The organism is Mycobacterium sp. E183 (assembly GCF_001667735.1).
Classification (GTDB): domain Bacteria; phylum Actinomycetota; class Actinomycetes; order Mycobacteriales; family Mycobacteriaceae; genus Mycobacterium.
In genome coordinates, this window is record NZ_LZJN01000182.1 from 1 (window position 1) to 41,922 (window position 41,922).

Genomic DNA, 41,922 nt, shown 5'->3' on the forward strand with positions numbered 1-41,922 from the left:
TCGATCGGAACCGCCGAACAGATCGAGGCCTTCACGGCGTTCCTGCAGAAGCGATCTCCGGCTTGGGCGGTCAGCCGCGATCGAGACGCGTTTGTCCAGACCCGACGACCGGCGTGGCTGGCGCCGCACGAGGACGGCTGACCGCCCATGACCGAGTTACCGCAGGGCACGTCGGAACTGACCGGGTGCGACGAGATCCTCGTTGCCGCCGACGGTCCCGTCCGGATCGTGACGCTGAACAACCCCGACGACGCCAACGCGGTCAACAACAGAATGCACACGGCATTCTCGAGACTGTGGGCGACGCTGGCCGAAGATGCCGACGCGCGGGCTGTGCTGATCACCGGCACGGGCGACTACTTCTCCGCCGGCGGAAACCTGGTGGAGTGGCTGGAAACCCACGTCAACAACCCGGTGACACGCCGCGCCGGGATGCGCGACGCCCGCCGCATCGTGCGGGACATGATCGACTTTCCGCTGCCTGTGGTCGCGGCCGTCAACGGGCCCGCGGTCGGCTTCGGGTGCAGCATCGCGGTGTTGTGTGACATCGTCCTGATGTCCGACCGCGCGTTCTTCGCCGACACTCACGTCGCGAGCGGCCTGGTCGCCGGTGACGGTGGGTCGGTGCTGTGGCCACTGTTGATGAGCCTGCTGAAGGCCAAGGAATACCTGATGCTCGGCGAACGCATCAAGGCCGACAAGGCCGTCGAGTTGGGCCTGGCCAACCGCGTCGTGTCGCACGCGGAGATCAAGCAGGAGGGGCTGTCGATCGCCCACCGCCTGGCCGCGTTACCACCGAGGGCGGTGCAGGACACCAAACGAACGCTGAACCTGCACGCCCAGCGCGCGATCACCGGCATCCTCGAATACGGGATCTCCGCGGAGACCGAGTGTTTCACCACGCCCGAACACCGGGCCGCCATCGACAAGTTCCTCGGCCGACAGTGACGGACAGCGATCCGCTCATTCGCCGCGAGGACCATGGCGGCATCGCCGTCCTCTTCCTCAATCGGCCACGCCGGCGCAACGCCCTCTGTTACGAAACCTGGACCGAGCTGTCGATCGCGCTCGGCGGAGTGGTTGCGTACGGCGACCGCGCGTTGGTCTTAGCCGGCGCCGGAGACTTCTTCTGCGCCGGTGGGGATTTGAAGACGGGGCCGGCACGCGGCGACGGTCCATTGGGCCCTGCCGGCCGCGTCGAGCACGCCCAACGCGTAATGGAACAACTCAAAGCTGTGCCGATACCGACGATCGCAGCAGTCGAGGGTGCGGCCGTCGGCCTCGGCTGGAGCTTGGCGCTGGCGTGCGACCTCGTCGTGTGCGCTTCCGACGCATTTTTTGCCGCCCCGTTCGTCGCGCGTGCGGTGGTGCCCGACGGCGGATTGGCCTGGCGCTTAACGCAGCAGCTGGGCCGCAACCGCGCTGCGTCGTTGCTGCTGCGAGGAACACGATTGCCGGCCGGCGAGGCGGAGCAGCTCGGGCTGGTGACCGAGATCGTCGAACCCGGATCCGCCGTCAGCCGCGCCCTGTCCATCGCCGACGAAATCTCCCGAGCCGATGCGGGGGCGGTGGAGATGACGAAGCGGCTGATCAATTCCGCCGAGGCCGCCCAGCTCGCCGCCTTCCATCCGCTCGAGCTGGCGATGGCGACCGTGGCGCAACAACGTTCGGCGGCCGCCAAGGGCCGGGCCGGGTACGCCTGACGTCAGCGCGGCATCCCGAGGCCAACAGTCGAGATCAGATCGCGCTGGATCTCGCTGGTGCCGCCGCCGATCGTGTGGAGCAAGGACAGCAAGAGGCCTTCGGAGAAGTGCCCGTCGAGCACCGCGTCGGGATCGTCCGGCATGAGTTCGCCTGCCGGACCCAGGATCTGGGCCCCGAGTGCGCGCAGTTCGGCGGTCAGTTCGGAGTGATACAGCTTCGACAACGACGGAAGCGCGGGATCCAGGGCGCCGGCCGCCTGCAGGTGCGCTACGCGATACGACAGGGCGCGGCCCACCTCGACGCGTTCGACGGCGCGGGCCAACGCGATGCGGTTGGCCGGATCGGACAGGGGGTCGTGCGCCGAGCCCTTCTGCGCGTGGCACCAGTCGATGAGCTCATCGAGGTAGCGTTGCGCCTGGGCCGCCCTGGTGACGTTCGACCGTTCGGCGTCAAGCAGCGCCTTCCCGACCGTCCAGCCCTGCCCCTCGGCTCCGACGAGGTTGGCGGCGGGCACACGCACACCATCGAAGAACTCCTCGGCGAAGGTCGGATACCCGGTCATGGACCGGATCGGCCGGCGCGTGATTCCCGGACTTTCCAGGTCGACGAGGAAGAACGAGATTCCGGCCTGGCGCTTGTCCTCGATGGGCGAGGTGCGCGCCAGGACGAAGATCCAATCGGCGAGCACGCCGTTGCTGGTCCACGTCTTCTGTCCGTCGAGGACGTACTCGTCGCCGTCTCGCCGGGCCGTCATCCGCAGCGACGCCAGATCCGAGCCGGCCTCAGGTTCCGAATAGCCTTGTGCCCACATGCGTTCCGATCGGGCGATCGCCGGCAGGTGCTCGGCCTTCTGCTCGGGCGTGCCGTATTTGAACAGCACCGGTGCCAGCATGTTGACTCCGTTGGTGTTCACCAGCGGTGCGCCCGCATAAGCGAGTTCCTCGCGGATGACCACCTGTTCGACGATCCCGCGTCCGCCGCCCTCGTACTCGGCGGGCCAGTGCGGCACGAACCAGCCCTGCTCGTGCAACTTTCTGCAGAACGAGACCGCACGTTCGTGGGCGTCGCGCGGCAGGTAGTCGGGATTGGCCGCGGTGCGGCGGAACTCGTCGGCGAGGTTGTCCGCCAGCCACTCGCGGATCGAAGTCCGCAGTGCCTCGGTGTTCTCGTCACCGCCGAATTGGATGAGGGGCTTGCACGGCATGGCTAGATGCGCTCGGTCGGTTTGGAGCCCTTCTTCATCAGCTCCGCCATGAATTCCTGGAATTCCTTGCTGCCGGTCACCATCGCCTGCAGGTCGTTGGTGGCCTGCTGGTGGGTGCGGAACCCCATCGTCTCCCACGCGCGGATGACGCCGGATTTGACGGCCTGCAACGTGATGAGCGGCGCCTTGGCGATTTGGGTGGCCAGTTCCTCCACGGTGGCCTCAAGCTTGTCGGCCGGGACCACCCGGTTTACGAGACCGAACTCGAGCGCTTCCGCCGCGCTCAATCGCTGGGCGGTGTAGAGGTATTCGGCGGCCCGCTTGTAGTTCATGAAGACCCACGGCTCGAACATGGTCTCGGCGCCCGGCAGGCCGAACCCCGGCACCAGGGGCATCTGAAACCACGCGTCCTCGGAACACACCGTGATCTCGGGGATCAGCGCCCAGGTGGTACCTCCGCCGATCGCATACCCATGCACCTGGGCGATCACCGGCTTGGGGAATTCCCACAACTTCAGCACCGGCCATAAAAACAACTGCGCGGCCGAACGCCACACCTTGCCGGACGCTTGCAGTTCGGCCATGAATTCGGGGTACGCACCGGTGGGGATGTGACCGGAGCAGAACCCCTTGCCGTTGGCCTTGATGATGACGACCTTGATGTCATAGTCGTACTGCGCATCGTCAAGCGCCTCGTTGACGCTGTGGACCATTTCCGAGCTCTGGGCGTTGGCGGCGTCCGGGTTGTTGAGGATGATCCGCGCGATCGGGCCATCTTTCTGGTAGATCACGTGCTCGAGTTCTCGCGTTTCCATCGTTCGTCCTCCTCAACACCGGGCAGACGATCACCACGCCGTCAGCATGGTGCAACTATACAGATAATGTATTAGTGTTCTTTGGGAAGGGACGGTGCCGATGACGACGATCGAGTTACGTTGGGATCCGTTCGACCGCGCGTTGCACGAGAATCCGTATGGGGTCTGGAAACGGCTGCGCGACGAAGCGCCAACTTACTACAACGACCAGTACGGCTTCTACGCTTTGAGCCGGTTCGCCGACGTGATGGAAGCGTCGCTGGATACCGAGACGTTTTCCTCGTCGCACGGGATCACCCTCGACGCGATCACCGACGAGCCTTGGCCGCCGCCCCGGGCGATGATCATGATGGATCCACCCGACCACACCGCACTGCGAAAGATGGTCAATCGCACCTTCTTCCGCACTCAAGTCGCCCAGCTCGAGGACCGGGTCCGCTCGCTGTGCTGCGCCTACCTGGATGCGTTCGTCGGCACCGACGGCTTTGACTACGTGCGCGACTTCTCGATGAAGCTCCCGGTGATGGTGATCAGCTCGCTGCTGGGTTTCCCCGAGGAAGACCACGACAACCTGCGCGAGTGGTCGGATGCCCAGCTGCATCGCGACGAGGGCACGACCGAGCTGAATGAGGAGGGCCAGCAGGCCAACGTGAAACTGCTGGGCTACTACGCCGATCAGATTCAGCGACGGCGGGCCGCACCGACCGACGACATCGTCGGCAACCTGATGAGCTCCGACCTGGTCCAGGCGGGCCGCGAGACCCGCCGCCTGGACGATGGCGAAGTGTTGATGTTCATCGCGATGATCAACGTCGCCGGCAACGAGACAGTTGCCCGCTTGCTGGGGTGGGCCGCGCTGACACTGGCGAGATACCCCGACCAGCGGGCCAAGTTGGTCGACCGGCCCGACCTGATCGGCAACGCCGTCGAGGAACTGCTGCGCTACGACGCCCCCTCGCCGGTACAGGGCCGCTACACGAAACGCGACGTCACTTACAACGGCACGCTCATCCCGGCGGGCTCGCGCGTTGCCCTGCTGACCGGGTCGGCGGGCCGCGACGAACGCCAATACGAGAACCCCGACGTCCTCGACGTCGAGCGCACGGGAATCCGGCACATCAGCTTTGGCCATGGTTCACACTTCTGCCTGGGCGCGGCGCTGGCCCGCCTCGAGGCCCGGGTGGCGCTGGAAGAGACGTTGAAGCGTTTCCCGACCTGGGACGTCGACCGTGATGCCGTGACGTACGTGCACACCAATTCCGTGCGCGGCCCCGCCAGCGTGCCGATGCGGCTGTGACACCCGACCTCGCCGTCCGCACCGAAGGCGCGGTGCTCTGGTTGGTCTTGGACCGCCCCGAGGCCGGCAATTCGGTGACGCGGGCGGTGCAGCAGGCCCTCATCGAAAACCTCCGCTCCGCGTCCGACGACGCGGGCGTCAGGGCGGTGGTGCTCACCGGCCGCGGTGACAAGCATTTCTGCACGGGACCGAATCTTCGGGACCCGGGAATGCAGCCCAAGAAGGACCGCATTGCGGGCGACGCCGCCCGCATTCTGCGTACCGGGTCTCAGGCGGTGGTGACGGCGTTGCTGGACTGCGAAAAGCCGGTGTTGTGTGCGCTCAACGGGACCGCCGCAGGGGTGGGCGCCAGCATGGTGCTGGCGTGCGACCTCATCGTGGCCGCCGAAAGTGCTCGCATCATCGAGCTTTTCGCGCGGCGCGGGCTCGCACCGGACGGGGGTGCCGCCTATCTGCTGGCGCGCAAGGTTCCGTTCAACGTCGCAAAGCAGCTGCTGCTTTTCGGCGAGGAGCTCTCCGCCGCGGAAGCCGAGAGGATCGGCCTGGTCAATAAGGTCGTCGGTGCCGATGACCTGGAAGCCGAGACGGCCGCCTGGGCCCAACGGCTCGCCAGCGGGCCCACCCGTGCGCTGGCGGCGGCCAAGGCGATGCTGAATCAGGCATTCGACGTCGACCGCGATGCCGCGTTTCGCACCGAGGCGCTGTTGGTGGAGCAGGTCGCCGCGACCGACGACGTCGCCGAGGGCATGGCGGCTTTCACCGAGCGACGCGACCCGGACTTTCGTGGGCGCTGAGAGACGCTCATGACGCTGCACCGAAACGCCGCATCGCTGGACGGCCGGGTCGCCGTCGTCACGGGCGGGGGCGGTGGGATCGGAAGCGCCATCGCCGAGGCCCTCACCGAATTCGGCGCACGGGTGGCCATCTGGGAGAAGGACCATCCGAGTGCCACGGAGGTGGCCGCGCGGGTCGGCGGCCTCGCGTGCGTCACCGACGTGCGCGACGCCGAACAGGTCGACGCGGCGCTGGCCACGACCGTCGACGCGCTGGGGGTTCCGACCATCCTGGTGAACAATGCCGGCGGGGTCTTCTGGTCGGGCCTGCTGGACACCTCGCCCAACGGCTGGGATGCCCTGATCCGGATCAATCTGACGCAGGTGCTGCTCTGTACGCAACGCGTAGCGCGGGCCTTGGTCGAGGCGGGACAGGGCGGCAGCGTCATCAACATCAGCACCATCGAGGCGGTCCGCGCCGCGCCCGGGTTTGCCGCCTACGCCGCGGCCAAAGCGGGCGTGGTCAACTTCACCAAGACCGCCGCGCTTGAATTGGCACCGCACAACATCCGCGTCAACGGGCTCGCGCCCGACTTCACGCTCACCGAGAGCCTGCAGAAGATGGCGCCCAACGGCGTCGAAAACGCCAAACTCATGGTGCCGATGGGCCGCGCGGGCCACGTCGACGAAATGGCCGGCGCCGCAATCTTCCTCGCCAGTGACCTCAGCGCCTACGTGACCGGGCAGACGCTGCACGTCGACGGCGGGACATCGGCGGCCGGCGGCTGGTATCACCATCCGCAATCGGGGCGCTACGTACTCGGCCCCTCGACCCCGGTGCCCTAGCCCCGATGCACGACACCGAAATTCGGGACCTGTTGGCGAAGGAGGAAATTCGTCAACTGCCCTTCCGTTACGCCGCCGCGATCGAAACGCGGGACGTCGATGCGATGGCCGAATTGTTCGTCCCGCACGCCCGGTTCGGCGAGCACGGAGAGGGCCCCGAGGCGCTGCGCCGGCTGATGTCGGCCAGCGTCGACGGGAGCGTATTCGCGGTCATCCTCGTCGCTAACCACCTCGTCGAGCTGGACACAGCGGACCGCGCCCGCGGGCAGGTCTGGGCCCAGTGTTTCGCCCAGACCGACGCCGAGGGGTTTGTCGAACAGCTCATCAAGTACGAGGACCGCTACGAGCGGCACTGCGGGCGTTGGCTTTTCCTGCACCGAAGGCATCACCTGTGCTACGGCGTCAGCCGCCGGCCGTCGCCCCTGACACAAGGAGCCGCAGCCTGGCCACGAAACCAGACCGGCGTCGGCGACCTGCCGCTGAGCGACCCGGTCTTCACGGCTTGGTGGCAGAGCAAGGCCGACGGGGAAACGCGGCCGTGAGCTCCGGCCGTTGCCTAGCCGAGGGGCTCTCCTTCCCCGAAGGCCCGGTCGTCTACGACGACGGCTCCGTCGTGGTGTCGGAGATGGCGGCCGGCAGGATCACCCGCGTCCGCCCCGACGGTGTCACCGAGACGGTCGCCGAGACCGGCGGTGGCCCCAACGGGGTGGCCCGGCTTCCGGACGGTCGGCTGGTGGTCTGCCAGAACGGCGGCTCCACCTTCGGACTCGGGCCGTGGCCCTACGATTTCGTCGGCTGTGCAACACTTTTCCGGCCGGTGGGGGCGCCCGACCACCCAGTCACTCCCGCGCTGCAGCTGATCGAAGCCAGCGGTCGGGTCAGCACCCTGTGCACCGAATTCACCGCGCTTTCAGGCGGCACGCTGCCGCTGATGCGGCCCAGCGACATCTGCGTCGACGGCGATGGCGGCTTCTACGTCACCGACGGCGGAGTCACGCGAGGCCGCAACCGCGGCATGACCGGCCTGCTCTACGGCACCGTCGACGGTGGGCTTCGCGAGATCGTCTACCCACTCGAGATGCCCAACGGCGTGGCCCTGTCCCCGGACGGGGCGTTGCTCTACGTGGCCGAGACGCGAACGCGCCGGGTCTGGGAATTCGCGCTCGACGGCCCCGGAATGGTGACCCGGGCGCGCGGTCTGGCAACGGTGCCCAGCGGGGGCCCGCTGAATGTCGGAGGGGCGGACGGGCTTTGTGTCGACGCCGCCGGCAGAATCCTCGTCGCGACCCTCGGGACCGGCGGTGTCACCGTGATCTCCCCGACCGGCGAGCTGTTGGGCGCGATTCCCGCCGACGATCCGATGACCACAAACGTCGCGCTGAGCCCCGACGGCGGCACCGTGTTCATGACGTTGGCATCATCGGGACGACTCGTCAGTGTCGAGAGCTGGCGGGGAAAGTCGACCGCCGCCCGGCAGTCGCCGTGAAGCCCGTCCGGCGCCGGCTGCGTTCGCCGTTCGCTCCCGCCGGCAAATCGCTCGTGATATCGGGGGCGATCGTCCCGACCGTCACTGGCTCGGTCCTGATCGCGGCATTGACCGCGTGGGCCCTGCCGACGGGTGCGGCGCTCCGCGAACACCACGTGATATTGGTCAACATCGTTGCCGGCGTCTGCTATTCGGGCACCGCCCTGCCGCTGGCCGCGATATGCGGGTACACCTTGCTGGGCCTGCCCGCGGGGGCCAACGATGCCACCGCGCGCCGCGTCGTCCTGGCCATCCCGATGAGAATGGCCGTGATCCACGGAACGGTATGGTCGGCGGCCGCCGTCATATTCGTACTCACGAATTTTCGCACCCCCTGGCTGGCCGCAACCCTGGGAGTTTCGATCCTGCTCGGTGCCGTCGTGACAACCGCGCTGTCCTATTGGATGTGCAGGTTTGCGCTGCGGCCGACGGCGGCCAGGCTGCTCACCGAAGACCCGCCGTCACGGCCACGGGGGCCGGGTCTTCGGCTGCGAGCGGTGAGCGCCTGGGTGATCGGAACGGGAGTACCGACGCTGATGGTCATGCTCGTCGCCGCGAGCGCCCTGTTCGTCGAGTACTCCGCTCATCGGCTTGCGCTGGTCGTACTCGTCCTCGTGGGTTGCGCCATGGCCTGTGGCCTGGTGGTCGCCGCATTCAACGCGTCAACGATCGCCGATCCCATCGACGAGGTCAGGCACGGCATGCAACGCGTGCAGCGCGGCGAATTCGACGTGTCCGTTGCCGTTTTCGACGCCTCCGAGCTCGGTCTGTTACAGGCGGGCTTCAACACCATGGCGACCGGACTGCGGGAACGAGAACGGCTGCGCGACCTGTTCGGCCGCCACGTCGGCCAGGATGTGGCCCGTCTGGCCGAGCAACTCGCCGCCGCCGGTGACCAGATCGAGATGGGCGGTGTCAACCGCGAAGTGGCGGTGTTGTTCGTGGATCTGGTCGGCTCGACGCGGCTGGCCACCACACTGGAGCCGCCCGAGTTGCTGGCGACGCTAAACGACTTCTTCACGATGGTCGTGAACGCGGTCGAAGCGAATCGGGGCTTCGTCAACAAGTTCGAAGGGGACGCCGCGCTGGCGATCTTCGGCGCCCCCCTCGACGACGATGACCGCGCCGCGCATGCGCTGGCGACGGCGCGCGAACTCAACAGGATTTTGAATCCGCCCGGCGCGCCGATCAGGGCCGGCATCGGCGTCTCGGCCGGCATGGCGGTGGCCGGCAACGTCGGCCACCCCGGCCGCTATGAGTACACGGTGATCGGCGACCCGGTCAACGAGGCGGCGCGGCTCACCGACGTCGCCAAGCTGTCGGTGGGCGTCGCCGCGTCCGCCGTGGCGCTGGACATGGCCGATCAGGAGGAGTCGCACCGATGGCGGGTCGTCGACTCGAAAGTGCTACGCGGACGGGCGAATTCGACCGACATCGCCGTCCCGGTCGATTGAAGCTCCGTGCGCGTCAGACCTTGTGAGACTTCTGCTCTTCCATCTTGTCTATGAATGCGTCGAATCCGATGCCGCCGTGGCCGGCCATGACCTCGTCGTAGTCGTACTCCGGCGGGTTGCCGCCGTTGGGGCGCCACCCGGCATCCGCGGTGCAGGACTTGAAGCCGCCCTCGGGGAAGGCGTACCAGCGCCGCGTGTTGAGTTCGACAATCTTGGCGGCCTCCTCGTCGGGCACGTCGGCGAGCATCTCCTCGGCGCGCGCGCGGCTCTTGGGCCAGAAGGAGTCGGAGTGCGGATAGTCGCATTCCCAGGTGATGTTGTCGATCCCAATCTGGTGGCGCATCGACATGCCGACTTCGTCCTCGATGAAACATCCGGAGATGTTGCGCCGGAACAGCTCCGACGGCGCCACCGTGGGGTGGATGTTCTGGTAGAACTTGTGCTTGCGCCAGACGTAGTCCGCGCGTTCGACGAGGTACGGCATCCAGCCGACGCCGCCTTCGGAGAACGCGACTTTGAGGTTCGGGTGCTTGTGAAACACCGGCGAGAAGATGAGCTCGGTCGCCGCGGCCATGGACGTTGTGCCCATCAAGGTGATCATCACCGCGAAAGGTGCCTCCGGTGCGGTCTGGGGCGGGAACCCGCCGCTGCCGAAATGCATCACCGCGGTCAGGTTCGTCTCTTCGAGCGCCGACCACACCGGCTCCCAGTACGCGGTGTGGTAGCTGGGCAGCTTCAAGTTGGTCGGGTTGTCCGGCAGCCCGATCGCCCGTGCGCCCTTGGCCGCCACCCGCTCGATCTCGGCGACGATCAGGGCCGCGTCCCACAGCGGTGTGATCGCCATCGGGATGAAGCGGGCGGGGTCGGTGGCGCACCATTCGTCGAGCGAGAAGTCGTTCCACGCCTGGACGGACAACTGGGCGAGTTCCTTGTCCTCGCCCTCCAGGAAGACGGTGCCACAGAAGCGCGGGAAGGACGGAAAGCACAGCATGGCGTGCACGCCGTCGATGTCCATGTCCGCCAGTCGGGCTTTCGGGTCGTAGCACCCGGGGATCATGTCCGCGTAGCGGATTGGGTCGACACCGAACTCCTCCGGCGACTTGCCGGCGACGGCATTCAGCCCGATGTTCGGATAGGCCCTGCCCTCGTAGACCCACTGCTGCACCGGCGGAGCCCCGTCGCGCGGGAAATCGACGATGCGGGGACCGGCGTCGAGGAATTTCTTCGGCAGTCGGTCCGCCCAGACCTGCGGTGGCTCGATCAGGTGATCATCGACGGACAGGAGCTTCATCGAAGGTTGCAGCGGCATTGTGGGAGTCGTCTCTCGAAGTCGTGCGATACGGTACAAGTGAACAGATTCTGACTATTTGACTATAGCGCCGATGGTGGCCGGAGCCCAAACGAACAGGGCGCATCAAGGAGGACCATGACAACATCCGATAGCCCACAGTCGCGCATCCCGCACGACGATTGGGCCGACCAGGACCTGCTCACCAAAGGTGAGGCGGCCGAACGGCTCGCCGCCGAGATCGCCGAGGTCGCTGCCAAACTCGGCGCGTCGGATGATCAGGACGCGACCCTGATGCGACGACTCAACGGGCTCCAGGAGGCCTACAAGCACCTGACGCGGGACCCACAGGGCTGACCCCGCTCCACTCAGGCGCGCGGCAAGCCCAGCACCCGCTGGGCGACGATGTTGCGCTGGACCTGGGCAGTTCCGCCGTAGATGCCCGCGGCGCGCGACCACACGTAGATATCCCATTCCAGGCCTTCGGTGAGCAGCGGGCCGCTGGCCGAAAGGTCCATCATGGCGTGGGCGAAGAACTGGTCGGCACGTGTCATGAGCAACTTGTCCACCGAACCCTCGGGCCCGGGAAGCCGGCCGTTCTTTCGCTCCGTGAGCGATCTCATGACCTTGATCTGCAGTGCCCGCAGCTCCACGTAGGCCTGCCCGAGCCGGGCCCGAGCCGACGGCGAGTCTTCGAGCCAGCCGACGCGAACGTCGTCCTCGAGGCGACGTAGCTGCGTCTTGAGCCGGCCGATCCAGTTGATGTCGCTGGGACCGCGCTCGTAGGCGAGCAGCTGGTTGGCAATGGACCAGCCCTCCCCGCGCCCGCCGAGCAGGTTGCCCGCGGGTACATCGACGTTGTCGAACGTGATCTCGGTGAACTCGCGGTTGCGCGCGGCGTTCACGATGGGCCGCACTTCGATGCCGGGCGTCGACATCGGCACCAGCAACACGGAAATGCCGGCGTGCTTCGGTGCGTCCGGCTCGGTGCGGCACAGCAGGAAGCACCAGTCGGCAACCGCACCGAAGCTCGTCCAGATCTTGCGGCCGTTGACGCGAAACATCTCACGCCCGCCTGCGTCGAGGCAATCGGCCCGGGTCTTGAGGCCGGCGAGGTCGGATCCGGCCTCGGGTTCGGAGAACCCTTGACACCAGCGCACCCGGCCCGACAATAGCCCGGGCAGCAGCGTGTCGCGCTGCTCGTCGGTTCCGAACAGGCGTAACGCGTTGCTGAGGTGACCGACGCCCTCGATGGGCGCGGCGCCGGCCCGCCCGAGCTCGTCGTTGAGGATCGCCTCGTAGACCGGCGCCTTGCCATGCCCCCCATACTCGACGGGAAAGGACAACCCGATGTAGCCGGCTTCGTAAAGCGTTTGGTGCCAGGCATTTTGCGCGTCAGCCCGCGCCGCCGGGTCGTCGGGAATCGCGGCGTCGGCGGCGTGCTCGGACAGCCACTGCCTGAGCTCGGCGCGGAACTGCGCTTCGGGTGCGCTGTCGTTGAAGTCCATGGCTAGGCGAGTTCCCGGTTCGCCAGCCGCAGCGCGGCGATGGCCTCGTAGTGCACCGTCTCGTCGCCGAACAACCGCCGGTCCAACAGCGCCCGACGCAGCCGCAGGTGTGAAACGTGCTCCCAGGTGATCGCGATGCCACCAAAGACCTGCACCGTGGTTTCCACCACCTCCCGGCCCGCGGCCGAGGCGTATGCCTTGGCCGTCATCGCCGCCAGCCGCGCCTCGTCGGCCGGCGAGTGGTCGATCGCCCACGCGGCGTGCCAGAGGCAACTCCGGGCGCCTTCGACTTGCACCAGGGCATCGGCGAGCAGATGACCCACGGCCTGAAACGAGCCGATCTTGACCCCGAATTGAGCCCGCTCGCCCGCATAGCGGACCGCGTCGTCCAGGGCACCCTGCATGATGCCGACCAGGTCGGCGGCGACGGCGGTCATCGCCAAGGACTCGACCCGCTGCCACCGTTCGTCTTCGATGGCCTCGCCGGTCACCACCGCCGAAGCGACCGAATCGGCTGGCAAACAATGGAATTCACGGGTCAGGTCCAGTCCGCGCGGGTCGGCGCCGCACAGTGGTGCGCACACCAGCCGACGTTGTCCGTCGGTGCGGGCGGTCAGTAGTCCGTGGGTGGCGCCCGCGGCGTCGAATGCCACCCCAGGTCGGTGAGCCGAGCCGAAACCCATCAAGTCGGGGCCGAGCACCGGCGCCAGCCGAAGGCCGCCTTCCGCGACGAGCTCCAGTTCCTTCTCGGCTCCGGCCGCCTCCAAGAGCTCGGTGGCCAGCACCGCCTGGCCCACCACCGGAACGGCGCTGAGGGTTCTGGCGAGTTCTTCGATCACGACGACGGTTTCGACGCCGCTCGCCTCGAGCCCGCACAGGCGCGGTGAACGCAACGTCGGCACACCGAGATCCACCAGGCGGCGCCACTGGGCGTCGAGCGCCTCGCCGGTCGGGATTTCGTCCGCGCTGGAAACCCCCACGCTCGCCCCCAGCTGCGCGGCGGTGTCGCGGAGCAGTTGCTGCTCGTCGGTAAAGGCGATCTCCATGGTCAGCGCAGGGTCATCTCCACGCTGGTGTATCCGCGCACCGTCGCGGTAAGCACGCGTTCCCGAGCCCCGATGGCGTAGTCGGGAAACCTGTCGGCGATGTACTCGAACACCAGCTGCGCCTCGCGGCGAGCCAACCATTGCCCGAGACAGATGTGGATTCCCCACCCGAAATACACGTCGGTGCCGCGCGGCCTGTCGATGATGAAACGGTCGGGATCGTGGTAGCGCCGTTCGTCGCGGTTGGCGCTGCCCAGGAGCAGCAGCACCCAGTCGCCGGCGTCCATGGTGACGCCGTGTCGCTCGACGGGCCTGGTCAAGGTGCGAGCCACCCAGTGGCTCGGCGTGTCGTAGCGCAGCGCCTCGTTCACCGCGGCGGGAATGACGCTGCGGTCCTTCACGATGCGCTGCCACTCCTCGGGGTGCTCGGCGAGCGCGACGAGGCCGTTGGAGATCAGCTTCTGCGTGGTTTCCGAACCGGCGGCCGACAGGAGATTGCAGAACATGAGCACCTCGTGCGGGGTCAGGGCGCGCTGGCCGCCGGCCTCGGGGTCGTCGAACGTGGCTTGCAGGACGACGCTGATCAGGTCGTCACCCGGGTCGGTGCGGCGCCGCTCGATCAGGTCACCGATGTACTGGCTGATCAGGCGGTTGGCCTCGATGGCTTTGGCCGGCATCGCGACCTGCCCTTCCTCCCGGGTGAGGAAGGCCTCCCACCAGACGCGCAGCTGCGCGCGGTCGCTGTGCGGCACGCCGAGCAGATCACCGATCACGTCCGTGGGCACCGAGAACGCGAACGCCTCCATCGCGTCGACGGTGGTACCCGGTTGCAGCCGGCCAAGGTGCGTGTGGACCACGGCCCGCAGGGCAGACTCCATGGCGGCGACCGCTTTTGGCGTGAAGAACCCTTTGAGGACCCCGCGAATGCGGTCGTGGCGAGGCGGGTCCATCGAGATCACCGAGTACTTCCGTCCGTCGTTGTCCGGGTTCTCCGGTGCCGGACCGCGCTTGGACGAGAACGTCTCCCAATTCCGCAGAGCCTGCGACACGTCGTCGAACCTGGACAGGACCCACCAGCGGTTTTCGGGATCCCGGTAGACCGGCGCCTCGTCGCGCAATCTCCGGTACACCGGGTACGGATCGTCGAAGATCGCCTTGGAGAACGGCGAATACATCAACTCGCTGGTCGCTGGCACAGCCCTGACTCTATCATCGCAATGAACAATCGGACGTTGAGTGACTAACTGCTCAGTCGCTCGGCGCCGTGCGCTCGATCAACTCGATCCAGTTGCCGTCGGGGTCAGTCGCCATCAGTCCCCGGTTGCCGCCGTCGAATGTGACCGTTCGTTCCGGTCGGGCTTGGCCACCCAGGCGCTCGATACGCGCGACGACCGCGTCCGCGTCGTCGACGCGGAAAGACAGGTGCGTGAAGCCCACCGCGTTCATCCGGCGGGGTCGGCGCTTCTCGCGCACGCCCGGTACCGGGTAGCCGAGCAACTCGAGGCGAAATCCGTCGCGTTGCAGGTAGACCAAGTCCAGCACCAGCCCGGGCACGCCCAGCAGCCGTGCCGTCTCGGGCCCGTCGACCGTCAGGCGGCCGCTTTCGTCGAATCCCATTGCCGTGCAATAGAATCGGACGGATCTTTCGAGATCGCTGACGCACAGCCCGATATGGGTGAGGCGGTCACCGGGGGTCATGCGGTGTCGTCGGCAAGTTCGTCGAGCAGCGCGTTGTGTTCCCCGAGCAAGGGTGGCCGTACGGGCCCGCCCGCAAGAGTGGCGCTGAAAAGGTATGGCGTGCCCGGATAGCGGAACGTCTCCCGCAGTTCCGGGTGGTGGACCGGCACGTGAAACCCGCGGGCGGCGATGTGTTCGTCCTCGAAGGCCTCGTCGGGTGACAGCACCGCTCCGGCGGGGAATCCGCGTCGCTGGCTCTCCAGGAAGTACTCATTCGCCGGCATCCGGGAAGCAATCAAGGTGATCGCGTCGCGGGCCGCCATAAGTATCGCGGTGGTCTCGTCGTCGGCACCGATCATCGCGATGTCGACCGGCTCGTCGCGAGAGGCGGCCATTTCCAGGAACACCGCCTCGGGAAGCTCGTCGGTCAGGCCAAGGTCCGCGAGCCAGGTCAGCAGGTTCGCGAATTCGGTCGGCTTGCGGGGTAGCACGCCGGTGGTGGCGTAGGCGCCGTCCGCGCACCGGACCTGCGTCGGTTGGCTCCGCGTGAAGTACGCGTGACGGCCGGTCTGGCGGACGCACGTCTCGTTGTTGACCAGCCAGTGGTACGTCGTCTGCTCCGAACTGACGTTGCAGGCCGCATTGACGCTGACGTCGACGAGCTGACCCTGGCCGGCCTGGTCCCGGTGCGCAAGGGCCACCAGCGCTCCGATCGCGCAATACAGGCCGGCGAGGTTGGCCGACTGCTCGCCGGCGCCACGGACCGGCGGCAGGGAGTGATCGTCGTAGCCGCAGTTCCAGACCGGACCCCCGCCGGCGAGCATGGTGAGGTCGGTGACGGGTTGGTCGGCCCGCATGCTGTCGAGGCCGAATGGGGTGACCGCCACCCAGATCAGGGACGGGTGCCGGGCATCGCCGACGGGGCCGGACCCGGAGATGACGATGTCGGCGCCAGCGATCAGGCGCCCCAGTGCGTTGGCACCCTCCGCGGTGTCGAGATCGACGGTCACCGACCTCTTGCCCACGTTGCCGCTCCACCAGCGCAGGCTGGTATCCGACCCGATGTTGTCGTGTGCGAACGGCGGTCGTGACCGATGTGAAGATCCCGCGGGAGGTTCGACCACGACGACCTCCGCGCCGAGTTCGGCGAGCAACCTTCCCCCGACGGGGGTGAACTGGCCGCTGATCTCGACGACGCGAATCCCGCTCAGCGCGTTCAGATCACACCCCGCTTCGTCAATTCGTCCAGCTCCTGATCACTGCGCCCGAGCAGCCCGCCCAGCACGTCTCGGTTGTGTTCGCCCAGACACGGCGCGGCCCGCGAAATGCTCCACGGCGACGCCGACATTCGCAGGGGAACCCCTTCGACGCGCACCGTCCCGATCTCGGGGTGCGTCACGGTCGGAAACAGTCCCCAGTTGGCGAGGTCCGGGTCTTCGTCGATCCGTTCCCGCGGCGACTTCACGACACTCGCCGGCACCCCGGCCGCAGTGAGTTCGGCTGCCAGCGAGGAGGCTTCGCGGGTCCGGGTGCAGGCGCTGACGAGTGCGTCGAGTGCGTCGGCGCCGAGCAACCGCTGCTCCAGGGTGGCGAATCGGTCCTCTGTCAATCGCGGTTCGTCGACGACTTTGGACAGCAGGGCGACGTCCCGGTCGTCGCGGCAGGCGATGGCGACCCACCGGTCCTCGCCCAGGCACGGGTAGATCCCATGCGGGGCCATTTCACCGAAGTCGGCGTGGTTACCGTCCGGGAACCCCGGCCGGCGCGCGGGCCGCTCGTTGACCGTCCAATCCAGCACCTCGGTGGGCAGCATCGCGATTCCCGCAGGCACCGTGGCCAAGTCGATGTGTTGACCCTCGCCGGTGCGTTCGCGCTGATGCAGGGCCGCCAGGATCGCGACCGTCATGTAGTAGGCGGCGACGTGGTCCATGTACGAGTAACCCCATCCCGCGGGCTCACGGTCGGGCAACCCGGCTGTGAAGGTGAGCCCGCTCAGCGCCTGAACGATGGGACCCCAGGTCTTGAAATCGCGGTAGGGGCCGCTATGTCCGAAGCCGCAGTTGGAGACGTAGATGATGTCCGGCTTGATCCGGCGCAGCTCGTCGTAGCCGAAACCCATCCTGTCCAGCACGCCGGCGGCGAAATTCTCGCAGACGATGTCGGACAGGGCGATCAGCTCACGCAACAGCTGCTTGCCTGCCTCTTGACGCAGGTTGATGGTCACCCCGAGCTTGCCCACGTTGTGGTTGTTGAAGCCGGCACCCAGATTCACGCCCCGGCGCTCGTCGACGAACGGGCCGACGCCGCGCAGCGCGTCCCACATCCCGCGCGTTGCGGGGTCTTCGACTCGGATGACCTCGGCACCGAAGGCGGCCAGGATCTTCGTCGCCCCGGCGCCCGCCAGTTGACCGCCGAGGTCGCATACCCGAAGGTGGGACAACCCGACGCTCACCATGCAACAATAAAACAGATTTTGTTCTTCTGCCAATGCCGCGCCGCAGCCAGGCCGGCGGGACGGCTACTCGCAGATTAACAGTTGATGTTCTATTGTTCAGTCTTATGGTGACGATCACAGCGGCCCGCTTCGACGAGCCGGCGTTCTACCTCGGCGACCCGAACGCCACATTCGCGCAGTTGCGCGAACACGATCCCGTGCATTGGTACGAGGAGGGCCAGTTCTGGGTGATCACCAAGTACGAAGACATCAAGGGTATCTCGGCTCGACCCGAGAGGTTCAAGTCGGAGCGCATTGGGATCATGATGGATCTGATCGCGCACCGGGAGGGCCGCGACCCTCAGGGATATGGCAACCGCGGCATCATGTTCATGGATCCGCCGGTGCACCGAGTGCACCGCAAGGCCGTCGGCGTGCGGTTCACGCCGGCCGCGGTCGCCAAGATGGAGGCCCGGGTACGCCAGGTCGTCAACGATGCGCTCGACGACCTGCCGAACGGTGAATTCGACTGGATTCAACGGGTCGCCGAGCCCATCCCCGTGTATGTGTTCGCCTACCTGCTGGGAGTGCCCGAGGAAGACTGGCCGAAGGTCGCGGGCTGGGCGACCACGATCGCCAACGTCGGTGGTGGGGCCGCGAGCGACGAGGACTACGCATTCATCTTCGAACACATCGGGCCCTATCTGATGGGCCTCGTCGCCGAACGCAAGGAGCATCCTCAGGACGATCTGCTCACGATGCTCTCCCAGGTGACCGTTGACGGGGAGCCCTTCGACGACATGCAGGTGATGATCTACGCGCTCACCTTGCTCGCCGCCGGCAGTGAGACCACGCAGAGCCTGATCGCGGGAATAGCCGATTGCCTCGACACGCATCCCGACCAATCGGCGGTGTTGTTCGCCGAACCTGGCCTGAGCGGCAACGCCGTCGAGGAGGTGCTGCGTTACTGGACGCCGGTGATGAGCATGGCCCGGCAGGCGGCCCGCGACGTTCGTCTGCGCGGTGCGGAGGTCAAGGAAGGCGACGGGGTGCTGCTCGCCTATGCGTCCGCGAACCGCGACCAGGAGCACTGGGGCCCGACCGCCGAACAGTTCGACATCCACCGCCAGGACGCCGCCAATCACCTCGGCTTCGGGGTCGGCGAGCACTTCTGCATGGGCGCCGCCCTGGCTCGACGCGAAGCTCGTCTGCTGCTGGAGGAAGTGGCGCGGCGCGCCAAGGGGATTCACGTGGTCGGCGACCGAGTGCCCCGCGTGTCGACGCTGGTGCACACGCACGACCACCTGCCTGTTGTGCTCGACTACCGCTGAGGGGCGTGCCCATGAGCGGACCCATGGCAGGCGTACGCGTCCTCGAGGTCGCCCAGTGGACGTTCGTTCCGGCCGCCGGTGCGGTGCTGGCGGACTGGGGCGCCGACGTACTCAAAATCGAACATCCGCGCACCGGCGATGCCCAGCGGGGCCTACGTCAGCTCGGCAACGTGCAGATCGCCGGCGACCGCAACCCCGTCATGGAGCACGCGAACCGCGGCAAACGATCTATCGCCCTGGACATCTCGACACCGGCCGGCCATGAATTGCTGATGGACATTGCGCGCACAAGCGACGTGTTCCTGACCAACTTCTTGCCCGACGCCCGTGCCAAACTGCGGATCGACGTCGATGACTTGCGGACGGCGAATCCCGACATCGTCTATGTGCGGGGCAGCGCATACGGAACGCTCGGCGACGAGGCCGGCATCGGTGGCTACGACATGACGGGCTTCTGGAGCCGGGGCGGTAGCGCGGCAAGCGTCACCCCGCCCGATATGGGCGGCGTCGTCGCACAACCCGGCCCGGCGTACGGAGATTCTCTGGGCGGCATGACAATTGCCGGCGGAATCGCGGCGGCGCTGTTCGCTCGTGATCGGACCGGTGAGGCCAAGGTGGTGGATGTGTCGCTCCTCGGACTGGGGGTGTGGGCGATGGGGGTGGCAGTCAACGCCGCGCTGATCTCCGGAGAGCCGTGGCAGGCAAACCCCGCCGGCGCCAACGTCGCCCCCCACAATCCGCTGGTGGGCTTCTACCGCACCGGCGACGGGCGGTACATGGGATTGTCGATGATGCAAGGTTTCCGCCATTGGGCGGACTTCTGTTCGCGGGTCGGACTCCCCGAGCTTGCCACCGACGAACGCTTTGCCAGCCATGAGCTGCTAACCCGCAACGCGGCGCAGGCAACTGCGATCCTGCGCGAGGTGCTCGGAAGCAAAACCCTCGAGCACTGGCGCAAAGCGCTGGCCGGTTTCGAAGGGCAGTGGGCGCCCGTACAGAACACGATGGATGTTGTGGCTGACGAGCAGGTGAGGGCAAACGGTGTCATCGCGCCCGTCCAAGGCAGCGGCGGTGCCCTCGAGTTGGTATCGAGCCCCGTGCTTTTCGATCAGACACCGTTTACTCTCGGCCCGACACCGGAGTTCGCCGAACATACCGAGGCGCTATTGCTCGAACTGGGCAAGGACTGGGACGACATCATCGCCCTCAAGGACAGCGGGACCATCGCGTGATCGACAGCCCTCTTAAGATCCAACCAACGGAGTAAGCAGATGAATCGAGTCAGCGGCAAAGTTGCGGTCGTCACGGGTGCGGCGCGCGGCCAAGGACGCAGTCACGCAGTCCATCTCGCCGACGAGGGTGCCGACATCATCGCCGTTGACATCTGCGACGACATCGCGACCAACGACTACCCGATGGCACGCAAGAGCGACCTCGACGAGACGGCGAAGCTGGTGGAGAAGGCCGGCCGGCGGGTGGTCACCGCGGTGGCCGATGTGCGGGATCGGGCGGCCCTGAAGAAGGCGATCGACGACGGCGTTGCCCAACTGGGCGGGCTGCACGTCGTCGTCGCCAACGCCGGCATCTGCCCGCACGGAGAGCACAAAGGGTATCCGGCGTTCCGCGACGTGCTCGACGTGAACTTTCTCGGCGTTGTCAACACCGTCAACGCCGCGTTCGACCATCTGGACACCGGTGCGTCGATCATCGCCACGGGCTCGATCGCCGGACTGGTCTCCCAACACGACATGTTCAACGGTGGCGGCAACTCGGGCCCCGGCGGGCTCGGCTACGGCCTGGCCAAGAAGTTCGTCCGCGACTGGGTCAAATCGATGGCGATGACGCTGGCGGCGCGCGAGATACGCGTCAACGCCGTGCACCCGACGAACGTGAACACCGCGATGATGAACAACCCGATGATGTACAAAACGTTCCGGCCCGACCTGGAGGCTCCGACACACGACGATGCCTTCGTGATCTACCCGATGCTCCAGGCGATGCCGGTGCCCTGGGTGCAGCCCGAGGACATCTCGCACGCCGTGGTCTACCTCGCCTCTGACGAATCGCGATACGTCACCGGACTGCAGATGTTCATCGACGCCGGTGCCGCGCTGAAAATGGGTTTCTGACCTCCCCGACGACATGACACCCGATCAGGCGGTACGAAGCTGGCTCGAGAGTCACCTGGGGCCCGTGCGGGCCTTCGAGCGCCAACCACGTTGGCGTCCGGCCTGGTTCGCCGACGTCGAACGCGACGGCACGATCATGCCGCTGTATGTGCGGGGCAACCGCGAGGGCATGGAGTTCTCGTTGTCCACCCATCGAGAGGCGGACATCCTTGAAGCCCTGGAGAAGCAAGGGATTCCAGTCCCACACATTCACGGTCGGATTGAGGCACCACCGGCCATCGTGATGGATCGCCTCCCCGGCGCCACCAATCTGTCAACCTCGCCGAGTGCAGCAGAACGCAACTCGGTCATCGATGAATACATGGAAATCCTTGCGCGGATCCATCGGCTGGATCCGGGTGAGTTCTCCACCGCCGGGCTCAAGTTGCCCGAAAGCCCTCAGCAGCATGCGTTGTCGAGCTTCGAAGCGTCCGTCGCGAGGTATCGGTCTACCAAGAAGCGCCCGGAGCCGTTTCTGGAATTCGGCATCGGCTGGATCCGCCGCCACGTTCCCGCGCACCGGTTCGACCCTCGCTTCGTCCTCGGCGATCCCGGACAGTTCATGTTCGCCGACGGTCGTGTGACCGGACTGCTCGACGTCGAACTGGCCTACCTCGGCGACACCGCCCACGACCTCGCAGGACTGCGCCTGCGCGACATCTCCGAGCCCTTCGGCGACCTCGAGCGCGCGTTCCGGCGCTATGAGGAGGTTTCCGGCGTGGAACTGGACCTGCCGGTGGTCGAGTTCCACACCGCGCAGTTCTCGCTCACCACGCCTCTCTCGTTGGTGATGGTCTTGCACAACCCTTTTCCGATGAGCGACTTGCTGCAATATGAGGAGTGGTTTCAGCAATGCTCGCTCAACGCAGTCGAAGCCATGGCCGCGGTCGAGGGCATCGCCCTCGGCGATTACCGACTCCCGCATGCGACAGATGTCCGCCAGAGCGGCCTTATCGACGCGTTGGCACCCATCATCGAGGAGCTAGCGGCCGAGACCGAGATTGAGCGCTTTCGCCGGCGTCAAACGGCGCAAACCGCGCGCTACGTCGCCGGCGTCTGCCGGCACGGCCCCGCGATCGAATCCGAAAACCTCGACGACGTCGAACGCCTGCTCGGCTCCCGATACGCCGACTGGCGCGCAGGCGATGCGGCGCTGGAGGCATTCGTGCTGCAGGCGCCCGACAACATGGACACCGAGCTCATTCGGCTGTTCCACCGCCGCATCATGCGGCAAATGCGTTTACTGGAGCCGGTTCTCAACCGCGCCGGCGGCGTGCACCCGCTGACGCCGCTGGCCCGGTTACTCGGCCGCTGACGCGCGCGTCGGAGGCCGCTACCGTGCGACGAGCTCCAGCCGCTTCCGTCGTCGGACCAGGATGCTGGGCAGCCAATCTCCGACGTCACACGCGTCGATCCAGGTGGTCCGCTCCAGTAGCATCTTGAACACGATCTGAGCCTCCAACCGGGCCAGGGCCGCCCCGACGCAGAAATGCACGCCCTTGCCGAACGTCACATGCCCCTTCCCGTTGCTGCGGTCGAGAAGGAATTCGTTGGGCGACTCGAAGTGCTCGGGGTCGCGGTTGGCGGCTCCCCACAAAAGAATCAGATGCGCATTCCCCGGCACCTCCACCCCGCCGAGGGTGGTGTCACGCCACACGTGGCGGTAGTGGCCACGAAACGGCGGCTCGTAGCGCAGTGTTTCTTCGATGAAATTGCCTAGTAGTTCCGGGTTTTCGCGAATCCGCTGTTGGACCTCGGGGCGGTCGGCGAGAATCCATGCCGCACTGCCCAACAACGAGGCGGTTGACTCGCCGGCGGCACTGAACAGCGTGAGCATGATGCCCATCGCCACGGCCTGGTCCACCTCGCCGGAGGCGTAGCGGGCGGCCATGTCCGGTATCAGCCCGGATTTGTCCGCGGTATCCGCCTTGTCGAAATGTTCCATGACGTACGCCGACAGTTCGAACGCCGCAATCCCGGCCTCCGCGAGCTGCGCCTCGGTGACGACGCCGTCGAGCAGGGTGGTGGTGGCGTAACCCAGCCGGATCAGTTTGTCGACATCGGCATGGGGCAGGCCCAGCAATTTTGCGACCACCATCATCGGGAGCCGGTTCGCCACCGCGCCCATCCATTCGATGCGTCCTTGGTGCAGGTTCTCCTCCCACAGGCGCTCGGCGGTCTCCGCAGCGAATTCCTCGATGATCCGCACCCGGCGCGCGGACAGGTGTGGGAGCAAGATCTTGCGGTGCAGTGCGTGCGCCGGATCATCGGCCGTGGCCAGGGCGTGGGTGGGGCTTCCCGCCTCCATCATCGGCAACGCCCCGATGCTGCCGTCCTCGCGGAAAATCATGGTTGCCGTGAGATTGGACGAAAAGTCATCGACCCGAGTGACGGCCTCGATCAACGCGTCCCAGCCACACACGGCATAGAAGTCGGAATCGGCGATGCGATGCACCGGAGCCGTCGCGCGCATCCGGTCATACATCGGATACGGATCCTGCAAAGCCTCGGCACCGAAGAAATCGACCGGGTCGCTCAAGACCGCCATAGACCCAGGCTGAAGGTGACCGTCGGCGCGGTCAATAGGGCGAGGAAAGTTTGATAAGCCTCCCGCCGCGCCGTCCGTGCACCCCAAACCGCTTGCGCGGGAGGACCAGCGCGTTAGCCTGAGAATTGTTACCGATAATTCTCACCCTGAGGGAAGTTTCTGTCGGCTGTACGGGAGGGTTGCATGGCACGGAACGACTGGCTGGTGGGCCGGGATCGCCGCAGCGCAGCCGCCGAACGGATATATGCGGCCGCCGCCGACCTCATCTCGCACGTCGGATACGACGAGTTCACCATCGAGAGCCTCGCCGAAACGGTCCACTGCTCACCGGCGACTATTTACCGGCACGCCGGCGGAAAGGCGGCCATCAGGGACGCGGTGGTTGCCCTCCAGGCAAGCCGCATCGTCGATACCGTGCGCGAGGCCATCAAAGACCTGACCGGCCGCGAACGAGTGGTGACGGCCACCATCCTGGCCCTGCAGCGCCTGCGCTCTGATCCGTTGGCGCAGCTCATGCAGACCGCACCGACGGTGCCGCGCAGCGAGTGGCTCACGAACTCCCCCGCTGTCACCGCACTCGCCTATGACATGCTCGGATCCGACAATGCAGATCCACTTGCCGCCCAATGGCTTATCCGGGCGTTCCTGGCGCTGTGGTGGTGGCCGGTGAGGGACCCCGCCGACGAACGCGCCCTCGTCGAACGCTTTTTCGGCCGGTCTTACGAAGACCCCGGCTGAGGGCCGAATCACCGACCCAGTACGGCCACAACACAGGACCCACCGCCCCCCATCGCCTGCGCCAGCCCGACGCGGGGATCGGCGGCCTGCCGCGAATCCGACTCTCCACGAAGCTGACTCACCACCTCGGCGACCTGGGCCAGTCCCGTTGCACCGAACGCGTGCCCGCGGGCAAGGCAGCCGCCGTCGGTGTTGGTCGGCAGCCTGCCTTTGGATCCCAACCCGCCCGACTGGACGAGTTCGGCGACATCCTTGACGTCGACGAGGCCGAGTGCGATCAGCGCGGTGACCTCCTCGCTGGCGCACATGTCATGCAGGGAAACAATTCCGACGTCATTCGCCGCGACCTGCGCCGCGGCGTAAGCCCGCCCTGCCGTCAGGGTTATTTGCGACGGCGGGCCGACGCACGGACCGGCCAGCGGCCAGCCCGGGTCGCGCGGCCAACTCGTCTGCTCGATGGCGTTGATCGCCACGGACCGCATGCGTGGTCCGGACGTCACGACGATCGCGGCGCCGCCGTCGACCGAGGCGTGACACATCATCTTGGTTAGCGGCTCGGCGATCATCCGCGACGACATCACCTGTTCAACGGTCACCTCGTGGTCGTTGCGCCGAGCCGCCAGCGGATTCAGGCGCGCCTGGTTATACGACTTGGCCGCGACGGCACCGATAACATCCGGCGCGCAGTTCGCCTCGTACAGAAAGCGATTCGCCTCGATCGCGTAGTGGATCTGCGGCGGGAACCGGTCCCAGAAATCGACCGCCGCCGGTACCACCCCGCCGGGCTCGAGCGCGGTCGTCTTCTCATAGCCGATCGCCAACGCCGCCTCGCAGCGGCCCGACGCCACCGCCCACACAGCATGCCGCAGGGCGACCATGCCCCCCGCCGAGGCGCTTTCGATCGCGGTTACCGGGATCCCGCTGCGTCCCAACGCATGCGCGACCTTCAGCCCGGTCTGCGGCGGCGCCATCGACGACGAGCAGAAGACCTCGCCGATGGCGTCATAGCCGAGACCCGCGTCCTCGAGCGCCTGCCGGGCGGCCGTCACCCCGAACTGGGCGAGCGCGGTGTCGCCGTGTTTGCCGAACGGGGTGAGCCCGACGCCCGCGACGTGGACGCCCGTCACGCCGGATCCGCCTCGAAGAGCAGCACTTCAGCCTCGCCAAGCTTCCGCTCGACGATTCGGCCAACGGCACCGGGCCCGGGCCGTGGCCCGGACACCAGGAGTTGCACCCGGCCTTCGCGAGTGTCGACCCATGCGACGGAGTAGCCCTCCTGGCCGAACTCGGGAATCGGCGACCTCGACGGCACGAACGTCGATGCCCACACCGTCGCAGTCTCATCACTGGGTGGATCAGCCGGCACTTGTCATCCTCTCCTGACGGGCATTCGCGTCGCCCAGGGCCGGCGGCGGCGCCAGCGGGATCGGGCCCTGCCCGGTGAATCGCCACGGGAGACCGACCAGGCGCGCGGTGGTGATATCCGGATCGGGGTGGGCGATCTCCGGGAAGAATCCCCGCGCGGCCAAGTGGGGGTCGTTCACCAGGTCGTCCGCGCGTTGCACGACCGCAGCGCGCAACCCCGCGGCCGTCAGGCGCGCTGCCGCCTCGCCGGCCGGCGCGCCGGCGATCAGCGCGGCGAGCTGATCGGGTTCCCCGGCCAATTCCGTCAGGCGCGCCCGGTCCGCGGGAGCCGAGAGTTCGACCGCCACCCAGCGGTCATCGGCGCTACGGTAGACGCCGCCCCGCGCGTCGGCCCCACCGTCGGACACCACCCCGACGGGGGCCGAGGCCGCGGCGACGAATTCGGCCACCGTGGACGCCACCACCTCGGCCATGGACAGATCGATCACCGCCCCGAAGTCGCGGGCAGGCCCGAGCGCCCAAGCCGCTATCACGGTGGCCGCCACCACCGAAGACAGCGGGTCGGCGATTACCGTGCCGAGCCGCGCCGGCGACCCGTCGGATCCCGTGGTGAGTCCGGCCAGACCCCCGTAGGACTGAACGTTGTTGGCGTACACGCGGTATCCGGCCATGGGACCCGTCGACCCGAAACCCGAGACCCGCATCACCAACCGGCCCGAGTCGGCGATTTCGGCGGGGTCGACGCCGAGCCGGGTCAGCCGTGCCGCGCCGACATTCTCGATCAGCACGTCGGCTTCCTCGAGGGCGGCGGCGACGTCCTGCGTCGGCCGGCCGGGATCGATCAGCGCGCTGCGCTTGGAGTGGTTGGCCACCGCGAAATACGCGCCGCGCTCGACGCCGGGCCGCCCTGCGGCGAACGGTCCGGTGCGGCGGTAGATGTCGAGTCGGTCGCGGTCTTCCAGTCGCAGCACCCGGGCACCCATCCCACCGAGCAACGCGCCGACGATCGGCCCGGCCAGGACGTGGGTCAGCTCGGCGACTCGCAGGTCGTTCAGCCGGCCCGTGCGGTGCCGTCCGAACCGCCCGCCCGGGCGCGTCGCCCATGGGGGGGCCAGTACGGACAGGGCAGTACCGCCCAGTCGAGTCACCGAAATGGCTCCGCGAGAAGCGAATTGGGGCGACGTCAGGATCTCCGCGGGTGTATTCACCGGCGTCGAAGGCACGCCGTTGGCCTGCAACAGGGCTGCGCAGTCTTCCTTGAGGAGCGTCGCCGCCCACGCCCCGACGTGGTGGTTGATCAAATCGGCGTGCTCTATCCGGGCGGCTCGTTCGCCCAGGCCCGTGGCCCATCCGGGATGACCCAAGGCCACCAACAGGCCGGTCCACTGGTGATTTTCGACGGCGGTGATGCGCACCAGTCCGTCGCGGCAGGCGAACAAGCCCGACGGGGCGAGATAACGCCCGCTGCCCGCCCTTCCCGGGCAGGAGTACAGCACGTGGGCGCACTCGGGAAGGGCCGCGGTGAATGCGACCGCCTCCTGCACCGACACATCCACGCTCACCGGCGCGCTCGTAGCGTTGCGCCGATCGAGGCCGTGCAGGGCCGCCAGCGCCGTCACCGCGCCCGCCGCCTTGAGCGCGACATAGCCAGGGGCGGGCACCGGCGTCCCGTCAGAGCCCTCGATCGTAGCGAGCATGCCACCGGTCGCCTGGGCGATCAGTTCACCACCCCGCTCGACGGAGCGCGGTCCGGTCAGGCCGAATGGGCTGACGCTCACCACCACGGCGTTTCTGGCCTGCGGCGGGTCGATCGCGGCGTCGTGGTCGACGATCACGATGTCGTGTGCGTCGATCAATGCCGATGTGTCGCTTGGTGATCGCAGAATTCGCTTGCCACGATCTAGAACCACGTCAACCAGTGGCACCGACGCGGCGCCAACCGCGATCATCGGCCCTACCCGGGACGGCGAGAAACCGCCGCCGAGCTTCCTCACCTCGGCGCCGAGGTTCGCCAGCAGCGACGTGGCCGCCGCAGCGGCGATCCCGTCGCCGACCTGAAGGACTTTGACACCCGAGAGGAACGAGTTCACCCGTCACCTCCCGGCTGCTCCACCGGATAGCGCCCCGTGAGCCAGCGCGTCACGATGTCGCGGTGGTGCGCGCGCTGACCGAGACTTCCCGCAGCACTGGCCGCCCGGCGGAGATGAACGTGGGCATCGTGCTCCCACGTGTACGCGATGCCGCCGAACACCTGAGTGGCGCCCTCGGGCACGGTACGCAGCGCGTCGATACCCCAGTAGGCGGCGAGGGAGCCCAGCGCGGGGGCCTCGGGATGCCCGTGTTGGCAAGCGTCGGCGGCACGATTGACGAGCGCCCGCCCGATCTCGATCGCGCACCGCTGATCGACCAGGCGGTGCTTGATCGCCTGGAAGGCGCCGATCGGGCGGCCGAAGGCGACGCGCAGCTTCGCGTACTCGGTTGCGGCCTCGTTGGCGGCCGCCGCAATGCCAACCAACTCGGCCACCCGACCGATCAGGGCGCGCAGCGCGGCTTCACCGTGGCGGCGGACCGCATCCGGCCCGGTCTCGAGGACCTGAATCGGCGTATCGCTCAGCGTGATTCGTGCGCCGGGGTTGTGATCCAGGGGCGTCACCGGCTCGCGCACCACGCCCGCCTCCGCCGGGTCGACAACCCCGAGCACGGCGGACTCTCCGTCGCCCGCGCAGACCAACAACTTGGTTGCGACCGCACCGAACGGCACGAGCGGCCACACTCCGGAGACGCCCGCCGTGGTGCGCTCTCCGCGCTCGGGCAACAGCAGGGGAATCCCGTCGGCGCAGCGGTTCTCGCACCATCCCGTGGCCGCCGCCATCGCAAGCGGGGCAGGCGCCGACGCCGCGCCGGCGGCCTCGGCCAGCACGCACAGATCACGGAGCCCGCCCCCTCCGCCCCCGGCGGCCTCGCTGACCAAGACGTCGGCCCACCCGGCCTCGACGATCGTCTGCCACAGCTTCGGGTCGAACACCGGGCCGGGGCCATCGAGCAGGCTCCGAAAAGAGCTGGCAGACCACACCTTTCGGAGGGCGTCATCGGCCGACGCCCGCAACTGCTCGAGTTCGGCCGCGCTGCGTGCGAGTTCGTTCAGCGACGACGGGCCATCAGGGGTCACGCGGCAGTCCCAGCAGCTTCTCGGCGATCACGTTGCGCTGGACCTCGGACGTGCCCGCACCGAAGGTCGCCGCCCGCATCAGCAGGTAGCTCCGTGCGACGTTCCCGTTGTTCGTCGCCCCCGCCGAGCCGCGCTCCAGGGTGCCACCCGGCCCGGTGAGTTCCAGCCCGAAATTGGCCATCTCCTGATCGACTTCCGACGTCAGCAGCTTGGCCACCGACGCCTCGGGCCCGGGACTGACGCCGCGGACGCCGGCGGCCGTCGCCTGGGCCGAGATCTGACGCAGCGCCTCCACCCGCGCGGCGAAACCGACGATCCGATCGGCCACGTAGCCGTCGCCGCAGCCCTCGTGCCCCAGCGCTCCTTGCTCCTGCGCCATCTTGATCAGAATCGCCAGCCGCCGTTCGATCCGATGGGTGCGGCTCTGTCCGACGCGCTCGTAGCCCAGCGTGGATTTGGCCACCCGCCAACCGCCGTGCAGTGGGCCGAGCACGTTGTCGAGCGGCACCCGCACCGAATCGAAGAACACCTCGTTGAACTCGGCCTGCCCGGTGATCTGGCGGATCGGGCGCACCTCGATCCCGCTGGTGCGTAGGGGTACGAGGATGTAGCTGATTCCTTGGTGCTTGTCCGCCGTGGGATCCGTGCGTGCCAGGATGTAGATCCAGTCGGCGTATTGCGCCTTGGACGTCCAGACCTTCTGCCCGGTGATGACCAGCTCTTCGCCGTGGATCTCGGCCCTGGTCTTCAGGGCGGCGAGATCACTGCCCGCGTCGGGTTCGCTGAATCCCTGACACCACACCTCGTCGCCCGAAAGGATTTTCGGCAGATAGCGTTGGCGTTGCTCGTCGGTACCCCACTGAATGATCGTGGGGCCGAGCTGATTGACGGCGCTGCGGTTGATGGGCTCTGGAGCGTGCGCGGCGGCCATCTCGGCGTTGAAGATGAGCTGTTGCACCGGAGTGGCCGCGCGACCACCGAATTCGGACGGCCATGAGATCGCCGCCAAGTCCGCGTCGTGAAGACGCCTCTGCCACAGGCGCATTCGGCTCAATCGATCCATCTCGTCGCGGCCCTGGACGCGCACGTCCGAGGTCAATGCCGTTGCAAGAAACCCGCGCACCTCGTCGCGGAACTGCCGATCGGCCCCGGTGAGGACGACCCCGTAATCCGGTTCGGTCACGCCCCACCGCGAAGGATCGACGCCATCCGTACCTTCATGTCGCCGTACGTGATCGCGGTAGCGCCCGCCCTGGGCGCGCGGCCGGCGTCCACCTTGGGCGCCGACAGATCCAGGCCGGCAATTCTTTCCCGCAGCGCCGCGACGGTGCAGTGTTCCCTGCCCCGTCGCTCGACGCCGGTGTAGCCGAAGGCGCGGGCCGCATTACGCCAGGTGATCGCCTCGACCTCGTCGGGTGTGCAGCCCTCCAACTGGGCGGCGAGCTGCTCGGGCGCGTCCGGCCAGCTGCTGTCCGAGTGCGGGTAGTCCATCTCCCAGCAGATGGTGTCCACTCCGATGCGCTCCCGCATCTCGATGCCGACCCGGTCGCGGATGAAGCACGACATGAAGTTGCGGCGATACACGTCGCTGGGGCTCAGCCCGTCACCCAAATCGTCTCCCGTCCAGGCCCGCTGTCGCGAGTAGATGTCCTCGAATCGCTCCAGCAGGAACGGAATCCATCCGATGCCGCCCTCCGACAGCGAGAACTTGATGGACGGGAACTTCTTCACAATGGGTGAGAACAACAGGTCGGCAACGAAGCGCTGGGTGTCGATCGGCAGCATCGAGTTGTACGCCAGATAGGTGGTCAGGTCCGACGGCACCGGCAATCCGCCGCCCGTGCCGATGTGGATGTTCACGACCGTGTTCTCTGTGCAGATCGCCTCCCACAGCGGATCCCAGTGCGGATCCTGCCAGGGCGGCTGCCCGTAGCTCCCGATGTGCTGTGGAGCCGTCACCGCGCGACAGCCGCGCCCCGCCAGGCGCCGCACTTCGGCCGCGGCCAGGCTCGCGTCCCACAACGGCAGGATCCCCATCGGGATGAACCGGTCGGGATGCCGCCCGCACCAGTCCTCGATGTGCCAGTCGTTGTAGGCGCGCACCATCGCCTCGGACACGTCGCGGTCCCCGCGGTAGGTGAACAGCGCGCCCGAGATGGTCGGGAACGACGGGAAGCACAGCGACGCAAGGACCCCCGAGGCGTCCATGTCGTTCACCCGTGCGTCGACGTCGTAACACCCCGACCTCATGTCGCTGAATCGCGACGGCTCGAATCCCCATTCGTCGTTGGGCCGGCCCACAACGGCGTTGAGCCCGATGTTCGGCAGCTGCAGACCGTCGTACACCCAGAAACACATGCCGTCGGCGTCCTCGACGATGCGCGGTGCGTCGTCGGCGAAACGGCTTGGCACCCGGCCGTTGAACATGTCGGGTGGTTCCACGGTGTGGTCGTCGACGCTGATCAGTACCAGATCGAGAGGATCAATCACTCGAACAATCCTAAACTAATAGACACTTTCTGTCTAAGTGTTCTATCCGGACTCTTTCGCTTGGGCGAAGTCCTGCACCCAGCCCGCCATCAGGCCGTAAACGGCCTCCATGGCATCGCGCGCGGCGGCGTCGTCACCGATGGGCTCGTAGTCGATGTCCCAGACCACGATTGATTCTCCGCCGGCATCCGCGCTCTCGGTCACGGTGTTGACCGCCACGAAGCGGCTGACCGGCATCGGATTGTTGGTGATCTCGTACGACAGCGCACGCTCGTCCGGCTTGATCCAGATCAGGGTCTCGATGACCGGCTTCTCGGTGCTCGCTGCGATGAACCGCCGCATGCCGGGTCCTTCGCCCTCGACCCTGACATCGCTGGGTCCGGGGATCCAGTCGACGTTACCGAAGTCGGCGAGAACGGCCCACACCGCGTCCGGTGACACGGCGAGCCGCTTGGTGACCGTGAATGTTGGCATTCGCCGACCGTATCACCCGATGTGACAATTGATCGACTAGTGTACTTATGTACTGCCAACGCGCGAAGGAGGGCTGATGGCCACCGACTCCGCGGCTGGAGGCGAATTCGAGGTCGATGAGGACTGGGTCCGCTATGAGGTTGTCGAACCGCACATCGCGCAGATCACCATCAACCGGCCCGAACGGCGCAACGCCATCCTGTCTCCGGGCATGCATCGACTCTTCAAGGAGCGGCTGGACCGCGCCGAGGACGATGACCAGGTCAAGGCCGTCGTGTTGCTGGCCGAAGGCAAGGACTTCTGTAGCGGCGACGACGTGCGCCGGCTCCCGGTGGAAGAAGCGGGACTGCGCAAGGGCGAGCGACTGCCGCAGACCGCGCGCCTGGGCAACGCCCGGCGGCTGCACCGGCACCTCACCAATTGGCTGGAGTTCCCGAAGACGGTGATCGCCGGCTGTCAGGGTGCCACGCTGGGCGCCGGGATGAATCTGGCCCTGGCCGCCGACATTCTGGTCGTCTCGGATGACATGTACGTTGCCCGCCCTCAGGCGCGCATTGGGTTCGCCGGGTTCTCCACGGCCATGCCGCTCGCGTTGCTCAAGATGGGACCCAACCGCGGCTACGAGGCGATGATCACCGGCCGCAAGGTGACCGCGCACGAACTACGCGAGTGGGGGGTAGCCGCGTCGGTGGTGCCCGCCGAGCGGCTCCGCGACGAAGCGTTGCGCTATGCCCGCGCGATCGCTCACCACTCGGCCGACGGCCTGATGGTGGGAAAGCACGCTCTGATCGCGTTTTGGCACGCCGTCGGGATGGCGCAGTTCGGGGACTGGGTCCCGATGGGCCACACGGTGTTCAGCAACCTCGTGTGGCGCGACGACGAGTTCAACTTCATGAAGGAACGCAGTACCCGCGGCGGCCGGGAGGCGATGGCCGAGTTGGAGCGCCGCTATGCCGAGTGGGGGTTCGAGTAGGCGCTAAACAGCTATACAGATATTGTTTGTATGTTCTGTATGCTCGTCTTTGACGCGAGGCCACGAGGAGTTGGATGACGATGGGTGTGTTGGACGGACGGACCGCGTTGGTGACGGGGGCCGGGCGGGGAATCGGCGCCGCGGTGGCAGAGGGCTTGGCCGCCGAGGGCGCGACGGTCCTGGTCTCCGATGCGGGCGTCGGCGTCGACGGGACCGGACAGGACTCCGGTCCGGCCGAAAGCGTCGCGGCGGCGATAACGAGCCGTGGCGGCAAGGCATTCGCCGACACCACCGACATCACCGACTTCGCCGCGTGCGCGGATCTCATCGGCCGGGCCGCCGAGACGCTCGGCGGCTTGGACGTCGTGGTGAACGCGGCGGGGATCCTTCGGGACGGCATGGTCTTCAAGATGAGCGAGCAGGACTGGGACGCGGTGGTGTCGGTGCACCTCAAAGGGACGTTCAACGTCACGCGCCACGCGGCAGCCTGGTGGCGGGAGAACCGCGGCGGGCAGTACCGGCTGATCACCTTCACATCCATGTCGGGCTTGCAGGGCGCGCCGAGCCAGCCGAACTACGCCGCGGCCAAGATGGGCATCGTCGGCCTGACCTTCTCGTGCGCCAACGCGCTGCGCAACTACGGGGTGCGCTGCAACGCCGTTGCGCCGATCGCGGGCACCCGGATGACGCAGGGCATCAAGGGCGGCGGCAGCATGGACTACTCGGACTCGAACGTTCGCCTTTCGCCGAAGAATTGCGTGCCGCCGGTCGTGTATCTGGCCAGCGAGCAGTCCGACTGGCTCAACCGGCGCGTGATCTTCGCCGGGAACGGGCGGATCAGCCTGATGTCCAATCCGGTCGTCGAACGCGAGATCGTGTCGGCGTCGGGGACGTGGGACATCCCGACCGCATTCGCCGAGATCGAGACGTCGTTCAAGGAAGCGGTGCTGTATCCCAACATCTTTGACAAGCCACCCTCCAGCTGAGCCGACGAAAAGTGCGACAATGACCGAGCTTGCCACCGAGCGGGTGCCACAAAAGTTCGCCTGCGGCGAGACTTTCGTGCCCAAGAGCCGGTACATCGACCCGGAATTCCTGAACCTCGAGCTGGAGCGATTGTTCACCCGCGTGTGGCAGCCCGCGTGTCGCGTAGAGGAAGTACCGGACGCCGGCTGCTTCTACGAGTACACGATCGGCCGGCAGTCCATCGCCGTGGTGCGCCAGAAGGACGGCAGCATCAAGGCATTCCACAACACCTGCGCCCACCGCGGCATGAAGGTCGTCCGCGGCAGCGGTTGCTCGGCCAACAAAGAGCTGCGCTGCGAATTCCATGGCTGGCGTTATGAATTGGATGGCCGGTCCTCCTTCGTCCCATGTCGCGACGAATTCGCACCGCGCCCCCGCCAGCAGTGGGGCCTGCGTCCCGTCGCGGTTGGGACGTGGGGTGGCTGGGTGTTCGTGAGCATGGCCGAGGACCCGCCGGATCTGCTCGAGTGGCTGGACCCGCTGCCGACCGCGCTGGCTCCATTTCGGTTGCAGGACATGCGCTACCGCTGGCGCAAGCGCACGTTCCTGCCGGCGAACTACAAGACCGTCGTCGACGCTTTCATCGAGGGCTATCACACGCCCGGGACCCATCCGCAGACGATGCGATCGGCGCAGGGCCCGCGGCCGTCTGCGGAGCCCGCAGCGCCGCAAGAATACGTCTACGCTCCCTACACCCCGACCATCACCTATAAGAACCACTCGCGGTTCGTCTACACACAGCGTCCCGAGCATGCCGGCCGCGACAAGGGCCGCCAGGAGCAGGCGGCGCGACCCGAGGTGTTCGCGAATTCGATGAAATACCAATACCTCGAGGTCGGGTCGCTGGTCACCGAGCGAGACTACCGGGCCGCGCAAAAGCTGGCCGCGATGGAGCCCGGCGACGTCCCACCGTTTGTTCTGTACCACCAGATGTGCGAGGAGCTCGCCCGCGCCGAAGGCGTTGACTTCCCGCGGATGTCGATGGAGCAATACTTCGCGGGGAACGGCGACTGGCATGTGTTTCCGACCATGGTGATCCTGGTCGAGAAGTCCTGCCTGCTGGGATACCGCATGTTGCCCGACGCCGAAGACCCGAATCGGTGCACGTTCGAGATGTTCTCGCTGGAGCATTTCGCGCCCGGCGAGGTGCCCGAGACGCAGTGGCAGGTCTTCGAGCGGTGGCAGGACCACGACGGCTGGGGCGAGCTGCCCTCACAGGACCTGAGGAACATCGGCGCCATCCACGCGGGCATGCACTCGGCCGGGTTCGAGGGACTCTGGCTCAACACCGCCCAGGAGATGTCCATTCGCAACGAGCATGCGATCGCCGACAGGTTTCTTTTCGGTGCGGACCGCGACGGTGTGGATCGTCGCGCTCAGGAGGGCGGTTCCTCCGCGTCGACATCGGAGAAGCGATAGGGGTTCTCGCCATCGGCGGCGGCTCCCAGCCGCATTCATGCGACGACAGCAACACCGCCGACCGTGCAGCCGCCGGTTTCGATCGCCGGGATGGCCTGACGTACAAGCTGGTTGGCGACCCACGTGGAGTTCCCGGTGGGCGCAACGCCAACTTGCCGAATCGGGCTGCGCCAGAAACACGTTGGTGACCGGTCAGAGACCTGTTTCAGTCGGCTCACGCGGATATCCGAAAAGCTGCAGCGCCTCGTCGGCGACTGCGATCAGCGAGCCGGTGGGGGCATCGCGTTCGCCGGTCAGCCGGTCGAAGATTCCGATGTCTTTACGGAGCAGGGGTCCCACCATTGGAGCCAACACCCCGAAGCCACCGACAGCGACGGCGGTGTTCAGCGAAAAGCTGTTGCCGCTGCTGACCGACAAAGCGCGGCCCAGAGCGTGCTCGTCCAGGCCCAACCGGGTGCCGGCAACCATCGCGTCGCGCGCCAGGGCGTAGTGGGCGGCGTGCAGAGTGTTGTTGACGAGTTTGGCGATCAACCCGCTGCCGAGCGGCCCGAGGTGAATCACGTTGCCGCCGAAAGTTTCGAGCTCCGCGCGGCATTTTTCGTAGTTTTCGTCCTCGCCGCCGACGAGGACGGTGAGCTTGCCCTCGGCAGCCGCGAAGCCGCCGCCGCTGACCGGAGCGTCGATCACCCCGACGCCCCGTTCCGCCGCGATCCGCGCAATGTGGTGACAGACCTCCAGGCTGATTGTCGAATGGATGGCCAGCACGGACCCGGGCGACATGCCGGCGAGCACCCCGGATTCGCCCAGGACGACGTCTTGGACCCCTGCATCGTCGACCACACAGATCCCGACCACGTCGCTGTTGGCCCCCAGCTCGGCCCGGGTTTCCGCGAACGACGCCGCAGAACCGCGATAGGGCTCAAGCGATTCCGCCCGGCGTGCCCACAACGTCGTGGGCACCCCGCAGGCTATGAGCCGATCCGCCATTCCCTTGCCCTGGTCCCCGAGACCGATGAATCCGGCTCGGATCTGCGGACGATCCGACGACGTCGGCGTCGCGGAGTCGGGGCGCGCGGTCGAGCCGGCTTGGTCAGTCATGAAGGGCGATGGCCTCCTCGGGACAGGACCGCACGGCGTCCGTGGCGGAGGGTTCCTCTCCTACTGGCACCTCGGCCGCCAGCAGCACGCTGTGCCCCTCCTCGTCGGCGTCGAACAACGCGGGCGAGAGGCTGTAGCAGCGGCCATGCCCCTGGCAGGCTCCGCTGTCGAGCTCCAGCCTCATCCACGCACCTCCCAACTCAGTGGCAGCGGCCGCGCCAGCCGCACCGGAAGAGCTTCGTATCGCAACGATGAGCCCGGCGTGATCTCGTAATCGGGAATGCGCTTGTGAAATTGGTCGAGTGCCGCCCGCAGCTCCATCCGGGCGAGATGGCTTCCCAGACAACGGTGAAAACCGCTTGCGAACGAGTAGTGCGGATTGGGCCGACGGGTCAGGTCCACTTTGAGAGGATCTTTGAACTTCTCCGGATCCAGGTTGGCAGCGGCCCACAGCACCGTCACCTGCGTTCCTGCGGCCACGGTCGTCTCGCCGACCTGCATGTCCACGGTCGGAGTGCGCGATGCCACCGGCACCGGGGTCTCCCAACGCATCAACTCTTCGATCGCGTCGGGCCACATTTCCGGGTTCGCCACTACCTGACGGCGCTCGTCGGGATGGCGCGCGAGCCAGGACAGGATGCAGGATAGCGACGCCGCTACGGTATCCAGGCCGGCGATCATCAGCAGGAAGCAGATGTCGAGAATGTTCTCGCGGGTCAGTGAGTGGCCGTCGACTTCGGCTGTCATGAAGCGGCCGAGGATGTCGTCCCCGGGTTCGCCGCTCGCTTCGCGTTCGTCGAGAACTTGGTTGAAGTACGCGTAGCACCGTTTGCCCGCCGCCTTGTACCTGGCCTCGCGTTGCGCGACGGTTTCCCCCTCGACGTCGCGCAGCAAATCGTCTTTGTTCTGCAGGAAGTAGTTCAGCTCGGAGAGCGGAATTCCCATGAGGCGCAGGAAAATCGTGGACGGGAGGATCGCGCAGAATTCATCGTAGATGTCAGCGTGGCCGCGTTCGATGAACTTGTCGATCAGCTCGTCGGCGAGCGTTCTTACGTCGGTCTCCAGGTGAGCGATCGCCTTCGCCGAAAAGATCGGGTCAAGCAGTTTGCGGTATTTGGTGTGCTCGGGCCGGTCGATGTCCAGCGGAATCAGCGGGCGATCGGCGCTCTGCGTATTGCCCACTGCCCCCGATCCGCGCACATCGTGGCTGCGGGTCAGAGCGTCGACGCTCTTGGCGGCGCCGACAATGTGATTGCCGTCGATCACGATTATCGGCGCCGATCCGATGCCTGCATACACTTCCTGTGGTTCGGGGACAGTCAGCATCGCTGCGAAGTCACCCCCGAAGGCCTCGGCGGCTATGCCCTCCGTTACGGCGTCGTCGGACTGTTCGTCGTGGCTAGCCGACAGCGCTGTCGTTTCGCTCATTTTTGTTCCTTCGCGGTGTACTACGGGGAAGTCCCAGGAATCGCTCGGCAATCACGTTTCGCGCCACGTCGGTGGATCCGCCATAGATGCCGGTCCCCGGCGCGAATCGGAATCCCGCTTCGAATGCACCGTCGCCGGCACTCCCCTCCGCCCCGCGCGCCAGAAGGGCTGTCGGGCCGATGAGATCGATCAGCTCCGACGCCGTCTGCACCAGCAGGTCGGAGGACAGGATGCGAGCCGGCGGTCCCGACGCCGAACGCGTCATCTCGACCTTGACGAGCGCTTCGCCGATGCGCTCGGCCACCACGGCGTCGTCGAGCAAGGATGTGCCTGCGGGACCCGGTTGCGTTGCGGCCCAACGAACGAACTCCGCGAGGAGTTTCTCGCACTCGGCCAGGTAGGGCCCCCCGATGGTCGGGTCACTGCCGTCGGCGGAGATGCCGTGTTCCTGGCTCAGCGGCGCGGCGACCACGGTCCAACCCGCGTTGACGTCGCCCAGGCGCCAGCGGTCGTTGACGCGAACATCTTGCAGGTAAACGAAATTGGTACGTTCGCCGCCAAGTGTGCCGATCGGCCGGATCTCCACCCCCGCAGTGTCCAGGGGCAGAAGGAAAACGGTGAGGCCCTTGTGCATGGGCGCCGACGGGTCGGTGCGCGTGAGGAGAAAGCAGTATTGGCTGAACTGGGCACCGGTGGTGAACATCTTCTGTCCGTTGATAACCCATTCGTCGCCATCCCGCTCCGCGCGGGTGCGCACCGCGGCCAAATCCGATCCGCAGTCCGGTTCGGTGTAACCCAGGCAGATGCGAACGGTGCCGTCAGCGACCCGCGGCAGCACCTCGGCCTGGATGTCCGGCGAGCCGAAGATTCGGATGGCGATCGGTGGTAGCAACGTCGTGGAGGCCAGGATGTAGGGCGCGCCGCTGCGCGCCCATTCGGTGGCGACGATGCGCGCCCGCAACGCGTCCAGGCCCGCCCCACCCTCGGACGTCGGCCATTGCGTCGTGACCCATCCCCGCGCCCCCATCGCCAGGTGCAGGCCCTCGTTGAATCCGCCGCCGTGCAGCCGTTCGTCTTCCAGCACCGCCGGGGTGACGTGTTCGCCGAAGAAGGCGCGTGCCCCCTGCCAGAACGTGAGGGTGTCGTCGTCGAGTTCGATGGTCTCGAAATTCACGCGAGCGCATCCTTCAACACATGCGGCGCCCACCGGGCGACGCGTCGCAGAAGGGTGCGACGGTCGCCGACGGCCAGCCCCCAGCCTTTGGCCCGGCGGTAGTAGAGCTGAACGTCGGATTCAAGGGTGAACCCGAAGCCGCCCTGGGTGTGGATGGCGGTGGCCCCGGCTTGCTCGGCGGCGTCACCGGCGGCCAGCACTGCGCACAAGGCCAGCGCACCAACGGATTCGGGTTCATGGTCGCAGAACCAGGCAGCGCGCCACATCAGCCGCCGGGCCGCGCCCACGCTGTTGGCGGCGTCGACCAATGGATGAGCGATGGCTTGAAACGCTCCGATCTGGGTGCCAAAAGCCGTGCGCTCTTTGGCGTATTGCACACCGAGGTCCAGGGCGGCCTGACCCAGCCCGACCAGCGCGGCCGCCGTCAAGACGTGCCATTCCCGTTCAGCTAGGTCCCACTCGTCGGCCGAACCCACCCGTGCGCCACCGGTAACCTCGCGCCAGCCCAGCGGAGCGCACGCCAGATTGGCCTGGGTCGGCGCCGGCGGGCTGGTGACCAGCGTCAGGTTGGCGCCCTGCGGCGCGAGCACGGCCTCTGCGATCGCTCCGGCGGGTGCTAGCCGACGGTCGGCGGTGCCCGGGGCGAGGGTGACAACCGCGCCACGATCGCGCATGGCGGCCAGCAGCCGCGATGACGGGTCGATGCGGGCGAGCGCGCGAGCCGCCGCCAACACCTCGGCCAGGGGTACCGGCGCCGCGCGGCGGCCGGCCTCTTCGAGCACGAACGCCAGCTCGACCAAGCCGGCCCCGTCGCCACCGACCGCTTGGGGCAGCGCCATCTCAACGACGGCACGTTCCTGGAGCTCGTCCCACAGCGCCGCGTCGAACCCGTCCGGTTCGGCCGAGCGAACCCGTGATGTCGGGATGGTCTTTTCGAAATAGGCCCGGAAAGAATCCCGCAGTGCGGCCTGCTCCTCGCTGAGCGAGTAGTCCTGTTGGCGAAGCGAGAACTCTGCGTTCATCGGACGGCCACTCAGGGGGCGTCCTTCAGGACGCTTTCGTCAAAACCAAATAGCCTGCGTGCATTTCCGCCGACGATGGCCCGCGCACTGTCGATGTCGACGCCGGCGAAGAGCCTGTCGAGGATCTTCTCCGACTCTGGGTATGTGCTCTCGGGGTGGGGATAGTCGTTGCCCCACAACAGGCATTCGGCACCGGTATCCGCGAGGTTCGTAATCGCGACGGGATCGTCCTGGAAGGTCGAGTGGATCTGATGACGGATGTAGTGACTGGGCAGTTCGGCAAGTTTCGGTTTGGTCCAGCCGATCTCGTCGTGCGCCTGGTAATAGTAGTCCAGCGTCTGCATCGCCCACGAGATCCAGCCGCCGTTGCACTCGACGAAGACAGCGTGCAGGTCTGGATGCCGCTCCAGGATCCCGCTGCAGCTCAACAAGGCGGCTGCGCGCGGCGCCATCGATTGCGTGGCAAGAAGATTCGCCGTGCCGCTCCCCCACCCTCGATAGAAGATCATGTCGTGGCCGCTGCCCTGATGCATGACGGCCGGCCGGCCCGTCGACGCGATGACGCCCCACAGCGGTTCCCACTCTTTGGAGTTCCACTCCGGCTTGCCGACCAGCGGCAACAGCAGTCCACCCACCGACGGATCGGCAGCCACCCGCTCGACCTCGGCGATGGCCATGTCGGCATCCCAGGTGGGGATCATCATCGCAAGTTTGATCCGGTCGTGTCCCCCGATCTGCTCGCGAATCCAATCGTTGTAGACCTGGCATACCGACTGCCCGGCAAGGGGATTGGCGATGCCCCACGCGTATAGCCCGATGGTGGGAAAGACGATTTCGGCGTTGATGCGGTCGGTCCGCATCATGTCGAGCCGCACGTCGGGCGAGGCCGCCGCCACGCGCTCGGCCTCCTTCGCCGCTGCCTCTTCTGCCGACAGTTCGTTCCAACCGATGGGGCTGCCGTTGACGACCAGGCTCCACCCGCCGGCGTCATTGGCCAGGATGCGGCGCGGGGCGTGATCGCGCAGGTCCACGCTGAGGCGTTCATACCAGAGGTCATGCGGCTCGTCGACGTGCGCATCGGCCGAGATCTTGGGCAGATCGACGGTACTCGTCATATCAGACCTGCACCGTCTCCCGGCCGGCCGCCTCGGCACGGGCCCGGTACTCGGCCTTGCTCACCGTCGACAGGTCGACGTCGGTGGCCCTGGCGCGTAGCGCACCCACCGTCGCGTCTTTCTTCGCGGTGTGCTTGAACGGGTCGAAATCAAAGAAACGACAGCTGTTTTCGTGAGTGATCTTATTGATTTCCTCGTCGGTCGCACCGGCAGCCGTGAACTCGCCGAACAACTGCTCCGGGCCGTTGGGCCAGGTCGAGTCGGTGTGCGGATAGTCGCACTCCCACGCCAGATTGTCGATGCCGATCTCGTTGCGCAGCTTGACGCCGGCCGGGTCGGTGATGAAGCAGGCCAGGACCTGGTCCCGAAATATCTTGCTGGGCATGCGATCCGACCAGTCCTGACCGATCCAGAGTTGATTCTTGGCGTGTCGGTCGGCCCTCTCGAGGTAATAGGGGATCCAACCGATGCCGCCCTCGGAAAGGGCGATACGCAGGTCCGGGAATCTGCGCAGGGTACGGCCGAACATGAGGTCCTGCAAGGCCATCAGCGTGAGCTGGGTGGGCAGGATGATGTGATGGTCGATCGGAGCGTCAGGCGCCAGCGTGATCAGGCCGCCACTGGCCCCGATGTGCATGCACAGCACGCTGCCCGTCTCCGACATCGCGGTCAGCATCGGGTCCCAGTGCTCGCTGTGAAAGCTGGGGAAGCCGAAAGCGTGCGGCGCCTCGAGGAAGCTGATGGCCTTGCAGCCTTTGTCGGCCAGACGCCGCACCTCGGCCGCGCACAATTCCGGATCCCACATCGGCACAA

General features: G+C 66.8%; 41 protein-coding genes. 17 read left to right on the forward strand and 24 right to left on the reverse strand.

What is annotated here, in order from left to right:
* Positions 1-147 precede the first annotated feature (147 nt).
* On the forward strand, positions 148-948 hold the full coding sequence (locus A5691_RS21300; protein WP_067755093.1) for an enoyl-CoA hydratase/isomerase family protein: 801 nt from the start codon (positions 148-150) through the stop codon (positions 946-948).
* Positions 945-1,703, forward strand: a complete 759-nt coding sequence (locus tag A5691_RS21305) for an enoyl-CoA hydratase/isomerase family protein (RefSeq protein ID WP_067755096.1) — start codon at positions 945-947, stop codon at positions 1,701-1,703. Before A5691_RS21300 ends, A5691_RS21305 begins: the two co-directional genes overlap by 4 nt.
* Before the next feature lie 2 nt (positions 1,704-1,705).
* Here A5691_RS21305 and A5691_RS21310 read toward each other — a convergent pair whose 3' ends face one another.
* Positions 1,706-2,908, reverse strand: coding sequence for an acyl-CoA dehydrogenase family protein (locus A5691_RS21310; protein WP_067755099.1), 1,203 nt, complete (start codon positions 2,906-2,908; stop codon positions 1,706-1,708).
* 2 nt (positions 2,909-2,910) lie between these two features.
* Positions 2,911-3,723 carry an enoyl-CoA hydratase/isomerase family protein gene (locus A5691_RS21315; RefSeq protein WP_067755102.1) on the reverse strand — a complete coding sequence of 271 codons (813 nt, stop codon included), beginning with the start codon at positions 3,721-3,723 and terminating at the stop codon, positions 2,911-2,913.
* Positions 3,724-3,823: 100 nt separating this feature from the next.
* On the opposite strand from A5691_RS21315, the gene A5691_RS21320 reads away from it, so the two are divergent.
* The 6 genes from A5691_RS21320 to A5691_RS21345 are packed head-to-tail and all read left to right on the forward strand — an operon-like array spanning position 3,824 to position 9,618.
* Entirely contained in the window at positions 3,824-5,020 is a 1,197-nt protein-coding gene (locus A5691_RS21320) for a cytochrome P450 (RefSeq protein ID WP_067755105.1), read from the forward strand.
* Complete coding sequence (locus tag A5691_RS21325; protein ID WP_067755108.1) at positions 5,017-5,814, forward strand: enoyl-CoA hydratase/isomerase family protein; 798 nt, start codon at positions 5,017-5,019, stop codon at positions 5,812-5,814. The genes A5691_RS21320 and A5691_RS21325 overlap by 4 nt, the downstream gene beginning before the upstream one ends.
* A 9-nt stretch (positions 5,815-5,823) precedes the next feature.
* On the forward strand, positions 5,824-6,639 hold the full coding sequence (locus A5691_RS21330; RefSeq protein ID WP_067755111.1) for an SDR family NAD(P)-dependent oxidoreductase: 816 nt from the start codon (positions 5,824-5,826) through the stop codon (positions 6,637-6,639).
* A 5-nt stretch (positions 6,640-6,644) separates the two neighbouring features.
* Positions 6,645-7,181, forward strand: coding sequence for a nuclear transport factor 2 family protein (locus A5691_RS21335; protein ID WP_067755114.1), 537 nt, complete (start codon positions 6,645-6,647; stop codon positions 7,179-7,181).
* The gene (locus A5691_RS21340; protein WP_067755117.1) at positions 7,178-8,125 is read left to right on the forward strand and encodes an SMP-30/gluconolactonase/LRE family protein; all 948 of its coding nucleotides are present in this window, start codon (positions 7,178-7,180) and stop codon (positions 8,123-8,125) included. The genes A5691_RS21335 and A5691_RS21340 overlap by 4 nt, the downstream gene beginning before the upstream one ends.
* A complete protein-coding gene (locus A5691_RS21345; RefSeq protein WP_082950436.1) occupies positions 8,122-9,618 on the forward strand; it encodes an adenylate/guanylate cyclase domain-containing protein in 1,497 nt (498 codons plus the stop codon). Before A5691_RS21340 ends, A5691_RS21345 begins: the two co-directional genes overlap by 4 nt.
* A 13-nt stretch (positions 9,619-9,631) precedes the next feature.
* Here A5691_RS21345 and A5691_RS21350 read toward each other — a convergent pair whose 3' ends face one another.
* Entirely contained in the window at positions 9,632-10,927 is a 1,296-nt protein-coding gene (locus A5691_RS21350; protein WP_067755120.1) for an amidohydrolase family protein, read from the reverse strand.
* A gap of 117 nt (positions 10,928-11,044) precedes the next feature.
* On the opposite strand from A5691_RS21350, the gene A5691_RS21355 reads away from it, so the two are divergent.
* A complete protein-coding gene (locus tag A5691_RS21355) occupies positions 11,045-11,263 on the forward strand; it encodes a hypothetical protein (RefSeq protein ID WP_067755123.1) in 219 nt (72 codons plus the stop codon).
* Positions 11,264-11,274: 11 nt separating this feature from the next.
* Here A5691_RS21355 and A5691_RS21360 read toward each other — a convergent pair whose 3' ends face one another.
* Genes A5691_RS21360 through A5691_RS21385 form a run of 6 tightly spaced genes read right to left on the reverse strand, consistent with a single transcriptional unit; the run spans position 11,275 to position 17,589 of the window.
* Positions 11,275-12,414 carry an acyl-CoA dehydrogenase family protein gene (locus tag A5691_RS21360; protein WP_067755126.1) on the reverse strand — a complete coding sequence of 380 codons (1,140 nt, stop codon included), beginning with the start codon at positions 12,412-12,414 and terminating at the stop codon, positions 11,275-11,277.
* A gap of 2 nt (positions 12,415-12,416) precedes the next feature.
* Positions 12,417-13,460: an acyl-CoA dehydrogenase family protein gene (locus A5691_RS21365; RefSeq protein WP_067755129.1), complete on the reverse strand. Its 1,044-nt coding sequence runs from the start codon at positions 13,458-13,460 to the stop codon at positions 12,417-12,419.
* Positions 13,461-13,462: 2 nt separating this feature from the next.
* The gene (locus A5691_RS21370; protein WP_082950437.1) at positions 13,463-14,656 is read right to left on the reverse strand and encodes a cytochrome P450; all 1,194 of its coding nucleotides are present in this window, start codon (positions 14,654-14,656) and stop codon (positions 13,463-13,465) included.
* 52 nt (positions 14,657-14,708) lie between these two features.
* Entirely contained in the window at positions 14,709-15,158 is a 450-nt protein-coding gene (locus A5691_RS21375) for a VOC family protein (RefSeq protein ID WP_067755132.1), read from the reverse strand.
* Entirely contained in the window at positions 15,155-16,378 is a 1,224-nt protein-coding gene (locus tag A5691_RS21380) for a CoA transferase (protein ID WP_369807423.1), read from the reverse strand. The genes A5691_RS21375 and A5691_RS21380 overlap by 4 nt, the downstream gene beginning before the upstream one ends.
* Positions 16,354-17,589, reverse strand: a complete 1,236-nt coding sequence (locus tag A5691_RS21385; RefSeq protein ID WP_197499180.1) for a CaiB/BaiF CoA-transferase family protein — start codon at positions 17,587-17,589, stop codon at positions 16,354-16,356. The genes A5691_RS21380 and A5691_RS21385 overlap by 25 nt, the downstream gene beginning before the upstream one ends.
* A gap of 110 nt (positions 17,590-17,699) precedes the next feature.
* Here A5691_RS21385 and A5691_RS21390 point away from each other — a divergent pair, with 110 nt between their 5' ends.
* The 4 genes from A5691_RS21390 (at position 17,700) to A5691_RS21405 (ending at position 22,385) form a co-directional block, all read left to right on the forward strand.
* The gene (locus A5691_RS21390) at positions 17,700-18,902 is read left to right on the forward strand and encodes a cytochrome P450 (protein ID WP_231975429.1); all 1,203 of its coding nucleotides are present in this window, start codon (positions 17,700-17,702) and stop codon (positions 18,900-18,902) included.
* A 23-nt stretch (positions 18,903-18,925) separates the two neighbouring features.
* Entirely contained in the window at positions 18,926-20,134 is a 1,209-nt protein-coding gene (locus tag A5691_RS21395) for a CaiB/BaiF CoA transferase family protein (RefSeq protein ID WP_369827078.1), read from the forward strand.
* A 39-nt stretch (positions 20,135-20,173) separates the two neighbouring features.
* Positions 20,174-21,031 carry a mycofactocin-coupled SDR family oxidoreductase gene (locus A5691_RS21400; protein WP_067889322.1) on the forward strand — a complete coding sequence of 286 codons (858 nt, stop codon included), beginning with the start codon at positions 20,174-20,176 and terminating at the stop codon, positions 21,029-21,031.
* 64 nt (positions 21,032-21,095) lie between these two features.
* On the forward strand, positions 21,096-22,385 hold the full coding sequence (locus tag A5691_RS21405) for a phosphotransferase family protein (RefSeq protein WP_231980987.1): 1,290 nt from the start codon (positions 21,096-21,098) through the stop codon (positions 22,383-22,385).
* 18 nt (positions 22,386-22,403) lie between these two features.
* Here A5691_RS21405 and A5691_RS21410 read toward each other — a convergent pair whose 3' ends face one another.
* On the reverse strand, positions 22,404-23,618 hold the full coding sequence (locus A5691_RS21410) for a cytochrome P450 (RefSeq protein ID WP_067755150.1): 1,215 nt from the start codon (positions 23,616-23,618) through the stop codon (positions 22,404-22,406).
* Between the two features lie 183 nt (positions 23,619-23,801).
* On the opposite strand from A5691_RS21410, the gene A5691_RS21415 reads away from it, so the two are divergent.
* On the forward strand, positions 23,802-24,356 hold the full coding sequence (locus A5691_RS21415; RefSeq protein ID WP_067784306.1) for a TetR/AcrR family transcriptional regulator: 555 nt from the start codon (positions 23,802-23,804) through the stop codon (positions 24,354-24,356).
* A gap of 8 nt (positions 24,357-24,364) precedes the next feature.
* On the opposite strand, the gene A5691_RS21420 is transcribed toward A5691_RS21415, so the two are convergent.
* From A5691_RS21420 to A5691_RS21450, 7 genes are read right to left on the reverse strand one after another with little or no spacing between them, the layout of a single operon-like run.
* Complete coding sequence (locus tag A5691_RS21420) at positions 24,365-25,483, reverse strand: thiolase family protein (protein ID WP_067755156.1); 1,119 nt, start codon at positions 25,481-25,483, stop codon at positions 24,365-24,367.
* The gene (locus A5691_RS21425; protein ID WP_231975428.1) at positions 25,480-25,686 is read right to left on the reverse strand and encodes a hypothetical protein; all 207 of its coding nucleotides are present in this window, start codon (positions 25,684-25,686) and stop codon (positions 25,480-25,482) included. Before A5691_RS21425 ends, A5691_RS21420 begins: the two co-directional genes overlap by 4 nt.
* 25 nt (positions 25,687-25,711) lie before the next feature.
* Entirely contained in the window at positions 25,712-27,811 is a 2,100-nt protein-coding gene (locus tag A5691_RS21430; protein WP_068016643.1) for a CoA transferase, read from the reverse strand.
* Positions 27,808-28,890 (reverse strand): acyl-CoA dehydrogenase family protein, encoded by a 1,083-nt coding sequence (locus tag A5691_RS21435; protein ID WP_068016645.1) that lies wholly within the window; start codon positions 28,888-28,890, stop codon positions 27,808-27,810. Before A5691_RS21435 ends, A5691_RS21430 begins: the two co-directional genes overlap by 4 nt.
* Positions 28,880-30,073, reverse strand: coding sequence for an acyl-CoA dehydrogenase family protein (locus A5691_RS21440; RefSeq protein ID WP_068016648.1), 1,194 nt, complete (start codon positions 30,071-30,073; stop codon positions 28,880-28,882). Before A5691_RS21440 ends, A5691_RS21435 begins: the two co-directional genes overlap by 11 nt.
* Complete coding sequence (locus tag A5691_RS21445) at positions 30,070-31,380, reverse strand: amidohydrolase family protein (RefSeq protein ID WP_082950438.1); 1,311 nt, start codon at positions 31,378-31,380, stop codon at positions 30,070-30,072. Before A5691_RS21445 ends, A5691_RS21440 begins: the two co-directional genes overlap by 4 nt.
* Before the next feature lie 42 nt (positions 31,381-31,422).
* Complete coding sequence (locus tag A5691_RS21450; RefSeq protein WP_067755172.1) at positions 31,423-31,854, reverse strand: SRPBCC family protein; 432 nt, start codon at positions 31,852-31,854, stop codon at positions 31,423-31,425.
* 76 nt (positions 31,855-31,930) lie between these two features.
* On the opposite strand from A5691_RS21450, the gene A5691_RS21455 reads away from it, so the two are divergent.
* The 3 genes from A5691_RS21455 to A5691_RS21465 all read left to right on the forward strand — a co-directional run bounded on the left by A5691_RS21455 (position 31,931) and on the right by A5691_RS21465 (position 35,272).
* A complete protein-coding gene (locus A5691_RS21455) occupies positions 31,931-32,827 on the forward strand; it encodes an enoyl-CoA hydratase/isomerase family protein (protein ID WP_067755175.1) in 897 nt (298 codons plus the stop codon).
* Positions 32,828-32,901: 74 nt separating this feature from the next.
* Positions 32,902-33,813 carry an SDR family NAD(P)-dependent oxidoreductase gene (locus A5691_RS21460; RefSeq protein WP_231972836.1) on the forward strand — a complete coding sequence of 304 codons (912 nt, stop codon included), beginning with the start codon at positions 32,902-32,904 and terminating at the stop codon, positions 33,811-33,813.
* Positions 33,814-33,832: 19 nt separating this feature from the next.
* Positions 33,833-35,272, forward strand: coding sequence for an aromatic ring-hydroxylating dioxygenase subunit alpha (locus A5691_RS21465; RefSeq protein WP_067755178.1), 1,440 nt, complete (start codon positions 33,833-33,835; stop codon positions 35,270-35,272).
* A gap of 192 nt (positions 35,273-35,464) precedes the next feature.
* Here the strand turns inward: A5691_RS21465 and A5691_RS21470 are convergent, their stop codons facing one another.
* The 7 genes from A5691_RS21470 to A5691_RS21500 form a co-directional block, all read right to left on the reverse strand.
* Complete coding sequence (locus tag A5691_RS21470) at positions 35,465-36,370, reverse strand: NAD(P)-dependent oxidoreductase (protein WP_082950439.1); 906 nt, start codon at positions 36,368-36,370, stop codon at positions 35,465-35,467.
* A complete protein-coding gene (locus tag A5691_RS21475) occupies positions 36,363-36,554 on the reverse strand; it encodes a ferredoxin (RefSeq protein WP_067755181.1) in 192 nt (63 codons plus the stop codon). The genes A5691_RS21470 and A5691_RS21475 overlap by 8 nt, the downstream gene beginning before the upstream one ends.
* Positions 36,551-37,798 (reverse strand): cytochrome P450, encoded by a 1,248-nt coding sequence (locus A5691_RS21480; protein WP_082950440.1) that lies wholly within the window; start codon positions 37,796-37,798, stop codon positions 36,551-36,553. Before A5691_RS21480 ends, A5691_RS21475 begins: the two co-directional genes overlap by 4 nt.
* Positions 37,770-38,972, reverse strand: a complete 1,203-nt coding sequence (locus A5691_RS21485; RefSeq protein WP_068016651.1) for an acyl-CoA dehydrogenase family protein — start codon at positions 38,970-38,972, stop codon at positions 37,770-37,772. Before A5691_RS21485 ends, A5691_RS21480 begins: the two co-directional genes overlap by 29 nt.
* Complete coding sequence (locus A5691_RS21490; RefSeq protein WP_068016653.1) at positions 38,969-39,994, reverse strand: acyl-CoA dehydrogenase family protein; 1,026 nt, start codon at positions 39,992-39,994, stop codon at positions 38,969-38,971. Before A5691_RS21490 ends, A5691_RS21485 begins: the two co-directional genes overlap by 4 nt.
* A gap of 11 nt (positions 39,995-40,005) precedes the next feature.
* Positions 40,006-41,025 (reverse strand): amidohydrolase family protein, encoded by a 1,020-nt coding sequence (locus A5691_RS21495; RefSeq protein ID WP_197504988.1) that lies wholly within the window; start codon positions 41,023-41,025, stop codon positions 40,006-40,008.
* A gap of 85 nt (positions 41,026-41,110) precedes the next feature.
* Positions 41,111-41,922 (reverse strand): amidohydrolase family protein (locus A5691_RS21500; protein WP_156670105.1); only part of this gene is annotated, 812 nt, incomplete at its 5' end.

Excerpts from the sequence above, each read along its gene's own strand:
- A5691_RS21365 (WP_067755129.1), bottom strand. The coding sequence starts at position 13,460 with ATGGAGATCGCCTTTACCGACGAGCAGCAACTGCTCCGCGACACCGCC.
- A5691_RS21400 (WP_067889322.1), top strand. The coding sequence starts at position 20,174 with ATGAATCGAGTCAGCGGCAAAGTTGCGGTCGTCACGGGTGCGGCGCGC.
- A5691_RS21375 (WP_067755132.1), bottom strand. The coding sequence starts at position 15,158 with ATGACCCCCGGTGACCGCCTCACCCATATCGGGCTGTGCGTCAGCGAT.
- A5691_RS21330 (WP_067755111.1), top strand. The coding sequence starts at position 5,824 with ATGACGCTGCACCGAAACGCCGCATCGCTGGACGGCCGGGTCGCCGTC.
- A5691_RS21475 (WP_067755181.1), bottom strand. The coding sequence starts at position 36,554 with ATGAGGCTGGAGCTCGACAGCGGAGCCTGCCAGGGGCATGGCCGCTGC.
- A5691_RS21450 (WP_067755172.1), bottom strand. The coding sequence starts at position 31,854 with ATGCCAACATTCACGGTCACCAAGCGGCTCGCCGTGTCACCGGACGCG.
- A5691_RS21480 (WP_082950440.1), bottom strand. The coding sequence starts at position 37,798 with ATGAGCGAAACGACAGCGCTGTCGGCTAGCCACGACGAACAGTCCGAC.
- A5691_RS21310 (WP_067755099.1), bottom strand. The coding sequence starts at position 2,908 with ATGCCGTGCAAGCCCCTCATCCAATTCGGCGGTGACGAGAACACCGAG.
- A5691_RS21300 (WP_067755093.1), top strand. The coding sequence starts at position 148 with ATGACCGAGTTACCGCAGGGCACGTCGGAACTGACCGGGTGCGACGAG.
- A5691_RS21470 (WP_082950439.1), bottom strand. The coding sequence starts at position 36,370 with ATGACTGACCAAGCCGGCTCGACCGCGCGCCCCGACTCCGCGACGCCG.
- A5691_RS21335 (WP_067755114.1), top strand. The coding sequence starts at position 6,645 with ATGCACGACACCGAAATTCGGGACCTGTTGGCGAAGGAGGAAATTCGT.
- A5691_RS21355 (WP_067755123.1), top strand. The coding sequence starts at position 11,045 with ATGACAACATCCGATAGCCCACAGTCGCGCATCCCGCACGACGATTGG.
- A5691_RS21320 (WP_067755105.1), top strand. The coding sequence starts at position 3,824 with ATGACGACGATCGAGTTACGTTGGGATCCGTTCGACCGCGCGTTGCAC.
- A5691_RS21360 (WP_067755126.1), bottom strand. The coding sequence starts at position 12,414 with ATGGACTTCAACGACAGCGCACCCGAAGCGCAGTTCCGCGCCGAGCTC.
- A5691_RS21465 (WP_067755178.1), top strand. The coding sequence starts at position 33,833 with ATGACCGAGCTTGCCACCGAGCGGGTGCCACAAAAGTTCGCCTGCGGC.
- A5691_RS21410 (WP_067755150.1), bottom strand. The coding sequence starts at position 23,618 with ATGGCGGTCTTGAGCGACCCGGTCGATTTCTTCGGTGCCGAGGCTTTG.
- A5691_RS21415 (WP_067784306.1), top strand. The coding sequence starts at position 23,802 with ATGGCACGGAACGACTGGCTGGTGGGCCGGGATCGCCGCAGCGCAGCC.
- A5691_RS21455 (WP_067755175.1), top strand. The coding sequence starts at position 31,931 with ATGGCCACCGACTCCGCGGCTGGAGGCGAATTCGAGGTCGATGAGGAC.
- A5691_RS21460 (WP_231972836.1), top strand. The coding sequence starts at position 32,902 with ATGACGATGGGTGTGTTGGACGGACGGACCGCGTTGGTGACGGGGGCC.
- A5691_RS21315 (WP_067755102.1), bottom strand. The coding sequence starts at position 3,723 with ATGGAAACGCGAGAACTCGAGCACGTGATCTACCAGAAAGATGGCCCG.
- A5691_RS21350 (WP_067755120.1), bottom strand. The coding sequence starts at position 10,927 with ATGCCGCTGCAACCTTCGATGAAGCTCCTGTCCGTCGATGATCACCTG.
- A5691_RS21395 (WP_369827078.1), top strand. The coding sequence starts at position 18,926 with ATGGCAGGCGTACGCGTCCTCGAGGTCGCCCAGTGGACGTTCGTTCCG.
- A5691_RS21490 (WP_068016653.1), bottom strand. The coding sequence starts at position 39,994 with ATGAACGCAGAGTTCTCGCTTCGCCAACAGGACTACTCGCTCAGCGAG.